The sequence below is a fragment of the Pandoraea anapnoica genome (assembly GCF_902459765.1).
Taxonomy (GTDB): domain Bacteria; phylum Pseudomonadota; class Gammaproteobacteria; order Burkholderiales; family Burkholderiaceae; genus Pandoraea; species Pandoraea anapnoica.
Genome location: NZ_CABPSP010000013.1, coordinates 1 through 55,853 on the forward strand (window position 1 = coordinate 1; position 55,853 = coordinate 55,853).

Consider the following 55,853-nt stretch of genomic DNA (forward strand, 5'->3'; position numbering starts at 1 on the left):
CGCCGGATAGATTTAGGCAAGCCAAACACTGCATCAAATCAGTCTTGCAAAAACGGGGGTGACCATAGATTTGTTTTCTGGCGTGCGCGATGTGGCAATGTCGGCAATTCGGGCGATGCGCACGCGTGATGCTCGGGATCCGTGCACCGCAACGTCGCGCAGGCCCTATACAATGCATCATCGCTGCCTGAACCCCGTTGCCTGCATGAAACCCTTCAAGATTCCCGAATCCGTGCTGGTCGTGATCTACACGCCGGCGCTCGACGTTCTGCTCATCGAGCGTGCCGATGCGGAGAATTTCTGGCAGTCCGTCACCGGCAGCAAGGATCAGCTCGACGAGCCGCTGGTCGAGACCGCAGCACGCGAAGTCTTCGAAGAAACGGGGATTCGCGTGGCAGACGGCACACCCGTGCCCTATGCGGCGCTGACCGACTGGCATCACGAGATTCAGTACAACATCTACCCGCGCTGGGCGCATCGCTACGCGCCGGGCATCACGCGCAACACGGAACACTGGTTCGGCCTGTGCGTCCCGGAAAACACGGTCGTGACGCTCTCGCCGCGCGAGCACGTCGACTATGTCTGGTTGCCGTGGGAAGCGGCCGCCGAGCGTTGCTTCTCCCCCTCGAACGGCGACGCCATCCGGCAGTTGCCGTTGCGCGTGCGCTGATCGTCCGCCCCATGCCCTGCGTGCCCATCGTCCGCCCGCCCAGCCGATGAGCAAATATCTGCCGTTCTCTCGCGACAACGAACTGGCACTGCTCTATCTCGGCGCGAACTACTTCACCGCCCTCATCGACGCCATCGACCGCGCCGAGCACGACGTGGCGCTCGAGACGTACATCTTCGAAGCCGACAACGCCGGGGAGAATGTCAGCGCCGCGCTACAGCGGGCGGCGCAACGGGGGGTCAAAGTGCGGGTGATCACGGATGGCATCGGCACCAGCCGACGCCTGCCGTTCTTCGACGCGTGGCGTGAGAACGGGGTGGCGCATCGCATTTACAACCCGCAACTCTTCGGCAAGTTTGGTTTCTCGCGCACGCATCGCAAGATCGCTATCGTTGACCACACGGTGGCGTTCGTAGGCGGCATCAACATCATCGACGACTACAACGGTGGTGGCGGAGGCGGCGGCACGCGCATGGACGACCCGCGCTGGGACTTCGCGGTGCAGTGCCGGGGACCCATCGTCGCCGAGATTGTCGCGGCGTTTCACCTTCAGTGGCAGCGTCTTGCTCCGGGGTATCTCGGTACGCCGTTTCGTCACCGTCGCCGGGGCTTGCGCGGGCGTTTGCACGCGCCCTATGCCGGTCAGGCCGCCTTCGTCGCGCGGGACAACCTCCACAATCGTCGCGCGGTCGAGAAGGCCTATCTGATGGCGCTGGGCCGGGCGCGTAACGAGGTCTGGCTCGCCAATCCGTACTTCGTCCCGGGACGCCGTCTGCGACGGGCCCTCACGCAGGCCGCCAGACGCGGCGTGTCCGTCCATCTGCTCATCGGTCGCAAGGAGTTTCGCCTGCTGGACACGGCGGTGCCGTGGCTGTACGCCAAGCTGCTCGACGCCGGGGTGCGCATCGGTGAGTACGACATGCGTCAGTTGCACGGCAAGGTGGCGGTGGTGGACGATGTCTGGGCGACGGTCGGTTCGTCGAATCTCGATGCGTTGTCCCTGTTTCTGAATCACGAAGCCAATGTCGTAGTGCTTGACGATCCCGTTGTCATCGAGCTGCGCGACCATATCCGCCGTGCGTTCGGGGAGGCGCGTCTGATCGACCCGGAGCGTTACGGCGAACGCTCGCGTTGGCGGCGCTTTCGTCAGTGGATGGCCTACCGGCTCTATCGCCTGGCGATGAAACTGCTCACGCGCGGCAAGTACGACTGAGCGGCGTCTGCCCCTCCCCAACCGCCTGCCCGCGCCCGCCGGGCCGGGGTCCAGGCCCAATGCCGATTAGGTATTCCGGTCTAATAAATTCCTTGTTACCCCATGGACGTTTCCCAATAATAGGACGGCCGTTCGATTTTTTGGTTAGCATCGAAGAACGGATAACCAAAGCGATGCAAAACATATGCGAAAGGGTGAACAGACACGTGCCGCGATCCTGAATGCCGCGCTTGAACTGGCGGGGCGCGACGGGCTTGAGGGGCTGACGATCGGCTTGCTGGCCGATCGTATGCAAATGAGCAAGAGCGGCGTCTTCGCGCACTTCGGGTCGCGTGAGGATTTGCAGATCGAAGTGCTGATGGAATACCACCGGCGCTTCGATGAGGAAGTGTTCGCTCCCAGCATGGACGCGCCGCGCGGCCTGCCGCGACTCAGAGCGCTGGTGGATCGCTGGATGGACAAGCGGATTCGCGAAGTGACGACGGGCTGCATCTATATCAGCGGCGCTGTCGAGTATGACGATCGCGCGGCCAGTCCGGTGCGCGAAGCCTTGGTGAAGAGCGTGCAGTTGTGGCGGTCCGCCCTGCTGCGCGCGATTACGCAAGCGAAGGAGGAGGGACATCTGCGCCCGGACACCGATCCGCGCCTGATGCTCTTTGAAATGTACAGCCTGACACTCGGCCTGCATCACGACGCGCGCTTCCTTCGGGACCCCGGCGCCGTCGACATGACCCGGGTGGCACTGGAAAAACTGATTTCGTCTTATCAGCGCGGGTGAGGCGCGAGCCGTCCGCGATTCGATTCGATTTGTTCGGAGGAGTAGGTCATGGGACAGTACAACGCGCCGCTGCGCGACATGCAATTCGTGATGCACGAACTGCTGGGCGTAGAAAACGAATTGAAGGCGATGCCGAAGCACGCGGACATCGATGCCGACACCATCAATCAGGTGCTCGAAGAAGCCGGCAAGTTCTGTAGCGAAGTCGTCTTCCCGCTGAATCAAGTGGGCGATCGCGAAGGCTGCAAATACGAAGGCGACGGCGTCGTCACCACTCCCACGGGCTTCAAGGCGGCCTATCAGCAATATGTCGAAGCCGGCTGGCCGTCACTGGCGTGCGATCCGGAGTTCGGCGGTCAGGGACTGCCGCAGGTCGTGAACAACGCCCTGTACGAAATGCTCAACTCGGCCAACCAGGCGTGGACGATGTATCCCGGCCTGTCGCACGGCGCTTACGAGTGTCTGCACGCCCATGGCACCCCCGAACAACAAGCCACCTATCTGCCGAAGATCGTGTCGGGCGAATGGACGGGCACGATGTGCCTGACCGAGCCGCACTGCGGCACCGACCTGGGCATGCTGCGCACGAAGGCCGAGCCGAACGGCGACGGTTCGTACGCCATCTCCGGCACCAAGATCTTCATCTCGGCGGGCGAGCATGACATGGCCGCCAACATCGTTCACCTCGTGCTGGCACGTTTGCCGGATGCGCCGCCGGGAACGAAGGGCATCTCGCTGTTCGTCGTGCCGAAGTTCATCCCCGATGCGAACGGCGCACCGGGCGAGCGCAACGGCATCAAGTGCGGCTCCATCGAACACAAGATGGGCATTCACGGCAACGCCACGTGCGTGATGAACCTCGACGGCGCGAAGGGCTGGCTCGTCGGCGAACCGAACAAGGGCCTGAACGCCATGTTCGTGATGATGAACGCGGCACGTCAGGGCGTTGGCATGCAGGGCATGGGCCTGACCGAAGTCGCTTATCAGAACTCGCTGGTGTACGCGAAGGAACGCATCCAGATGCGCTCGCTCACCGGTCCGAAGGCACCGGACAAGCCCGCTGATCCGATCATCGTGCACCCGGACGTGCGTCGCATGCTGCTCACGCAAAAGGCCTATGTGGAAGGCGGTCGCGCTTTCTCGTACTGGACCGCGCTGCACATCGACAAGGAACTGTCGCACGGCGACGAAGCCGAGCGTAAGGAAGCGGCCGACCTCGTCGCGCTGCTCACGCCGATCATCAAGGCATTCCTGACGGACAACGCTTTCGAGTGTACGAACCACGCCATGCAGATCTACGGCGGTCACGGGTTCATCTCCGAGTGGGGCATGGAGCAATACGTGCGCGATGCGCGTATCAACATGATCTACGAAGGTACCAACTCGATTCAGGCGCTCGACCTGCTCGGCCGCAAGGTGCTTGGCGACATGGGCGCGAAGCTCAAGAAGTTCGGCAAGCTCGTGTCGGACTTCGTGGAAGCCGAAGGCACGAAGGAAGAGATGCAGGAGTTCATCAATCCGCTCGCGGATATCGGTGACAAGGTCCAGAAGCTGACGATGGAAATCGGCATGAAGGCGATGGCCAATCCGGACGAAGTGGGTGCGGCGTCTGTGCCGTATCAGCGCGTGGTCGGCCATCTGGTCTTCGCGTATTTCTGGGCGCGCATGGCACGTATTGCACTGGACAAGCAAGGCAGCGGCGACAAGTTCTACGAATCGAAGCTCGCCACGGCGCGCTTCTACTTCGCCAAGTTGCTGCCGGAGACCGCGTCGCAAATTCGCATGGCCCGTGCCGGCGCGAAGACGCTGATGGAAGTCGACGTCGACCTGTTCTGAGAGCGGAGGAGATCACCGTGAGCCAAACCAACAAACCCCTGGTCGTACGCAAGGTCGCCGTGCTCGGCGCCGGCGTGATGGGTGCGCAGATTGCCGCGCACCTCGTCAACGCGAAAGTGCCCGTCGTACTGTTCGATCTGCCCGCCAAGGAAGGCCCGAAGAATGGCGTCGTCACGCGCGCCATCGAGAGCCTGAAGAAGCTGAGCCCTGCGCCGTTCGCCGACAAAGCCGACGCACAATACATCGAAGCCGCGAACTACGAGGACGACCTCGAAAAGCTCGCCGGTTGCGACGTGGTGATCGAAGCGATCGCCGAGCGCATGGACTGGAAACACGACCTGTACAAGAAGGTCTCGCCGCATCTGGCCAAGCACGCGATTTTCGCGTCGAACACGTCAGGCCTGTCGATCACCGAACTCTCGGAAGGTTTCGACGCCGATCTGAAGGCGCGCTTCTGCGGCGTGCACTTCTTCAACCCGCCGCGTTACATGCATCTGGTCGAATTGATCCCGACCGCAACGACCGCGCCGGAAATCCTCGATCAGCTCGAAACGTTCCTCACGTCCACGCTCGGCAAGGGTGTCGTGCGTGCGAAGGACACGCCGAACTTCATCGCGAACCGTGTCGGTGTCTTCTCGATTCTGGCGGTGTTCGCTGAGGCGCAGAAGTTCGGCATTCCGTTCGACGTCGTCGACGATCTGACGGGCAGCAAGCTCGGTCGCGCCAAGTCGGCCACGTTCCGTACCGCCGACGTGGTCGGGCTGGACACGATGGCGCACGTCATCAAGACGATGCAGGACGGCCTGAAGGACGATCCGTTTGCCCCGACGTACGCCACGCCGCCCGTGCTCAAAGCACTGGTGGAGAAGGGCGCACTGGGTCAGAAGACGGGTGCGGGCTTTTACAAGAAGGAAGGCAAGGTCATCAAGGTACTCGACCCGCAAACGGGTGAGTACGTCGAGTCGGGCAAGAAGGCCGACGAAATGGTAGCGCGCATTCTGAAGAAGGCGCCGGCGGAGCGTCTGCGCCTGCTGCGTGAATCGACCAACCCGCAGGCACAGTTCCTGTGGGCCGTGTTCCGCGACGTTTTCCATTACATCGGCGTGTATCTGGAGCAGATCGCCGACAACGCACGTGAAGTCGACTTCGCGATTCGCTGGGGCTTCGGCTGGACCACGGGTCCGTTCGAGGACTGGCAAGCGGCGGGCTGGAAGGACATCGCCCAGTGGGTGCAGGAAGATATCGACGCGGGCAAGGCCCTGTCGAACGCCCCGCTGCCCAAGTGGGTGACGGGCGGTAAGGTGGCCGAAGCCGGTGGCGTTCACACCGCGCAGGGCTCGTACAACCCGGCGAAGGACGCCTTCGTGCCGCGCAGCACGCTGCCGGTATATCAGCGTCAGGTGTTCCCTGCATCGCTTGTGGGTGAGGCCAGCGCCGATCCGCGCAAGTTCGGCAAGACCATCGAAGAGACCGACGCCGTGCGTCTGTGGGTCGACGAAACCCCGGGCCAGGACGACGTGCTGATCGTCTCGTTCAAGACGAAGATGAACACCATCGGGCCTGACGTCATCGACGGCCTGACCCGCGCTATCGATCTGGCCGAGCAGCAGTACCGCGGCGTGGTCGTGTGGCAGCCGACGTCGCTCAAGCTCGGCGCGCCGGGCGGTCCGTTCTCGGCAGGTGCCGATCTGGAAGCCGCCATGCCCGCCTTCATGATGGGTGGCGCCAAGGGTATCGAACCTTTCATCAAGAAGTTCCAGGACGGCATGATGCGTGTGAAGTACGCGCAGGTGCCGGTCGTCTCGGCCGTGTCCGGCATTGCGCTGGGCGGTGGCTGCGAACTGCTGCTGCATAGCGCCAAACGCGTGGCGGCGCTGGAGAGCTACATCGGTCTCGTGGAAGTCGGCGTCGGCCTCGTGCCGGGCGGCGGCGGCCTGAAGGAAGCGGCGATCCGCGCGGCCGAAGCGGCCACCGCCGCCGGTAGCGTCCAGTATCTGCAATTCGTGACGAAGTCGTTCACCAACGCCGCGATGGCGAAGGTCTCGGCCTCTGCGCTCGACGCTCGCGACATGGGCTATCTCAAGCCGTCGGACACCATTGTCTACAACGTGCACGAACTGCTGTCGGTCGCCCGCAACGAAGCGCGCGCGCTGTCGGTTGCCGGGTATCGTCCGCCGCTCAAACCGGCAGGTATTCCGGTGGCAGGCCGCTCGGGCGTGTCGACGATCAAGGCGTCGCTCGTGAACATGCGCGACGGCAACTTCATCTCGGCGCACGATTTCCTGATTGCCTCGCGCATTGCCGAAGCCGTGTGCGGTGGCGACGTCGAAGCGGGCAGCCTCGTGAACGAAGAATGGCTGCTGGCGCTTGAGCGTCGCGCCTTCATCGAACTGCTAGGCACGTCGAAGACCCAGGAACGCATCATGGGCATGCTGCAGACCGGCAAGCCGGTGCGCAACTAAGCCGACCGGAGACTGACATGAGCAAACAACTGCAAGACGCCTATATCGTTGCCGCCACGCGTGCGCCGATCGGCAAGGCACCCAAGGGCAGCTACAAGAACACGCGTCCGGACGATCTGCTCGCGACCATCCTCAAAAGCACGCTCGCTCAGGTGCCGGATCTCGATCCGAAGGTCATCGAGGACGCGATCATCGGCTGCGCCATCCCCGAAGCCCAGCAGGGCCTGAACGTGGCGCGTATCGGTGCGCTGCTCTCGGGACTGCCGAACACGGTCGGCGGCGTCACCGTCAACCGTTTCTGCGCCTCGGGCCTGACCGCACTGGCGATGGCGGCCGACCGCATTCGTGTGGGCGAAGCCGACGCCATGATCGCCGGCGGCATCGAAAGCATGAGCATGGTGCCGATGATGGGCAACACACCGTCGCTCTCGCCATCGATCTTTGAGCGCGATGAGAACGTGGGCATCGCCTACGGCATGGGGCTGACGGCGGAGAAGGTCGCGCAGCAGTGGGGCGTGACCCGCGAAGCGCAGGACGCCTTTGCGCTGGCGTCGCATCAGAAGGCCATCAAGGCACAGCAGGCCGGTGAGTTCACCAACGAGATCACGCCGATCGAGATCGTCGAGCGTTTCCCGAATCTGGCGACGGGCGAAGTGTCGGTCAAGACGCGTACGCTCTCGCTCGACGAAGGTCCGCGTCCCGATACGTCCATCGAAGGGCTGGGCAAGCTGCGTCCCGTGTTCGCGAACAAGGGGTCGGTGACGGCCGGTAACAGTTCGCAGACGTCGGACGGCGCCGGTGCGCTGCTCGTCGTGAGCGAAAAGATCCTCAAGCAATTCAACCTCACGCCGCTCGCGCGTTTCGTGTCGTTCGCCGTGCGCGGCGTGCCGCCCGAGATCATGGGCATCGGGCCGAAGGAAGCGATTCCGGCGGCGCTTCGTGCTGCAGGGCTGAGCCAGCAGGACATGGACTGGATCGAGCTGAACGAAGCGTTCGCTGCGCAGGCGCTCGCCGTCATCAAGGATCTGGACCTCGACACCAGCAAGGTCAACCCGATGGGTGGCGCGATTGCGCTGGGTCACCCGCTGGGCGCGACCGGCGCGATTCGTGCTGCAACCGTGGTGCACGCGCTGCGCCGTCACAACCTGAAGTACGGCATGGTGACGATGTGCGTGGGCACCGGTATGGGCGCGGCGGGCATCATCGAGCGCATGTAAGGCAGACGCCGCCCGTGCATGGGCGGCACGCCAGACACTACGATTGACGACGGCTCAGGACGCCGGGGTGCGGTTTCGCGAATGCGTGGCTGCCCCCGGCGTCGTCATCTGTCGCTATTGAGACACCGAGGAGACACACACGATGGAAGACGTATTGGTGCAGCGTCAGGGCGCGGTGCAGGTGCTCACGCTCAACCGCGTTCAGAAGAAAAACGCGATCACCGCCGACATGTATCAGGCGCTCGCGGACGGGATCAACGAAGCCGAAGACGACGCCTCGCTGCGCGTGATTCTGATTCAGGGCCAGCCCGAAGCCTTCTCGGCGGGCAACGACCTCGAAGATTTCCTGAAAAATCCGCCGAAGGACGAGAGCGCGCCCGTGTTCCAGTTCCTGCGTGCGATCAGTCAGGCGACCAAGCCGATCGTGGCGGCCGTGGCGGGCAATGCCGTCGGCGTGGGTACGACGATGCTGCTGCACTGTGACGTCGTCTACGCGGCCGATTCGGCCCGCTTCGCGCTGCCGTTCTCGCAACTGGCACTGTGCCCTGAAGCGGCGTCGAGCTGGCTGCTGCCACGTGTGTCGGGCTATCACCGCGCCGCCGAGAAGCTGCTTTTCGGTGAGCCGTTCGACGTGAACGAAGCGGTCGCCATGGGCTTCGTCAACCGGATCGTGCCTGCGGCCGAACTGGCAGAGTTCGCTGCAAAGCGTGCCGCGCAACTGGCCGCCATGCCTGCCGGGTCGCTGCGCGTGACCAAGCAACTGATGAAGGCTGACGGCGCAAGCGACGTACAGGCACGCATTGGCGAGGAAGGTGTTGAGTTCGCCAAGCGCTTGCTGTCGCCCGAGGCCCGTGAAGCGTTCACGGCCTTCTTCGAGAAGCGCAAACCGGATTTCACGAAGATTTCGTAAATTCAGCCGCTTTCGGACCGTCTGTCCGTCCGTTGAAAAGACAAACGCCGCAGGCCCCGATTCGCGAGGGGTGCGGCGTTTTTTTGCGTCTGACACCTGTCGGACGGCCGCGCAGGGCTACCGTCCCCCAGAGTCAATTACGTCAACTGACGGCTTCGAGCTTCGGCAGCGGGCGCGGGCGGCGGTCTTCGTCGGTCGCCACGTACGTCACCATGGCCTCGGTCACTTTGACGATCTCGTGCGACAGGCGCATGCGCTGGGCGTACGCCTCGACATAGACGGTAATCGACGTGTTGCCCGTTTTGACGATGGTGGCGTAGAAGCTGAGCAAGTCGCCGACGAAGACCGGCTCCTTGAACAGGAACGAATTGACGGCGATGGTTGCCACACGGCCGTTGGCGCGTTGTGCGGCGGGGATCGAGCCGGCGATGTCGACCTGAGACATGATCCAGCCGCCGAAGACGTCGCCATGGGCGTTGGCGTCGGCGGGCATCGGCATCACGCGCAACGCCAGTTCTTTTTCTTCGGGCAGGGCCGTGAGGGCAGGGGTCGGGGTACTCATGAGGTTCCTTGCTAGAGCGGGAAAGCCGGCCGGCGTCGATTTGGCGGGGTTCAGCGCACGTCGCCGGGTTCTGCGAAAATACGTCATCGACGATTCTAGCGGAAAGCCCTCTCCCGAGCCGGACGCCGCCCCACCCCACCATGAGACGTTTTACTCCGGCCGAGCCCGCGCCGGCGGCTTCCGGCAAGCCCAATGCCGCCAAACCGGCGCGCGGCGACTGGCAGGTCATCAAATCCCTGATTCCCTATCTGATGGAGTTTCGCGGCCGCGTCACGCTGGCGCTGTCGTGCCTGATCCTGGCGAAGGTCGCCAACCTCGGCGTGCCGGTCATCATGAAGCACATCGTCGACGCCCTCGGCCCGGTGGCGTCGCTCTCAGCCACGGCGCGCGCCACGAACGATCCGAGCCTGATCGTCGTGGGCGGCCTTGGCATTCTGGTGATCGCCTACGGTGTGGTGCGCCTGTCGACGTCGCTCTTCACCGAGCTGCGCGAAATTCTGTTCTCGAAGGTGACGGAAAGCGCCGTGCGTCAGATCGCGCTCAAGGTGTTCCGGCATCTGCACGCCCTGTCGCTGCGCTTCCATCTGGAGCGGCAGACGGGTGGCATGAGCCGCGACATCGAGCGGGGCACACGAGGCATCCAGTCGATGATCTCGTACTCGCTCTACAGCATTCTGCCCACGCTCATCGAAGTCGCGCTGGTACTCGGCTTCTTCGTCGTGCGCTACGAGGCGTTCTACGCCATCGTCACGCTCGTAGCGCTCGTGTTCTACATCGCCTTCACGGTGAAGGTCACGGAGTGGCGCACACACTTTCGCCGCACGATGAACGAACTCGATTCGAAGGCCAACGCCCGTGCCATCGATTCGCTCATCAACTACGAGACGGTGAAGTACTTCGGCAATGAAGCCTTCGAGACGCAGCGCTACGACGAGAACCTGAAGCGTTATCGCGCGGCCGCCATCCGTTCGCAGAACTCGCTGTCGGTGCTGAATTTCGGCCAGCAGGTGATCATCGCCAGCGGGTTGATTCTGATTCTGTGGCATGCCACGCAGGGCGTCATGAGCGGACGCATGACGCTCGGCGATCTCGTGCTCGTCAACACGTTCATGTTGCAGCTCTACATTCCGCTGAATTTCCTCGGCGTGATCTATCGTGAGCTCAAGCAGGCGATGACCGACATGGATCGCATGTTCACGCTGCTCGACGTGAATCGCGAAGTGGCCGATCCGCCGGGCGCGCAACCGCTGGTATGCAATGGCGGCACTGTGCGATTCGAACACGTGAACTTCGGCTACGAGCCGGCGCGCCAGATTCTGCACGACGTCGATTTCACCATTGCGGCGGGCACGACCACGGCCGTCGTCGGCCACAGTGGCTCGGGCAAATCGACGCTCTCGCGTCTGCTGTTCCGCTTCTACGACGTAGGCTTCCCGGGACTCGACGGCGGACGCATTTCCATCGACGGCCAGGACATTCGTAACGTCACTCAGGATTCGCTGCGCGCCGCCATCGGCATCGTGCCGCAGGATACGGTGCTGTTCAACGACACGATCTACTACAACATCGCGTACGGCAATCCGTCCGCATCGCGCGAGCAGGTGATTGCCGCGGCGCGCGCGGCGCATATTCACGACTTCATCGAAAGTCTGCCCGCCGGTTATGAGTCGATGGTCGGTGAGCGCGGACTCAAGCTCTCCGGCGGCGAAAAACAGCGCGTGGCGATTGCGCGGACCATCCTCAAGAATCCGCATATTCTGATTTTCGACGAGGCGACGTCGGCACTCGATTCGCGCTCGGAACAGGCGATTCAGACGGAGTTGCGCAACATCGCACGCGAGCGGACGACGCTCGTCATCGCGCACCGTCTCTCGACGGTGGTGCATGCGGCGCAAATCATCGTGCTCGACAAGGGACGCATCGTGGAGCGCGGTACGCACGATCAGTTGCTGCACGCCGAAGGCCTCTACGCACAAATGTGGGCGTTGCAGCAGCAGCGTCGCGGCGGGGAAGGGGATGCCGAGGCATCGCACTTCGCCACGGTGGTGTCCTGAGCGCGATTGTGCGCAATTCGGCGTGGGGATGACGGGCACGGGTCTGTCATCCCGGCAGCCGATTGAGTAGACTGGCGCACTGACATCGCCTGCGCGGGAGTACCGCATGGAAATCAAGTGGCTCGAGGACTTCGTGTCCCTCGCCAAGACGAACAGTTTCAGCCGCTCGGCGGAATTGCGTCACGTGACGCAGCCCGCGTTCTCGCGGCGTATCCAGTCGCTCGAAGCGTGGCTGGGCAGCGAACTCATCGACCGTTCCAGCTATCCGACGCGCCTCACGCCCGCCGGCGAGGTCTTCTACGAGCAGGCGCTAACGTTGCTTGCGCAGGCGCAGGAAGCCCGCGCGTTGCTGCGCGAACAACGCTCCGCCGACCATTCGGTGATCGACTTCGCCGTCCCCCACACGCTCTCCATGACGTTCTTCCCGCGCTGGCTCAAGCTGCTGGAGAAGCGTCAGGGCTTGCTGCGCAGCCGTCTGCGTGCGCTCAACGTGCACGATGCGGCCATGTCGCTCACCGATGGCGGCTGCGATCTTCTGATGTGCTACTACCACCCGAGCCAGCCACTGCAGCTCGACTCGGCGCGCTACGAGATGATCGTGCTCGGCAGTGAGCGCTTCAGTCCGTACAGCGCCCCGGCCGCGCAAAAGCGTGCCCGTTTCAAGTTGCCCGGAACCCCCGAAGCGCCGGTGCCGTATCTGGCTTATACGTCGAACGCCTACCTCGGCCGGATGGCCGATCTGCTCGTAGGGGACGTGTCTAGCCGTCCGCATCTGGACAAGGTCTACGAAACGGACATGGCGGAAGCGCTCAAAGCGATGGTGCTCGCCGGACACGGCGTGGCGTTCCTGCCCGAGAGCGCGGTGGTCGACTCGGTGGCGCGCGGCGAACTGATCGACCTCGCGCCGCCGGGCAAAACCACAACGCCCTGGCATCTGGACATGGAAATTCGTCTGTATCGCGATCGGCTCGCCCATACGGACGCGAGCAACCGCCGCGAGCGCGCCAAGCGCGACGTCGTCGAAGCCTTCTGGCAGGCCGTTCGGGATCAGGTCAAAGGCTAAGTCTCACGCCTCTCAAATGGCTGCGGAACCCCGTCGGATAGGCATCATCAATAGACCGGATATGGAGTAGGGCTACGCCGCGAGAAAGGCTATTCGCATCCGGTAAGGACGTCCCCGTTGACGTGCGATCACGGCGATTTGCCTGACGTACCGGCAAAATGAGGGGATGCTCACATCTATGCAGGAAATGCATAGATGCATGTTTATTCGGCATTGGATTGTTAATCGGGGTTCTTTGTAAAGTGCCAGCCATTCGTGTCGCTGGCGCGGTGTGTGCCGGCGGTGCAGATTGAAGCCGGAGAATCCAACGATGTCTCAAACGTCACATGCCTTGCCCTCTTACCTCGACGCCGAACACCTCGGTCCGTGGGGTAACTACCTCCAACAAGTCGACCGCGTTACCCCCTACCTCGGTTCGCTCTCGCGCTGGGTCGAAACCCTCAAGCGCCCGAAGCGTATTCTCGTGGTCGACTGCCCGATCGAACTCGACAACGGCACCATCGCCCACTTCGAGGGATATCGCGTTCAGCACAACACCTCGCGCGGCCCCGGTAAGGGCGGCGTGCGTTTCCACCAGGACGTGACGCTGTCCGAAGTCATGGCCCTGTCGGCCTGGATGTCGGTCAAGAATGCGGCGGTGAACGTGCCCTACGGCGGCGCCAAGGGCGGTATCCGCGTGGACCCGCGCAAGCTTTCGCGCGGCGAGCTGGAGCGTCTGACGCGTCGCTACACCAGCGAAATCAACATCATCATCGGGCCGACGAAGGACATTCCGGCACCGGACGTCAACACCAATGAGCAGATCATGGCGTGGATGATGGACACCTACTCGATGAACGAGGGTTCCACCGCCACCGGCGTCGTGACCGGCAAGCCGATTTCGCTGGGTGGCTCGCTGGGCCGCCGCGAAGCGACCGGCCGTGGCGTGTTTGTGGTGAGCTGCGAAGCAGCCCGCCGCCTGGGCATGGACGTGCGCGGTGCGCGTGTGATCGTGCAGGGCTTCGGCAACGTGGGCGGTATCGCCGCCCGTCTGTTCCATGAAGCCGGCGCGCATGTCATCGGCGTGCAAGATCACACCGGCACGATTTACAAGTCGGACGGCCTCGATGTGCCGAACCTGCTCAAGCACGTGGCCGAGACCGGCGGCGTGGGTGGCTTCCCGGCCGCGGAAACCATGAAGGACGAGGAATTCTGGTCGCTCGACTGCGAATTCCTGATCCCGGCCGCGCTGGAAAACCAGATCACAGAGAAGAACGCCGACCAGATCCGCGCCAAGGTCGTGGTGGAAGGCGCTAACGGCCCGACCACGACGGCTGCGGACGACATCCTGCGTAGCAAGAACATTCTTGTGGTGCCGGACGTGGTCGCCAACGCTGGCGGCGTGACTGTGTCGTACTTCGAATGGGTCCAGGACTTCTCGAGCTTCTTCTGGACGGAAGAAGAAATCAACCAGCGTCTGGAGCGCATCATGCGCGAGGCATTCGACGGCGTGTGGCACGTCGCGCAGGAGCACCAGGTTTCGCTGCGTACAGCCGCATTCATCGTCGCGTGTAGCCGTATTCTGCAAGCGCGTGAAATGCGCGGTCTGTACCCCTGATCGATAGGGTATAGTCCGGCTAAGTAGTAGTACGCATTCGTGCGTAAAAAGGAACGTTCGGGGCGAGTTACGTCAAAAAAGACGCTCGTTCCGAACAATCGAGAATAAAAAAATCGGTAATTGCAGTGCTAAAATGCACTGGTTTTTGCCAAGGAGACCAAGGAATGACCCTCTCGAAAATTGCGTTGGCGATGTGCTGTGTTGGCCTGATGGCAGGTGCTGCTCAGGCTCAGGAAGCCGGTACCCTCAAGAAGATCAAGGACACAGGCGTCATTTCGCTGGGAAACCGCGAATCGTCGATTCCGTTCTCGTTCTATGACAACAACCACAATGTTGTCGGTTATGCCAACGACGTCGCTCAGGCGATCGTTGCTGAAGTCAAGAAAGACCTGAAGCTGGCGAAGCTGGACGTCAAGCAGACGCCGATCACGTCGCAGAACCGCATTCCGCTGGTTCAGAACGGCACGATCGACATCGAGTGCGGTTCGACCACGAACAACGCCGACCGTCAAAAGCAGGCTGCCTTCTCGAACACGTTCTTCATCATCGGCACGCGTCTGCTGACGAAGAACACGTCGGGCGTGAAGGAATTCGCGGACCTGAAGGGCAAGAACGTTGTCACGACGGCTGGCACGACGTCTGAGCGTCTGCTGCGCGAGATGAACCAGAAAGACAACATGGGCATGAACATCATCAGCGCGAAGGACCACGGCGAAGCCGCCATCACGCTGCATCAGGGTCGTGCCGTGGCGTTCATGATGGATGACGCACTGCTCGCAGGTGAACGTGCCAAGTTCAAGGATGCCAAGGACTACAGCATCGTCGGCAAGGCTGCTTCGTACGAAGCGTATGGCTGCATGATGCGCAAGGACGATCCGGCGTTCAAGAAGGTGGTGGACAAGGCTGTCGCCGACTATCAAAAGTCGGGTCAGGCACAGAAGGACTACGCTAAGTGGTTCCAACAGCCGATTCCGGCACTGGGTGGTGTGAACATGGACTTCGCACCGTCGGCTGAAATGGCCGCCCTGTGGAAGAATCCGAACGACAAGGCCGATGTCGACGGCGCCAAGTAAGCCAGCAGGCTCACTGATTCGCCAGGCGTAAGCCGGTAATTCCGAAGCGGAAGGAGTCAATCCTTCCGCTTCTTTTTAAGCAAGACAAGTAGAAGAGGGGAGATCATGGCTTTCGGTCTCGATTTCAGTTTTTTCTTCCAGCCGGTCGCAACCGGTGAGGACAGCACTTACTTCGGTTGGGTGCTCTCGGGTCTCAAGCTCACGCTTGAGGTCGGCCTCGGCGGCTGGATCATCGCGCTCGTCATCGGCTCCGTGCTCGGGGTGATGCGCACCATTCCAAACAAATGGATTTCCGGATTTGCAGCGGCTTACGTCGAACTGTTCCGGAACATCCCGCTGCTCGTGCAGTTGTTCTTCTGGTATTACGTGGCCCCCGACTTCCTGCCGGAAGCCGTTCGCCAGTGGCTGTTCTCGCTCAATCCCGCTAACGTCTCGCTGCTCACCGGTGTGATCGGTCTGGGCCTCTTCACGGCGGCTCGGGTTTGCGAACAGGTGCGCTCCGGTATCAATTCGCTACCGAAGGGCCAGAAGAATGCCGGTCTCGCGATGGGGCTGACGCTCCCGCAGACCTACCGCTTCGTGTTGCTGCCGGTCGCGTTCCGTGTGGTGATTCCGCCGATTACGTCGGAGTTCGTCAACATCTTCAAGAACTCGGCTGTGATTTCGACGGTGAACCTGCTCGAACTGACGGGCCAGGGCAAGCAGCTTATCGACTACACGGCGCATAGCTACGAGTCGTTCATCGTTATCACGGTGGCTTACATGATCATCAACATCGCGGTGCTGGTGCTCATGCGCTTCATCGAAGCCAAGACCCGCCTGCCGGGCTACATCGGGGGCAAATAATGTTCGAGATCTTCGCATGGGGCGGTGTCGTCGACGCTTGGCCTCTGCTCGTCAAGGGCATGATCACCACGCTGCAGGTCACGGCGCTCGCCGTGGTCGTCGGCATCATCTGGGGCACGCTGCTCGCGATGATGCGTCTGTCGGGCGTGGCGCCACTCAAGTGGTTCGCGGATCTGTACGTGAACGTGTTCCGCTCGATTCCGCTGCTGATGGTGCTGCTGTGGTTCTTCCTGATCGTGCCGCAGGTGCTGCGTTCGTTGCTCGACGTGCCGCCGACGTGGGATATCCGGATGGTCTCGGCGCTCGTGGCCTTCTCGCTTTTTGAAGCGGCGTATTATTCGGAAATTATCCGCGCCGGTATTCAGAGCGTGTCGCGTGGTCAGATGTCCGCTGCTTTCGCGCTGGGCATGTCGTACTGGCAGGCGATGGGCCTCGTGGTGCTGCCGCAGGCGTTCCGCAACATGGTGCCGTTGCTGCTCACGCAGGGCATTATTCTGTTCCAGGATACCTCGCTCGTGTACGCGATCGCCCTGTCCGATTTCTTCGGCATGGCGTACTCGGTCGGTCAGCGTGACGGCACGCTGCCCGCCATGATTGTGTTTGCCGGGGCGGTCTACTTTGTGATCTGCTTCACGGTTTCGATGTTGGTTAAACGTCTTCAAAAGAGGTTGGCGAAATGATTACCCTTAAAAACGTCTCCAAGTGGTACGGCCAGTTCCAGGTGCTCACGGACTGCTCCACTGAAGTCAAGAAGGGTGAAGTCGTGGTGGTGTGCGGCCCGTCGGGTTCGGGCAAGTCCACGCTCATCAAGACCGTCAACGGTCTGGAGCCGATCCAGCAAGGCGAGATCATCGTCGATGGCACGTCGGTCGCGGATCCGAAGACGAATCTGGCCAAGCTGCGCTCGCGCGTCGGCATGGTGTTCCAGCACTTCGAACTGTTCCCGCACCTGTCGATCACCGAAAACCTGACGCTCGCACAGGTCAAGGTGTTGGGTCGCAGCAAGGAAGCGGCACGCGACAAGGGCCTCAAGCTGCTTGAGCGCGTGGGCCTGAAGGCGCACGCTCACAAGTTCCCGGGCCAGCTCTCGGGCGGTCAGCAGCAGCGTGTGGCCATCGCCCGTGCCCTGTGCATGGACCCGATCGCCATGTTGTTCGACGAGCCGACCTCGGCGCTCGACCCGGAAATGATTAACGAAGTGCTCGACGTGATGGTCGAACTGGCCCAGGAAGGCATGACCATGATGGTGGTCACGCACGAAATGGGCTTTGCCAAGAAGGTCGCCAACCGCGTGATCTTCATGGATCAGGGCATCATCGTGGAAGACGTCCAGAAGGACGAGTTCTTCGCGAATCCGAAGACGGACCGCGCCAAGGACTTCCTGGCCAAGATCCTTCACTGATCGCCGCCAGCGCAGGAATGAAAAAAGCGTGCCTTCGGGCACGCTTTTTTTATGGACGTCGACGCGAGAGACCCCCTTCGCTGCGGGGCCGCCCGCAGTTACTCGATCACTGGCAGGCCGTGTTTTGCGCGTTGCGCAGACGGACCGCTTCCGGAATCGGCACCACGGTGCGCAGCGTCGGCGCGCCTTTCTCGAACAGTATGAGTTCGCCTGGCTCGAACGTTGTCCAGACTTCGTTGTCGGTGAGTGGTGCCGTCGCGATCACCGCGACGCGATCGGCCGGGGTGGTGAACTTGGCGAAATCGATCTCCCAGTCGGCGTCGATCAGGTGCGCCTTCGTGAACGGCCACTGACGGGCGATGAAATGCAGCCGGGTCGAGCAGTGCGCGATCAGGGCCTGACCGTTCGAGAGCACGAAGTTGAACACGCCGTGGCGCGTGATCGTGCGCGTGATGTCTTCCACCGCGTGGAACAGTTCGTCGAGCGGCGGTTGCGAGCCGGGGAAGCGCTTGCGCAGGCCCTGCATGATGTCGCAGAAGGCGCGCTCGCTGTCCGTCGTCCCCACCGGTTGATAGACGCCCGAGAGAAACGGGTCGTAATCGTGCAGATCGCCGTTGTGGGCGAAGATCCAGTGGCGTCCCCAAAGCTCGCGCTGGAACGGATGGCAATTCTCCAGCTCGACGATGCCTTGCGTGGCCTTGCGGATGTGGGCGATGACGTTCTTGGACTTGATCGGGTACTTCTTGACCAATTCGGCGATGGGCGAGTTGGCCGCTGCCTGATGATCGATGAACAGGCGGCAGGCCTTGTCCTCGAAGAACGCAATACCCCAACCGTCGGCATGGTGATCCGTGCCGCCCCCACGCGCCGCGAAACCGGTAAATGAGAACGTGATGTCGGTCGGTTCCGCGCAATTCATTGCGAGCAGTTGGCACATGGGACGGGCAAATCGATGATTGGCTGCGCACGTCGTGTCTGAGCGCCGCAACCGTTACAATATGGGGTTACAGAAGCATAGCACCGGCCTCTGTGCACGTACATTCCCGCCCAGGCGGTCCGTCGCGTCGACGCGTCACTCGTTCGCACTTCGCAGCTACGGTCGCATTGGGCTAGACGTCCCTCCTGCCCCCGGAAAACGCCCATGAGCACCGAACTGACTATCACCCGTCCCGATGACTGGCACTTGCACGTACGCGATGGCGACGTGCTCAAGAGCGTGCTGCCCGACAGCGCCCGCCAGTTCGGCCGCGCGATCATCATGCCGAACCTGAAGCCGCCGGTTACCACGACCGAACACGCGGCCGCGTATCGCGAGCGCATTCTCGCCGCACGCCCGGCTGGCAACACGTTCGAGCCGCTCATGACGCTGTACCTCACCGATAACACCCCGGCCGAGGAGATCCGTCGCGCGAAGGCATCGGGCTTCGTCCACGGCGTGAAGCTTTATCCGGCCGGTGCAACGACGAATTCGGACGCCGGTGTGACCGATCTGGCCAAGTGCCGCGGCGCGCTCGAAGCCATGCAGGACGTCGGCATGCCGTTGCTCGTGCACGGTGAAGTGACGAGTTCGGACATCGACATCTTCGATCGTGAAAAGGTGTTCATCGATAAGGTGATGTCGCCGCTACGTCGCGATTTTCCGGGACTGAAAGTCGTTTTCGAGCACATCACGACGCAGGACGCCGCCGAATACGTTGCGTCTGCCGAGGGCCCGATTGCCGCCACGATCACGCCGCACCATCTGCTTTACAACCGCAACGCCATCTTCACCGGCGGTATTCGTCCGCACTATTACTGCCTGCCGGTACTCAAGCGCGAGACGCATCGCGAAGCCCTCGTGAAGGCCGCCACATCGGGCAGCCCGCGCTTTTTCCTCGGTACCGACAGCGCGCCGCACGCCCGTGGCGTGAAGGAAGCCGCATGTGGCTGCGCCGGTTGCTACACGGCGCTGCACGCCGTGGAGCTTTACGCCGAGGCGTTCGACAAGGCGGGCGCACTCGATAAGTTCGAGGCGTTCGCGAGCTTCTACGGCCCGGACTTCTACGAACTGCCGCGTAATGCAGACAAGGTCACGCTGGTGCGCGAAGACTGGACGCTTCCGGCGGAACTGCCGATGGGCGATCAGACCGTCGTGCCGCTGCGTGGTGGTGAAGTCATCGGCTGGAAGTTCAAGGGCTGAGGTCGGGCGGCGGTTGGCTGTCGTTTCGATGATGTTGATACATGAGCGCGTGTCGTCGAGTTTGCTAACGCCGGTGGGGCCGGTGGAGGCATCCGAACTGCCGGAAATCGACTGGCATGCGCCTTGGTTTAACGTCGTGGTGGTGCCAGGCCAGGTGGCGCTGGCTGACGACGACTGGCGCGATGCGCTGTCGTCGCTCGCCACGAACGCCGGTCTGGTCAGCGGGCAGGGACGGTCACTTCACTTCGTCGCGCAGGACGATCTGCCCGCCGGTGTCGCCTATGAGGCGTTCATTGCGTCTACCGGTGGCGTGCCAACCCGCCGGAATCTCCATGACTTCTTCAATGCGCTTATCTGGCTGACGTTTCCGCGCGGCAAGGCGGCGCTCAATGCGCGTCAGGCGTCGGCCATTGCGGTTGACGGTGTGCAATCCACCCGAGGTGCGACACGCGACGCCGCAACGCTGTTCGACGAGAACGCCGTCGTTTTCGCTTGCAGCGATGCCACGCTTGGTGCGGCGTTGCGGGCGTTCGACTGGCAGACGTTGTTCGTGGCGCGTCGTGCCGACTGGGGGCGAGCTTGCGAAGTGCAGCCGTTCGGTCATGCCCTGCTGGAAAAGCTGGTCACGCCCTACAAGTCGGTGACCGCGCACGCGTGGATCGTCGACGTTCCCCAGACTTACTTCGAATGGCCGGACGCGCAACGGCGCGACTGGCTCGACGCGCAGATCGCCCCGACGCTGGCATCTGCCTCCCTCACGACGCGTGATTTCTCGCCGCTGCCGGTGCTAGGTATCCCGGGCTGGTGGCCCGCGAACGATGATCCGGCGTTTTATCGGGACGTGTCCGTTTTCCGTCCCGGGCGCCGGGAGCGGGCGCAGCGTCGACATGGCACCCCGTGATACACTTCGGCCCGCAGAGTCGGCCAGACAATCGCCGCCTCCTTTCGGGGAGGGGGAGGAAAGTCCGGACTCCATAGGGCAGGGTGATGGCTAACGGCCATCCGTCGCGAGACGCGGAACAGGGCAACAGAGAACAGACCGCCGATGGCCTCTGGCGCAAGTCAGGGGATCAGGTAAGGGTGAAACGGTGCGGTAAGAGCGCACCGCGGCGTGCGGCAACGCACACGGCACGGTAACCTCCACCCGGAGCAATTCCAAATAGGCAGGTGAGCGGCATGCGCCTCGTGCGTGTGTCGGCAACGGGGCCCCCGGGAGCCTGCGGGTAGGAAGCTTGAGCGGCGCAGTGATGCGTCGCCTAGAGGAATGATTGTCAGGCGCGGCGCGAGTCGCGTTCACAGAATCCGGCTTACCGGCTGGCTCTGCATCCCAACAAAATGCGAAAGGCTCCCCTTGGGAGCCTTTTGTGTTTCAGCGCTTGCCGCCACCGCGTGTGCTGCGCCGTCGGCGAACGTTGCTGTCAGCCTTCCACGATCTCGACGCTGTGCGTGAGCTCCGCCGTCTTTGCGAGCATGATCGACGCCGAGCAGTACTTGTCGTGCGAGAGCGTCACCGCACGCTCCACGGCGCTCGGGTTCAGATTGCGGCCCGTCACGGTGAAGTGGAAGTGGATCTTCGTGAAGACCTTGGGGTCTTCGCTGGCACGCTCGGCCTTGAGCGTCACGCTGCAATCTTTGACGTCCGCGCGGCTCTTCTTGAGGATCATCACCACATCGTACGCCGTGCATCCGCCGGTGCCGACCAGCACCATCTCCATCGGACGCGGCGCGAGATTGTTGCCGCCGCCTTCCGGTGCGCCGTCCATCGCGACAATGTGTCCGCTACCCGTCTGTGCGACGAAGGACATGCCGCCCGGGCCCATCCAGCTAACCTTGCATTCCATATTTCGAAACCCCGATAACCCATTCAAGCGAAAATTGTAGCGGCTTCCGAGAACCTGCGTACGACGCCGCCTCAAACCTGTGTGACCGCGAATCGCGCCTCAGGTTGTTGCATCGCAATACTGGCGCTTTTTTGATCGGGTTTTGAGGGGGATAAACCCTAAATTTAGGTTTTGCCCTCTAGAGAGTGACGCTAGGGAAGATGCGAAAATGTTCTATCTAGCTGATTTTTAATGATTTTTAGTGATGCCGCCTGTTTCTCGTGCGTTTCGCATTGTGGTGTCGCATTTCGCACTATAAATTTTCTTGCATCGCACCATACCGTTTGCTACACTGCAGCCATTGGTTGTTGTGCTTCACAGCAACGCTGCAAGTGTCTCCTCCACCCTCCTCCTTTGGTGGATTTAACCCGGACCCATTGAGGTTCGGGTTTTTTTTTGTGCTGCCGGAAACGTCGTTTACCGGCGGGGTGATTTTTCTGTATAATCAACGGCTTTTCCGGAAATGCCCACGGAAAAAGCATCAGGGAGAGCCTGCAAGCACAGGACTGCGCCATGTGACCTCGAGTCGCCAGGACGCGGCCGGCAGACAAGCAGGAAGTTGATGTTAATGGGGCAAACGCATTTTATTTGGATCGATCATGAAGACGTTTTCCGCTAAGCCGGCAGAGGTGACGCGCGAATGGTTTGTGATTGACGCGACGGACAAAGTCCTCGGCCGTGTCGCCAGCGAAGTGGCACGCCGTCTGCGCGGCAAGCACAAACCTGAATTCACGCCGCACGTTGATACTGGTGACTACATCATCATCGTCAATGCTGCCAAGCTGAAAGTTACGGGCGCAAAGCAAACTGACAAGAAGTACTACCGTCACACCGGTTACCCGGGCGGTATCTACGAAACCACGTTCGGCAAGATGCAAGAGCGCTTCCCGGGCCGTGCGCTCGAGAAGGCCGTGAAGGGCATGCTGCCGAAGGGTCCGCTGGGCTACGCGATGATCAAGAAGCTGAAGGTGTACGCCGACGGCAACCATCCGCACGAAGCGCAGCAACCGAAGTCGCTCGAGATCTAAGGGCCAGCCATGTTCAAAAACGATTGGAATTACGGCACCGGCCGTCGCAAGAGCGCAGTGGCTCGTGTGTTCATCAAGGCTGGCAAGGGCGATATCATCGTCAATGGCAAGCCGATCAAAGAGTACTTTGCTCGTGAAACGTCGCTGATGATCGTTCGTCAGCCGCTCGAGCTGACCAACCACGGCGAAACGTTCGACATCAAAGTCAACGTGTCGGGCGGCGGTGAAACGGGTCAGGCTGGTGCGGTTCGTCACGGTATCACCCGCGCACTGATCGACTACGACGCGACGCTCAAGCCGACGCTGTCGACCGCAGGCTTCGTTACGCGCGATGCCCGTGAAGTCGAACGTAAGAAGGTTGGCTTCCACAAAGCCCGCCGTCGCAAGCAATTCTCGAAGCGTTAATCGCCACGAGTGCTTGTGGGCATCCGCTTCGGTGGATGCAAGGAAAGGCCGCCTCGCGCGGCCTTTTTTCTTTTGGCGATGCGCGAGATGCCGGGGACGTTACCGTCCCACAAGTGTCGTCGAAGCTTGATAGAATCGCGGTTCCGATTGAAAGGGGTAGGACATGGTCAAGGTAGGTATCGTAGGCGGCACCGGCTATACCGGTGTGGAGCTGCTCCGTTTGCTGGCGCAGCACCCGGAAGTGAAGTTGACGGCGATTACCTCGCGCAAGGAAGCGGGCACGCCGGTCGCCGATATGTATCCGAACCTGCGAGGCCGTGTCGACCTGGCGTTTTGCACGCCTGACGACGCACGTCTGACGGATTGCGATGTGGTGTTCTTTGCGACGCCGCACGGCGTGGCGATGGCGCAGGCGCGCGAGTTGCTGGCCGCCGGGGTGCGCGTGATCGATCTGGCGGCGGATTTTCGTCTGAAGGACACCGCCACGTTCGAAAAGTGGTACGGCATGCCGCATTCGTGCCCGGACATCCTCGAAGAAGCCGTCTACGGCCTGCCCGAGATCAACCGCGACAAGATCAAGAGCGCGCGCGTGATCGGCCTGCCGGGCTGCTATCCGACGTCCGTGCAGCTGGGCTATGCGCCGCTGTTCGCCGGTGGCCGCAAGCTGGTCGACCCGAAGCATCTGATCGCCGACGCCAAGTCCGGCGCGAGCGGCGCGGGTCGTAAGGGTGAAACGTCGCTCATCCTCGCGGAAACGGCTGACAACTTCAAAGCTTATGGCGTGAAAGGTCACCGCCACCACCCGGAAATCAAGCAGGGTCTCGAGGCGATTGCCGGTTACGACGTGGGTCTGACGTTCGTGCCGCATCTGTTGCCGACGATTCGCGGCATCCATTCGACGCTGTACGCGACGATCCTGCCCGAAGCGCGCGACACCGACTTCCAGGCGCTGTTCGAAACGTATTACGCCGGTGAGCCGTTCGTGGACGTGCTGCCGGCCGGCTCGATGCCGGAAACGCGTTGGGTGCGCGCGTCGAACTACGTGCGCATGGCCGTGCACCGTCCGAACGATGGAGATACGCTGGTGATCCTCGTCGTCGAAGACAATCTGGTCAAGGGCGCGTCCGGTCAGGGCGTGCAGTGTATGAACCTGATGTTCGGCCTGCCGGAGAACATGGGCCTGACCCATATTCCCGTACTGCCGTAACGGTATTTATCGTCACTAAGCGCTTGATTTTCCGGCGTTCGGCACGATTTGGGGAATAGGGCTAGAATGACATCAAACCGATTTATGGAGATTTGCGATGAGCGCACTGCTTGAGGACGCCGTCACGGAAATGCCCGCATTCCTGGTCTTTACCGACAGTGCTGCGGACAAGGTCAAGCAACTGATCGACGAAGAAGGCAACCCGGACCTGAAACTGCGCGTTTTCGTGCAAGGTGGCGGTTGCTCGGGCTTCCAGTATGGTTTCACCTTCGACGAAGATGTTAACGAAGACGATACCGTGCTCGACAAGAACGGCGTATCGTTGCTGATCGACTCGATGAGCTATCAATACCTCGTCGGCGCCGAGATTGACTACAAGGAAGACATCAACGGCGCACAGTTCGTGATCAAGAACCCGAACGCATCCACGACGTGTGGCTGCGGTTCCTCGTTCTCGGTCTGAGCGACGCGACGGCTGCGAATCGATGAGACGACCGAAGGCCGTAGCATCGACCGTAGTGAGCGAGAAAGCCCCCTGAAAAGGGGGCTTTTTTTATGCGCTGTGCTGGTGTTCTTAACCCGCTGGGGCGCTATCCAGAGCTATCCAGCGCGTGGAATACGTCCTCTGTCAGATCGTCGATGTGTTCGATGCCGATGGCGTAGCGGACCAGGTCGTCCGGGATGTCATCACCGTCGGCACCCCGTATGCGCGTTCCGCCCCACATGGTGGCGACGTGGATCGCCAGAGAATTCACGCCCCCCAGACTCCCGGCCATTTGGGCGATCCGCAGGTTGGCGACGACGCGCCTGGCCGCATCGGCACCAGCCTTGACGCGAAATGTCAGCACGCCCCCGAATCCCTGCATTTGTCGACAGGCCAGCGCGAATTGCGGATGACTATCCAGCCCCGGGTATCTGACGCCGCCAACGCGCGGATGCTCGATGAGGCTGCGCGCCAGTGAAAGTGCGTTCTGATTGACACGCGCCATTCGCAGCGCAAATGTGCGAATACCGCGCAGCAGCAGCCACGCATCCATTGGGGAGAGCACCGATCCGACCGTGACATGCGTGTGCCAAATGCGCTCCGCCAGCGCGTGACTCGTGCAGATGACGCCGCCAGTCAGGTCGTGATGTCCACCCAGATACTTGGTCGCGCTATGTACGACGATATCGATGCCCAGCGCGTGCGGCCGCTGATTCGCGGGCGACGCGAAGGTGTTGTCCGCGACGGTGAGAATGCCGTGCATTTTCGCCACTTGAGCGACGTGCGCGATATCCGTCAATTCGAGCAATGGATTCGCGGGGGATTCGAGCACGATGACTTTCGTATTCTTTCGAATCGCTTTCTCGAAGGCCCGTGTATCCGTCTGGTCGACGAGCGAGAGTTCGACGCCAAATCGCTTCAATATGCTGTCCAGCAGGTTGGCGGTGCTCATGTAGTGTCGCCGCTGCGCGATCACGTGTTCGCCGGTGCTGAGCAGCGCGAGCAGCGTCGTAGTCAACGCCCCCATGCCGGAGCCGGTCACTAGCGCCGTTTCCGTGCCTTCAAGGGCGGCCATCACCGCTTTGACCCGCTCGTGTACCGGATTGCCGTAGCGCGTGTAATTCGCGGCGTGCTGCGGCATCGTCGACATTTCGATGAAGTCCTGTTCGTCCGACGCAGCGAAAACGGCGCTGTAATGGATCGCCGGTGCGACGCCCTTTTCGCGCGTGTTGTCCGAGATGCCGCGGTCGCCAACGATAGACGCTGTCTCGATGTGACGCATATAGGCCACCCTATGACTTGGCGGAAAGCGTCTTCCTGTTAGCGGTGACCTTGGCCAGGTACATCATTCCTTCGCGATTGGGAAGTTCTCTGAACCCGGTAATCCACTTGCGGCAACCGTCCGCACCGCATTCGCACTTGAACTGCCGTGCCAGCACGTCCTCGGTGGACGCATAGTCCATCGTGAGGAACTCCCCGGCCTCGATGTCGCGCAAAGCGAAAATCTCGAGACGCTTCATGTCCACCATCAGCGAGGGAGAGCAGGAATGCAGCAGCATGCCGGAGAAGTGCGGATCGTAAAGATGTGTCGTCTCGTTCACCTGCAACGTGTGCAACTTTCGCTGGCTACTGAGCAGCCCCGTGATGCGGCTGACCAACTGACCCCGAATGAACGGAACCAGCGTTCGCACGCCCTGACCCTCGCCGTCGCTATGTTGGCAGACTTCGAACTTCTTGGGAGACGGATAACTGTCCTCCAGTGTTTCGAATAGATAAGAAAAATGCATTTTTCCCATGATGAATGCCCCACTGAGATACGTCTGAAGAAGCGCGCCGAGGCGCGAAGTTGACGTCGTAACAGTGACACACGCTTAGGCAGATGAAGGTCGAATTGGGTGACTTTTGGGGGGCTGTCCCGTAGATCGCTGAGTCGTTGCAGGTGAGTGCGGACGTAATGCAGCGTCGCAGCGACGTCGGGGTGTCGCTGCGGAGTGAGGGGCTGGCAAGGCGGGTATTGCCGACATTGCGTCGGCGCGGGGCGAGCCGCTCAGCGCGGGTAGACCGCCCCCAGAATGCGCAGGCCCTGCGCGCCCGTGACGGACGGGAGATTGCCCGGCTGACGCGTCACGCAACGCTCGGCAAGCCACGCGAACGCGCGGGCTTCGACCTGATGCGGCGGAACGCCAAGTGCGTCAGTCGTCGCAACGGTCACACCCGGCAGACGATCCGCAATGGCCTGCATGAGCGCACGGTTGCGAGTGCCGCCGCCGCATGCGTAGAACCCCCGGCAGTCCGGTGCGAAGCGCAGCACGTCGTCTGCAACGCATTGCGCCGTCAGTGCGACGAGCGTCGCCTGAACATCGACCGGCGACACATTCGGGAGCGCGGCAAGGTGAGCGTCGAGCCATGCCGCGTGGAACAGGTCGCGTCCGGTGCTCTTCGGCGGCGTCTGGTGGAAGTAAGGCTCGCTGAGCAGTGCGGCGAGAAGGGCAAGGTCGACGCGTCCCGTAGCACCCCACGCTCCACCATCGTCGTAGGACTTGCCGAGGTGACGTGCCGCCCAGCAATCGAGCAGCGCATTGCCCGGACCGCAATCGAAACCGGACACCTGTTGGCCCAGCGAGGTGGCGGTCAGAATCGTCACATTGCTGATACCGCCGAGATTGCATACGACGCGCGTCTCGCCAGCGTCCGAAAACATCGCCTGATGGTAGGCGGGCACGAGCGGTGCGCCCTGACCGCCCGCTGCAACGTCGCGGCTGCGAATGTCGGCCACCACGTCGATATTCGTCAGTTCGGCGAGCAACGCGGGGGCGTTGAGCTGGCGCGTGTAGCCGATGCCGTCGAATTCGCCGGGCCGATGACGGATCGTCTGCCCGTGCGCGCCGATGGCCGCGATCGCAGACGCAGGCAAGCCCGCCGCAGCGAGTAACTGCGTCACGCACGCGGCATACACGCGCGCCAGCGCATTCGCCGCAAGCGCTTCGCGATGCAGTTCGTTGTCCGAGGGGGCTTGCAGCACCATCAGCGTCTCACGCAGGTCGTTCGGGAACGGCAGATAGGCTTCCGCGAGCACTTGTCCGTCGGCAGACGAGACGAGCACACCGTCGACACCATCCAGACTGGTGCCGGACATCAGGCCGATGTAGTAAGCGGACTTGGCGGAGGCGGCGAGGGAGGCGGTGGCCGGGTCGGCCAGGTGACGAGCGATGTCGTTCATGTGCGGGCGCGCGCGTGCGATGAGCTTGAGAAGGAAGTCCCGCACTGCGCGCGGCGCGTCGATGGATCAGACGTCACCCCGCACAGTGCGGACTCCAGCATACCTCAATCGCGCTCAGCGACTTGCACGGTGCGCATCAGATCGATGCGCTTGAGCAGGTTCTCTGCGTACATGTCGAACAGCTTCAGGCGATTGCCCGAGAGCGGGGCGACGGCAGCCACATCCGTCGAGAACGGATTGCGCGGCACGCCCTTGAAGCGCAGTTCGTAATGCAGGTGTGGGCCGGTTGCCCAGCCCGTCTGACCGACGAAGCCGATGACCTGACCTTGCGTCACGCGCGTCCCCGCCTTCATACCCTGACCGAAGCCGGAGAGATGGGCGTAACGCGTCTCATAGTTGCCTGCGTGTTCGATTTCAACCAGATTGCCGTAGCCATTCTGCGTGCCGACGAACTTCACGACGCCGTCACCCGCAGCGAACACACGTGTGCCGACCGGAGCGGCCAGATCCACGCCTTCGTGCTTCTTCCACTTGTGCTGGAACGGATGCTCGCGACCGCCGAAGGCCGATGAAATCCGCGAGAACTCGACCGGTGTGCGCAGGAAGGCTTGCTTCAGGTTGCGACCGTCAAAGCCGTAGTACGCGCCGTCGGGCGAGTTGCCCTGCGGATCGGCGTACCAGATGGCCTGGTGCGTCTTGCCCTGGTTGATGAACTCGATGGCGAGCACGCGCCCGGTGCGAACGGTGCGGTCCTGCTGCTTGATCACTTCGTACACGAGGCGGAAACGGTCGCCACGGCGCACGTCGCGCTGGAAGTTGATCACGCCGGAGAAGATGTTCACCATCTGCGCGACGACGGCGTCGGGCACGCCCGCGTCGTCCATTGCGGTGAAGAAGTTGCCCGCTATCGCACCGGAGCGCATGGCCCATTCGGTGTCGTTCGCCAACTGCTCCATGCGCGCGCGCAACCGGCCCGTGTCGTTACGCTCGATCACCAGTTGCTGTGCGGCGGTGCTGCCGGTCGACAGGACGGTGGAGAGCGTGACGAGCTTGCCGTCGTCATCGGTTTCGGCCTGAACGACTTGCCCGGCGGGCACGCCGATCAGGCGACGGGCGACGGCATTCTCGCGAATGAACTTCTCGGCGGCGGGATCCTGAATCGACAGCCGGGAGAGCATGTCGCCGAGGGTTTCGCCGCGCCGCAGCGCCACTTGATGGATAAAGGTCTGGGATTGCGCGTCGAGCTGCTGGATTTGTTTGGCCAGATCGGGGAAGGTGAGCGGCAACGTCACGCTCGCACCGTTGCGTGCCGAATCCGGCACCATCGGCGCCACGCCGAAAGCGGTCACCATTCCCAACGTCAGGGCCGAACCGACCGTCGCCACGATTTGCACCTTTCTGCGACGGTGCTTCGGCTGCGTGGGATCGATCAGGGTCAGCAGTTCACGCGCAAAAAAATCACGGAGTTTTGGCCACATCACGTAAAATTCTGCGCAACTTACGAAAAAAGCCCGGGCGGAGCGACACGCTTCGAGATTGCCTGCCGGAATTTCCGGGGCAACCCGGCGTCGCTTCGGCCCGAGCCGAGAATTGAGCGGCAATTATAGCAGACCCGCCGCTGCCTCCGCCTTTACTGACTGGATAAGGGGAACTCCCCCGACGCAGTCTGGACAATGATGTTATGACAAGTGAACACGCACTCACCTCGGAAAAGAAGTACCCCGTGACCGATGCCGCGCGCGCTGCGCTGGCCGTCGCCAAGCGCGGCTGCGACGAACTCCTCGTGGAAGAGGAGTTCCTGCAGAAGCTCGCGCGCAGCGAAGCCACCGGTAAGCCGTTGCGCATCAAGCTGGGTCTCGATCCGACCGCGCCCGACATTCACATCGGTCACACGGTGGTGCTCAACAAGATGCGTCAGTTGCAGGATCTGGGGCATACCGTCATCTTCCTGATCGGCGATTTCACCTCGCTGATCGGCGATCCGTCGGGCCGCAACAGCACGCGTCCGCCGCTCACGCGCGAGCAGATCGAAGCGAACGCCAAGACCTATTTCGAGCAGGCCGCACTCGTGCTCGACCGCGAAAAGACCGAAATCCGCTACAACAGCGAATGGTCGATGAAGCTGGGCGCCGACGGCATGATCAAGCTCGCGTCGCGCTACACGATGGCGCGCATGCTGGAGCGCGAAGACTTCACTAAGCGCTTCCAGGGCGGCGTGCCGATCGCCATTCATGAGTTCCTCTACCCGCTGATGCAGGGCTACGATTCGGTGGCGCTGGAGTCCGATCTGGAACTCGGCGGCACGGACCAGAAGTTCAACCTGCTCGTGGGCCGCGAATTGCAGAAGCAATACGGTCAGGAGCCGCAGTGCATTCTCACGATGCCGTTGCTCGAAGGGCTGGACGGCGTCGAGAAGATGTCGAAGTCCAAGAACAACTACATTGGCATCAGCGAGAAGCCGAGCGACATGTTCGGCAAGCTGATGAGCATCTCCGACACGCTCATGTGGCGCTACTACGAGCTGCTGTCGTTCCGCACGCTCGAAGAGATTGCGCAACTGCGCCGCGAAGTCGAGGAAGGCCGTAACCCGCGCGATATCAAGGTACTGCTCGCCCAGGAGATCGTGGCGCGCTTCCATTCGCAGGCCGACGCCGATCGCGCGCTCGAAGAGTTCAACGCACGCGCCAAGGGCGCCGTGCCGGACGATATTCCGGAAGTTTCCCTCGATGGTGCCCCGCTGGGTATCGCGCAACTGCTCAAGCAGGCAGCGCTCGTGCCGTCGACGTCGGAAGCCAACCGCAACATCGAGCAGGGCGGCGTGCGCATCGATGGCGAAGTGGTGTCCGACAAGGGTGCGAAGATCGAGGCCGGGACTTACGTCGTGCAGGTCGGCAAGCGCCGGTTTGCGCGCGTGACGCTCGCCTGAGCGTCGGCGTCACATTGCGGGGCAAGCAACGATGATCGCGCTCATTCAGCGTGTGCTCGAAGCGGCGGTGACGGTCGATGGCCGCACCGTCGGCGCGATCGGTCCGGGGCTGCTCGCATTGGTATGCGCCGAACGCGGCGACACCGAGGCGAGCGCCGACAAGCTGTTGGCGAAGTTGCTCGGCTACCGCGTATTTTCGGACGAGGCGGGCAAGATGAACCGCAGTGTCTCGAATCTCGATGGCAATTCTGACGGCTACGGTGCCGCTGCTCGTATCGGCGGCTTGCTACTCGTCTCGCAGTTCACGCTCGCGGCCGATACGAACAGCGGCACGCGTCCGAGCTTCACGCCGGCCGCCAGCCCGGCGGACGGCAAGCGTCTGTTCGACTACTTCGTGACGCAGGCGCGTGCACGCCATCCCATCGTGGAAACCGGCGAGTTCGGGGCCCACATGCGCGTCTCGCTTGTGAACGACGGTCCCGTCACGTTCTGGTTGCAGACGCGGCCGGAAGCGGCCTGACGCGGTCTGGCGCTGCTCCTCCTGTTATCCCGAAAATCGCTCGGAATTGTCTGGAATCGTCCGGAAGTGCGGGGGCAAGTGCACGCGATTCGCATCGGTGTGATACCGTCCTTGGGTTCCGAATTCGCGAATTCAAGAATTCACAGCTTGGGAGAATCTGATGAAAGTCTGGAGTGACTCGTTTGCCGATAATGCGGCGATGGATGCACAGTTCGCCTTTGGCAAACCGGACGCGGCGTCGCACGTTGCGCTGTCGCAGAACAAGAACCCGCATCTCGCCTGGTCCGATGTCCCCGCCGGTACGCGTTCGTTTGTCGTGATCTGCACCGACAGCGATGTGCCGAGCCAGGGCGACGACGTCAACAAGGAAGGTCGTGAAGTGCCGGCGGATCTGCCGCGCGTCGACTTCTTCCACTGGGTGCTCGTGGACGTGCCCGCGTCGACCAGCGAAATCCCGGCGGCCAGCCACAGCAATCACGTCACGCCGCGCGGCAAGTTCGGCCCCGATGCGCTCGACGGCATGCGTCATGGCGTGAACGACTACACCGCGTGGTTCGCCGGTGACGACACCATGAAGGGCGACTACTACGGCTACGACGGCCCGTGCCCGCCGTGGAACGACACAATCGTCCACCACTATCACTTCACCGTGTATGCGCTTGACGTCGCCCGTGTGCCGCTCGACGGCCGCTTTGACGGCAACGATGTACTCGCCGCGATCAAGCCGCATGTACTGGGCAGCGCCCGCGTGACCGGCACTTACACGCTCAATTCGAAGGCGAAGTAAGCACGCATTACGCTTGCCTCGTCACCTGCTTCACGGCTCGCTCAGCACGCTGCTTAACCTGAACACGCAATTGCATCGATGAACGGCACGACCACGACCCTGACTCTGATCCGCCACGGCGAGACCGACTGGAACCGCGTCAAACGGATTCAGGGGCACACGGACATTCCGCTGTCGGCGGAAGGCGAGCGTCAGGCCGTGCTGCTGGGCGCGCGTATTGCACGTGAAATGGCTGCGAGCGGCAGTGTGTTCGATCAGGTGCTGACGAGCGATTTGCAGCGCGCGGTGCAGACGGCAGAGCCTGTTGCGAAGGCGTGCGGATTGCCGCTGGAGCGCACGGCGAGTCTTCGGGAGCGCCACTATGGCGCTTTCGAGACACGTGTACCCGATGAAATTCAGGCGGATTTTCCGCAGGACTACGTGCGGTGGCAGAGCCGCGATCCCGACTTCGTGATCCCTGGTGGCGAGTCGACGCGTGGTTTCTATACGCGTATCACCGGTTTCATCGCACAGGTGCTGCGTGATTACGCGGGCCAGCGCGTGGCGCTCGTGGCGCATGGTGGCGTGCTCGATTGCTGCTACCGGCTCGCGACGGGCCTGGCGCTGACCGAACCCCGTTCGTATCCGTTGCTCAATGCCAGCGTGAACCGTCTGTCGTTTGACGGGGCGCATTGGAAAGTGTTGAGCTGGGGCGATGTCACGCATCTGGATGATGCCGTGCGCGACGAGAGCAACGACAAGCCTGCCGATGCCGCAGGCGACCGCGTTGATCCGCGTGTGGTGTAACAGAGCGCGCGCCTAGCGCTCCAGCGATGGCGCCGTCACCTCCACCGCAGGTGTCGCCAGTGCCCGGCGACGTGCCCGATGGGCCACGCTGTTTCGCATCGACCAGCGCGCGAGCTGTGCCATGTGGCGCACGGCAGGTCGCACGGTGAGGCGGCGAATCGTCGCCTTTTCGTCGAAGCCGAGCATCGTTTGCGACCAGTCCGGCAGCAGATCGACACCGGCCCGGAACAACAGGCCGCTGAACACGCGCGCGCCAGCAAACGGCGCAGGCAGGTTGCGCAACACGCGCATGACTTCTTCCGTGCGGTCGCTTGCGCTGAGTGTGGGACGCATCGCCGCGAGATAGTCGTCAATCTGCGCGACACTCGTCGGCACATCGCGCGCACCCAAGGCAATGGCAATGCGTGCGACTTCAGCGTAATAGCGATCCTGATCGTCAAGCGAGAACGCGGGGTTCTTGTAGACGAGATAGCTGCGCAGAAAGCTCGACGTCTCGGCCACGTGCACCCACGTCAAAAGATCGGGATTGTAAGCGGCGTACGGCCGACCGTCGGGGGCCGTGCCTTTGACCTGGAGATGAATGCGTCGCACGCGTTCGAGCAGCGCCTCGGCGTCGGCCGTGTTGCCGAAGGTCGTGCCGCCGATGAACGTCGCGGTGCGGCGCAGACGGCCCATCACGTCCTGCCGGAACGTCGAGTGGTCCCAAACACCGGCCATCGCCAGCGGATGCAGCGATTGCAGCAGCAACGCGCTCACGCCGCCAATCATCATCGAAGTGAAATCGCCGTGGACGTGCCAGCAGGCAGCGTCCGGACCGAACAGGCCCGGATCGCCGTCAGGCGTGTCGTAATTCAGACGCGGGGCACCGGGGCCGGACGTCAGGCTCACGAGCCGCATCGCGATGGCGTGCCGCAAACGCCCGGATACACCCACGACCGGTCCGGCGGGACGCAAGGGCGTTGCCGGGGGCGGGGTGGGCAGATCGTCGTGGGAGGCCATGTTGTGCCTTGGGCGGAGCGTGAACGTCGATTGTCCGACAGAGGGATTCGCCGGACCTGCGACGTATCGTCGCTATAAGGTCGCTACCGTCGCTACTTGCCTGTCGCGTCCGGCGACCAGAGCGCACCGCTTTCCGGCGCGCTGCCGGGCGCTGCCAGCCCGAAGTGGCGATAGGCGGCGAGCGTGGCGACGCGGCCGCGCGGCGTGCGTTGCAGGAAGCCCTGCTGGATCAGGAACGGCTCGATCACGTCTTCGATGGTGTCGCGCTCTTCGCCGATTGCGGCGGCAAGGTTGTCGACACCGACCGGGCCGCCATCGAACTTGTGGAGCACCGCTTCGAGCAGCTTGCGGTCCATCACGTCGAAGCCGACCGCGTCGACGTCGAGCATCGACAGCGCGGCGTCGGCCACGGCGGCGGTGATGCGACCGTCGGCCTTCACTTCGGCGTAGTCGCGTACGCGGCGCAGCAACCGGTTGGCGATACGGGGGGTGCCGCGTGCGCGGCGTGCGATCTCAAAGGCACCGTCGTCGGCGATGACTGCGCCGAGCAGGCTCGCCGAGCGGCGCACGATGCCCGCCAGTTCGTCTGCCGTATAGAACTCCAGACGCGCCACGATCCCGAAGCGATCTCGAAGCGGGTTCGTCAGCATGCCGGCGCGGGTCGTCGCACCCACGAGCGTGAACGGCTGAAGATCGAGCTTGACGCTGCGCGCCGCCGGACCTTCGCCGATCATGATGTCGATCTGGTAGTCCTCCAGCGCCGGATACAGAATTTCCTCGACGACCGGCGAGAGCCGGTGAATTTCGTCGATGAACAGCACGTCGTTGGCTTCGAGATTGGTCAGTAGCGCGGCGAGATCGCCCGGACGCTCCAGCACCGGTCCCGACGTCTGGCGCAGATGCACGCCCATTTCACGGGCGATGATGTGGGCGAGCGTGGTCTTGCCCAGACCCGGTGGGCCGAAGAGCAGCACGTGGTCGAGCGGTTCCGAGCGCTTGCGGGCCGCCTCGATGAAGATTTCGAGCTGTTCGCGCACCTTGCGCTGACCGACGTATTCGTCGAGCAGCTTGGGGCGCAGCGCGCGCTCGAAGGCTTCTTCGTTGGGCGAGGCCGGTGTGGGCGCAATGATGCGCTCGGCGGCGAGTTTGTCGGTTTCGATCATGGATGCATTGTAGCGCTTCGGACGTCCGCCCTTAGCCCACCATTTGGGCCACCCTTTAGCCCACCAATCGACCGCGTTTCACACGCAGGCCCTTGGCAGCCAGCGCGGGCGCGACTTCGGTGAGCGCCGCGTAGGTTTCGCCGCTGTGCGCGTGGCAGATGGCGACGCCCAGTGCGTCGGAGGCGTCCTTGCCCGGCGTGCCCGTGAGGGTCAGCAGACGGGTGACCATCTCCTGCACCTGCTCCTTGCGCGCGCGTCCGTAGCCGACGACCGCCTGCTTGAGCTGCATCGGCGTGTATTCGAAGACTTCGAGCCCGCCGACCGACAGTGCAGTGATGGCCGCGCCACGCGCCTGACCGAGCAGCAGTGTGGATTGCGGGTTGACGTTGACGAACACCTTTTCGATGGCGGCCTGATCGGGCCGGTAGGTGTCGACCAGTTCGGCCACGCTCTCGAAGATGATGCGCAGCCGGGCGGGCAGGGTGCCTTCGCCGGTACGGATGACGCCGCTCGTCACATATTGCAGACGGTTGCCGTGCTTTTCGAGCACGCCGAAGCCGGTGACGCGCAGGCCGGGGTCGATACCAAGAATTCTCATGCGGGGGCCGATGACCGGCGTGCTGCGCCGATGTGGGGCAAAAAAGCCAATATGGTCCGTATTCTGGCACAGCCGGGCTTCATCGCGTTGAATGCTTCGCGTCGATTTGCCGCAGGCCCGGCGGCCGTTGGCGGGCGGCGCTGCGCGTCGCGAGACGGCGGATTGTTGTACATTGCTTGCTGTTCAAAATATTCGACGGCCTGCTGGCGGGCCGCTTGTCCCCGATGCTCTGGATCAAAGCGCTTCACATCGTTTTCGTCGCCTCGTGGTTTGCCGGTCTGTTTTATCTGCCGCGCATTTTCGTCAACCTCGCGATGGAGAGCGATCCGGCCGCCACGCAACGTCTGCTGCTCATGGCGCGCAAGCTCTACCGCTTCATGACGATTCTCGCCATCCCGGCGCTCGCTTTCGGAATGATCCTCTGGTTGTACTACGGCATCGGCCGCTACGGCGGCTGGTTGCACGCCAAGCTGCTGATCGTGGTGCTGCTGCTCGGCTACCACCATGCGTGCGGCCGTCTGCTGCGCAAGTTCGAAACTGGCCGCAACACGCGCTCGCATCGCTGGTACCGCTACTTCAACGAGATTCCGGTGCTGGGACTGCTCGGCGCGGTGATTCTCGCGGTCGTCAAACCCTTCTGAGATCGCTTGCGAGCGTCGCCTGATCAACGCACATCGAACACGTCATGCATCAACAGCGCCAGTCATAGGCGCCCCTTACCGATAGCAAGAGGAGTTTTGCCGTGAGTCTGACTTGTGAATATTTTCTGGCGACGCAATCGCCCTATGTCTACATGGGGCATGCCCGTTTTGTCGAGCTGACGCGCCGCTACGGCGTACAGATCCAGCTCAAGCCGATGGATCTCGGGCGCGTCTTCAGCGGTTCGGGCGGTCTGCCGCTCGCCAAGCGCGCGCCGCAGCGTCAGGCGTATCGTCTGGTGGAACTGGCGCGCTGGTCGAAGTATCTCGGCCTGCCACTGAACCTCGAACCGAAGTTCTTCCCCGTCTCGGGCGATCCGGCGGCAAAGCTCGTGATCGCAACGCAGCTCGCGCACGGCACCGACAAGGCGCTGGAACTCGTCGGCGCGGTGTCGAATGCGCTGTGGGTCGAAGAGCGCAACATTGCCGACGATGCCACGCTGCAGGCGCTCGCCGACAGCGTGTCGCTTGACGGCAAGTCGCTGCTCGCCGCATCGCATGGCGCGAGCGTGCAGGCAGCCTACGACGCCAACACGGACGATGCAGCGGCCGCAGGGGTGTACGGAGCGCCGTGGTTCGTCTTCGAAGGCCAGCCGTATTGGGGACAGGACCGTCTGGACTTCCTCGAACGCGCCTTCGCCGAGGCCAGCGCAAAGCGCTGAGTCTGCCGCAGAATCTCTCGCTCGCTGCCGGGGATGCCGGTGGCGGCAACCCCCAGGAGTGAATCGCATGAGTCGTCCGGAAGTTGTGTTGTACAAGAGCGTGCCGCCTGACGTGCGTGCACGATTGGCCGAGCATTTCTCGCTCACTGAATTCGACGGCGTGAACGACGGCAACCGCGCCGAGTTCGCGGCGGCGCTCAGCCGTGCGGACGGTGCCATCGGCGTCGGCGTGAACGCGACGCCCGCGCTGCTCGACGGGGCATCGAAGCTCAAGGCGTGGGCCACGATCTCCGTGGGCTACGACCAGTTCGATGTGCCCGACCTCACGCGTCGCGGCATCAAGCTGATGAACACCCCCGACGTGCTGACGGAAACCACCGCCGATACCGTCTTTGCGCTGGTGTTGTCGAGTGCGCGTCGCGTGGTCGAACTGGCCGAGCTGGTGAAGGCTGGCGGCTGGAAGGCGAGCCTCGGCGAGGAGCACTTCGGCACCGATGTGCAGGGCAAGACGCTCGGCATCGTCGGCATGGGACGCATCGGTGGCGCAGTAGCGCGTCGTGCCGCCCTCGGTTTCGGCATGAAGGTGTTGTACAGCAACCGCTCGCGCAACGAAGCGGCAGAAAAGGCCTATGGTGCGGAGCATCGCACGTTACCCGAACTGCTCGCGCAGTCCGATTTCGTCGTGACGCTGGTGCCGCTGTCGCCCGCCACCGAGCGCCTGATCGGTGCCAAAGAGTTCGCACAGATGAAGCGCGGCGCGATCTTCATCAACGCCGCGCGCGGCAAGGTGATCGACGAAGCCGCACTGGTCGATGCGCTGGCCTCCGGGCATCTGCGTGCTGCCGGTCTCGATGTCTTCGAGCGTGAGCCGGTATCGGTCGATTCGCCGCTGCTGAAGATGAAGAACGTGGTGGCGCTGCCGCATATCGGCTCGGCCACGCACGAGACGCGTCACGCGATGGCGTCGTGCGCCGCCGACAATCTGATCGCCGCGCTGACGGGCAAGCCGCTGCAAAACGTGGTGAATCCGTAAGCAGGCCCTTCACACGCGGAACATTGCGTCGGGAAACGAGAAGGGGCGAAGCGCTGTCATGGCGCTTCGCCCCTTTTTCGTTGCCGGTGCACTCGCTGCGCACCGCATCCGGTCACTTGCCGTCGTTCGCCGTGCGCCGCCGGTTGATGACTTCCTTCGCCCGCGCGAGCTGCGATGGCAGCCGATCGCCGAGACGCAACGCCATGCCGACCGCGAGCACGTCGCCGATGGCGAGATGGGCGATGCGTGAGGTCAGCGGCGAATACACGTCGGTGTCTTCGTCGACATCGGCGAACAGCGCCACGCTGGCCTGCCGCGCCAATGGCGAATTGCTGTGCGTGATGGCGATTACACTCGCGCCTGCCGTGCGGGCCAGTTGTGCGGCTTCGAGCAGATCCTGCGTGCGTCCCGTATTCGAGATCGCGACGACAACGTCTCCTTCCTTGAGGAGTGCCGCCGACATGCCGTACACGTGCGGATCGCTGTAAGCGACTGCGGGCACACCAAGGCGGAAGAACTTGTGCTGCATGTCCTGCGCGGCGATGCCAGAGGCCCCTGCGCCGTAGAACTCGATGCGTCGTGCCGACGCGAGCAGTTCGATCGCCTCGCCGATGCTGTCGGGCGAGAGATTATTGCGCACCTGCATGAGGCTGCCGATGGTGCGGTCGAGCACCTTGCTGGCGATGCCCGGCACAGGCTCGTCCGGACGCACGTCGCGGTGTACGAACGGCACGCCCTGCGCGATGCCCTGCGCCAGACGGATCTTGAATTCGCGATACCCGCTACATCCCACTGCCTGACAGAAGCGGGCGATCGTCGGCTGGCTGACGTTGGCGCGCTCGGCGAGCTCGTTCATCGACAGGTCGACGACTTCGCGCGGCGCGTCCAGCACATAGGTCGCAAGCTTGCGCTCGGACGGGCGCAATTGGGTCAGCGTGGCTTCGATTCGGTTAAGCATGGCAGGCAGCAACAAAAGCAGACGCGCGGCAGGGGACGGCGCTCACTATAGCACCCGCACACCGCGTGGCACCGCGCCGGGCTTGGGGCGAAGATGCCGGAATCATGAATGAAATGTACAAAAACTACAAAAATACGACATTTCACATTATGGGGTGAGGTTTCTCAATCCGGCAAAACCTAACGTAAGTGTTGGATATGACTGGGTAAAACCCTGACTGTCGATGGCTTTGGATTGATGGGATGTAGAATTTCTACTAAACTCCGCTCCCAATCGCACCTGCCCCGGGTGCATCGCAAGTCCAGTCCTACGACATGATGTCCGAGCAAAAGAAATCCCTGCACCCGACCGTAATGGCCGTCACTGCGCGCATTGCAGCGCGCAGCCGCGACACGCGCGCAGCGTATCTGGCCCGCATCGATGCGAGCGCCGGCCGCTTTCCGCAGCGTGGCGCGCTGTCCTGCGCGAACCTGGCGCACGGTTTCGCGGCCATGCCAGCCAACGACAAGCTGATCCTGCGCGAGCAGCGTCGCCCGAACGTGGGCATCGTCACCGCCTACAACGATATGCTCTCGGCGCATCAGCCGTACGAGCAATACCCGGCGCGTCTGCGTGAGGCGGCCCGCAAGCTGGGCGCGACGGCGCAGGTCGCAGGCGGTGTGCCCGCCATGTGTGACGGCGTCACGCAGGGCAATGCGGGCATGGAGCTGTCGCTGTTTTCGCGCGAAATCATCGCGATGAGCACGGCCATTGCCTTGTCGCACAACATGTTCGACGCCGCGCTGATGCTTGGCGTGTGCGACAAGATCGTGCCGGGCCTCGTGATCGGGGCCTTGCAGTTCGGGCACCTGCCGACGATCTTCGTGCCCGCTGGCCCGATGGCGAGCGGTCTGTCGAACGACGAGAAGGCGAAGATCCGCCAGTTGTACGCCACCGGCAAAGTGGGCCGCGACGCGCTGCTCGAAGCCGAATCGCAGGCGTACCACGGTGCGGGCACGTGCACGTTCTACGGCACCGCCAACAGCAATCAGTTGTTAATGGAAATCATGGGCCTGCATCTGCCGGGCGCGGCCTTCGTGCACCCGCACACGCCCTTGCGCGATGCGCTCACCGACGCGGCGCTCGCGCGCGTGCTGGCCATCGGCGCGCACACCCCCGAGTACACCCCCGTCGGCCATGTGGTTGACGAGCGTGCCGTCGTCAACGGCATCGTCGGCCTGCTGGCCACGGGCGGCTCGACCAATCACACGCTGCACCTCGTGGCGATGGCCCGCGCGGCGGGCGTCGTCATCGACTGGGACGATTTCGACGCGCTGTCGGCCATCGTGCCGCTCATGGCGCGCGTCTATCCGAACGGCAAAGCCGACGTGAACCATTTCCACGCCGCAGGCGGTATGGGCTTTCTGATCGGCGAACTGCTCGACGCGGGCCTGTTGCACGACGACGTGAAGACCGTCGCCGGTCCCGGCCTCTCGCGCTACCGCGCCGAGCCGTGGTTGTCGCCCGAAGGGGTGGCGTGGCGCGCAGGGAGCGCCTACAGTGGTGATCGTGACGTCTTGCGCGGCCATGCCGAGCCGTTCGCCCTCGATGGCGGATTGCGGCTCATGCACGGCAATCTGGGGCGCGGCGTCATCAAGGTCTCGGCGGTCAAGCCGGAACATCGGCGCGTGGCCGCAACGGCACGCGTATTTACTTCGCAGGAAGCGGTCCAGGCCGCGTTCGACGCAGGCGAGCTGCGTCGCGACGTGGTCGTGGTGTTGCGTGGCCAGGGGCCGCGCGCCAATGGCATGCCCGAGCTGCATCGCCTCACGCCGCTGCTCGGTGTTTTGCAGGACGAGGGATTTGCCGTGGCGCTGGTGACGGACGGCCGGATGTCCGGCGCGTCGGGCAAGGTGCCTGCGGTGATTCACGTGTCGCCTGAGGCGGCTGGCGGTGGTCCGCTGGCACGGGTGTGCGACGGCGATCTGATCGTGCTCGACGCCAACACCGGCATGTTGCACGCCGAAGTGTCGCCGCAAGTCTGGGCCGGGCGTGAGAACGCGCCGGTCGACGTGTCCGGTGACGACACCGGGCGCCTGCTCTTCGGGCACATGCGTGCTTCCGTAGGCGCGGCGGAAACCGGCGCTTCCGTGTTCTTCGGTACCGAGTGACGAGCACTACGTCACTGCATTCAAGGAAAACGTAATGAACATCAATGACATCGTTCGTGCCGGCCCCGTGGTTCCGGTGCTCCAGTTCGATAACGTCGAGCAGGGCGAGCAGGTCTCGCGTGCATTGCTCGCGGGCGGCGTGCGCGTGCTCGAAATCACGCTGCGCACCCCGGCGGCGATGGACGTCATCCGTCATGTGGCCGGACTGTCGGACGAACTGATCGTTGGCGTGGGCACGCTCACGCGTCCCGAGCAGATGGCGCAAGCCGTGGCTGCCGGTGCGCGCTTCGGCGTGTCGCCGGGTTACACGCCGGCGCTGGGTGCGGCCGCCAAGGCGGCCGGTCTGCCGCTGCTGCCGGGCGTGGTGACGCCCTCGGACATTCTGGCGGCGCTCGCCGACGGTTACGAGACGGTGAAGTTCTTCCCGGCCGAACCTTCGGGCGGTGTGCCGATGCTCAAGGCACTCTACGGCCCGTTCCGCGACGTGCGCTTCTGCCCGACGGGCGGCATCAGCGCGGAGTCGGCACCGTCGTATCTGGCGCAGCCGAACGTGGTGTGTGTGGGTGGCTCGTGGCTCACGCCCAAGGCGCTGGTCGACGCGAAAGACTGGGCCGGCATCACGCGTCTGGCCCGCGCGGCGAGCGCGCTGCCGCGCGCCTGAAGCGGTGCCAATGCCGCAAAGCGCAACGTCGAATCTCGCAACTGTAGCAACTCGCATTGACGGCGGAACATCGCCGGTTTTACCGAATAACAGGATTTCAATAAACGGGCGCGAGCCCAACGGGCATCCGCCCATCTAGCCAAACGAGGAGACCCCCCATGGTCGCGGTGCAAGGCAACTTGCTGCTGGTATACGCGCTTATCGCGGTAATCGCGCTGATTCTGCTGATCGCGCGCTTCAAACTGAATCCGTTCATCACGCTGATCGTCGTGTCGCTCGTGCTCGGGCTGGCGGTGGGCATGCCGATGGGCGGCATCGTCAAGGCATTCGAGACGGGCGTGGGCAACACGCTGGGGCACATTGCGCTCGTGGTGGGGCTTGGTACGATGCTCGGCAAGATGATGGCCGAGTCGGGCGGTGCGGAGCGCATTGCGCGCACGCTCATCGGCTTCTTCGGTGAGAAGAACGTGCATTGGGCGATGGTCGTGATCGCGTTCATCGTTGGTCTGCCGGTGTTCTTCGAAGTCGGTTTCGTGCTGCTGATCCCGATTGCGTTCAACGTCGCCAAGCGCACCGGCACGTCGATGGTGCTTGTGGGCATTCCGATGGTCGCCGGTCTGTCGGTCGTGCACGGCCTGATCCCGCCGCACCCGGCGGCGCTGCTGGCCGTGACCGCCTACAACGCGGACATCGGTCACACGATCATGTACGCGCTGATCGTCGGTATTCCGACGGCTGCGATTGCCGGTCCGCTTTTCGCCAAGCTGATGGCGCGTCACGTGGTGCCCAATCCGGATAACCCGCTGCTCGCCCAGTTCGTCGAAGCCGACCGTCCGATGGACAAGCTGCCGGGCTTCGGCATCACGCTGTTCACGATTCTGCTGCCGGTCATTCTGATGCTCATCGGTAGCTGGGCCGACCTGTTCTTCGCACCGAAGACGTTCGCGAACGACTTCCTGCGCCTGATCGGCAACTCGGTGATGGCGCTGCTCATCGCCACGCTCGTGAGCTTCTTCACGTTCGGCAAGCAACGCGGCTTCAATCGCGATCAGATTCTGAAGTTCACCAACGAGTGTCTGGCCCCGATTGCCACGATCACGCTGGTGGTGGGTGCCGGTGGCGGTTTCGGGCGTATCCTGATGGACAGCGGCGTGTCGAAGGCGATTGTCGACGTCGCGAACAACGCCCATCTCTCGCCGCTGCTGCTCGGCTGGCTGGTGGCGGTGCTGATCCGTATTGCGACGGGCTCGGCCACGGTGGCCATGACGACCGCCTGCGGTATCGTCGCCCCGATTGCGATGGCTGCCGGCTCGACGGTCAAACCGGAGCTGATGGTGCTGGCCACGGGCGCAGGGTCGCTGATCCTGTCGCACGTGAACGACGGCGGCTTCTGGCTGGTCAAGGAATACTTCAATATGACCGTGCCGCAGACCTTCAAGACGTGGACGGTGTGTGAGACGATCATTTCGGTCGTCGCGCTGCTGCTCACGCTGGGTCTGGCCGCGGTGGTGTAATCGGCCATATCGTTGTATCGGGTAAGCGCGCCGCTCAGGCAGTGAACATGCGCAGAGCGGCGCGAGCAATACGGGTAACACGCTGGCACAGGTCGGCACGGAACAAGGAGACGAGCCATGATCGTCGTGGTAATGGGCGTATCGGGCAGCGGCAAGAGCACGGTCGGGCAGATGCTTGCCGACCGGCTGGGCTGCGGGTTTTCCGACGCAGATTCGTTTCACAGCCCCGCGAACATCGAGAAGATGCGTCGCGGCGAAGCGCTTAACGACGCCGACCGTGCACCGTGGCTGGCGGCGATTCGGGAAGCCATCGTCGCGCGCAGGGTGGCGGGGCGTCATCACGTGTTCGCGTGTTCGGCGCTGCGCGCACGGTATCGCGACGTGCTCGGCGAGCACGACGGCGACGTCGTGTTCGTCTACTTGAAGGGTGCGCCCGAGGTGATCGGGGAGCGTCTGGCCTCGCGCTCAGGCCATTTCTTCGATCCGGCGTTGCTGCAAAGCCAGTTCAATACGCTGGAAGAACCGCGCGATGCGCTGATCGTCGACATCTGCGATTCCCCCGACGCCATCGTCGAAACCTTGCTTCACAAGCTTGCCGCCTGCCCCGGCGGCGTGCCGCTGACGTCCGCCGGTTCGGCGCGCGTACAATAGCGGTTTATTCCCTCCGCCGGCGCTTTGCGCGCCGGTCGCACGCACCAACATGGCTTCCTTCGAATTCTTCGCGCCCTGTCCCCGTGGACTGGAAGAGGCGCTTGCCGCCGAACTGGCAGAACTGGGGCGTCTCGCCCCGATTTCGGTGGGCAAACAGGTGCCCGGTGGTGTGCACTTCGCCGGTCCGTGGGCCGCAGGTATGGCAGCCAACCTGCATTCGCGCATCGCGAGTCGTGTGCTGCTGCGCGTCGCGCAACAGGGCTACCGCACCGAACAGGACATCTACGAATTCGCCCTGCGGCAGCGCTGGGAAGACTGGTTTGGCTATCAGCAGACGCTGCGGGTGGACGTCACCGGTATCAAGGCGCCGGTGCGCAGCCTCGAATTCGTTACGTTGCGTGTGAAGGACGCCGTGTGCGACCGTCTGCGCGAGAAGTCCGGTGCGCGTCCGAACATCGACACCATGCAGCCCGACGTGCGCGTGTTCGCCTTCCTGACCGCGACCGACGCCACGCTCTATCTCGATACCTCCGGCGAGCCTCTGTTCAAGCGCGGCTGGCGTCTGGACAAGGGCGCAGCCCCGCTGCGCGAAAACCTCGCGGCGGGCATTCTGCGACTGGCGGGCTGGCGTACCGATACGGCCGCCGACATGGTGCTGTACGACCCGATGTGCGGCAGCGGCACGTTCCTCGCGGAAGCCGCGCAGATCGCGCTCGGCGTCCCGGCGGGCGCGGGCCGCCGCTTCGGCTTCGAGAGGCTGAAGGGCTACGACATCACCGCCTGGCAGGCGCTCAAGGTGCAGGCGGACGAAGCGCAGCGCGACGCCCGTGTGCGCGGCGTGCCCGACAGCATCTTCGGCAGCGACATTTCCGGCGACATGCTGGTCAAGTCGCGTGCCAATCTGGAGCGCGCGGGTGTGGGCGACATCGGTCTCAAGCAGGTGGATGCGCGCGATATGTCGCCGCCGACGGATCGTCCGGGGATCATCGTCGCCAATCCGCCGTACGGCGAACGTATCGAAGTGCGTGGCCGCCGTGCCCCGCGCGACGACGACGACGGTTATTCGCCGGACGTGCAAGGCAATCGCGGTGGCTTCCAGCGCAACCAGCCGGACGGCGTCGACGCCGCGTTCTTCCGTGCCTTCGGCGACGTGCTCAAGCAACGCTTCACCGGCTGGAGCGCGTTTCTGCTCACGGCGGACATGAGCCTGCCGGGACAGATGCGCCTGCGCGAATCGCGTCGTACGCCGCTGTACAACGGTGCGCTGGAATGTCGTCTGTTCCGCTTTGACATGATTGCAGGCTCGGTGCGCAAGCGCGGTGAAAGCGACGGCGATGGCAAGAGCGAGGGCGGAGACGTCCTGGCGTGATCGGGCGGCAACCCGTCATTGTTCGACGCAATGAGAAAGACCGGCCATTGGCCGGTCTTTTGCATTCTACGACGGGGCTTATCGATCCGTACCGGGGGAGGCCATGCTGGCGTCCGAGTGGGGCGGCTGTGGTGGCAATGCAGCTTCTAGCGCAGCACGGCGTGCGTTGCGTCGATTCGCCGCCATGAGCTCGAAGCGCTCGTGCAAATCTCTCGGCGCGATGCGTGCCCGCTGCGGATCGCACTCGACGTTTTCCGGGTCGGACAGGTCGCTATCGAAGTAGGGGGCTGTGCGAGGGTGGTATCCCGGCGCGTTCAATCCCCCGAGCAGGGTGACGTTACGGAGCCATCGCTCCGTGTCGCAGGTAATACCGTTGGACGACACTACGTCGTCGTCGACGTACCCTTCCCGGGGATCCGGACGTATCTCCCAGGCCTCTCGCCGTATCTCCCAATGTGGCCAGATCTGACCGTCCGCACCGTGGTGACAGTAGGCCAGCGCCTGATAAGCCTTGCGGCAGACCTCGCGCGTCTCGAGGCACACGGGGCGATCGTGAGTTGCTATGTCGAGCAGTTGTCCGATGCCTTCTGGGTCCTGACTCGCCGCGCTGTAAAAGTACACCCACCTGTTGGTTGTATCGAGCGACCAGGGTACCGCGACGTCATGCCCGAACGTCTGCAGGATGCGTAGCGTCAGAATGTCGTCGGCGACATGAACTGGGGCGTCTCGCGTCAGGACGGCGCGCGCCCAGGCGTTGAGATTGGGCGTCGCCGCCATCCGTTCAAAGAGGGTGCAGCCGATAGGGCGCGGGAGCAGCCGCTTCACGAGATCGACGGCGAGCGCTTCCGGCAGGCCGGTGTCCCTGAGCGCATCGATGGTCACCTCATGGTCTTCCAGCACGGCCAGCCGCCGCAACGCGATGGCTTGCTCCGCGTTACGCGCGGGCGTTCCGATGGTTGTTTTGCCGATATAGGTTTCCACCTCCCTCCCGAATACGCTATCCGGATGCGCGGCAGCGAGTGCCAGCGCTTCTTTGGCGGAATTGCATTTCGGATTGAGCGTTCTGATGTTCACGATCTCGAGCCAGCTCAGCGCCCGGTAGGTCTGTTCGAGTACCGGCGAGCTCAGGTGGCCCGCCATACTCAGTTCTGCGCGGTGATTGCCCACGTTCATGGAATGTGTCCTTTGGACAGTGTCAAAGGCGTCATTCTCTGCAAGGATGGCGATGCGCGATGTCGAGATCTGTCGTCGGAATGTCCAAACGGGGATGGGCAGCGACGGTTCGGTGCGCTTAGGTGGACGGTGCCGAACGCACGCTCAGGAAGCGACGAAGGATGCCGTGAGAGTAGTGGCTCGCGACCTCGCGCAGAAAGCGCGGGAAGTCGACGTGTGCGGTGTCGTCGGCCACGTCGGACAGCGTGCGCATGACGGCGAACGGAATGCCGTACTCATGGCAGACCTGCGCGACCGCCGCTCCCTCCATCTCGACGGCAAGCGCTTGCGGCAGCGTGCCGCGCAACAGTGTGACTTCGTTGGCGCTGGAAACGAAGCGATCGCCGCTGGCGATTTGCCCGACGTGCACGCGCGGCGCGGACATCCGTAGCTCAGTGCGCAATGCGGCGCTCACCTGCGTGGCCATCTCGTCGGCAAGCCAGTCGCGTGCGGCCTGAGCGAGGGCATCGCGCAGTGAAGTTTCGGCGTCGAACTCAGCGCGCCCGAGCAGCGGGATTTCGAAGCGGGGGAAGAGGGGGCTTGCGTCCATGTCGTGCTGCGTGAGCGTGTCGGCGATGACAACGTCGCCCACCGACAACCCGTGCGCGAGTCCGCCGGCCACGCCGGTGAAGACGATTTCCCGCACGTCGAAGCGATGGATCAGCGCAGCCGTCGTGGCGGCCGCCGCCACTTTACCGATCCGGGCGAGCACGATGACACAGTCGTGGCCGTGCAGCTTGCCCACGTGATAGTCGCGCATGCCGATATGTTCGACGTGTGCCCCGGGGGCCATCTCCGCGAGCAGATCGGCGATTTCTTCGTGAAGGGCGGCGACGATGCCTAGCGTCATGATGCGGGACTCTTTTGCGCGCGGTGGCGCGCTATTGCATGGATCGAGCGCGCATTGTAGCGCGGGGCTGCACCCGATGTTGGCGTGCAGCCCCGCGCAAGGATCCAGCGAAAGGGTCCGGCTTACTCGACCGCTTTCACCATCTCCTCGATGACCTTCTTCGCGTCGCCGAAGACCATCATCGTCTTGTCGAGATAGAAGAGTTCGTTATCGAGCCCGGCATAACCGGCGGCCATCGAACGCTTGTTGACGATGATCGTCTTGGCTTTGTACGCCTCGATGATCGGCATCCCCGCAATCGGCGAGCCCGGGTCGTTCTTCGCGGCGGGGTTCACCACGTCGTTCGCGCCGAGTACGAGCACCACGTCCGTCTGACCGAATTCGCCGTTGATCTCGTCCATTTCCAGCACTTGATCGTACGGCACCTCGGCTTCGGCCAGCAACACGTTCATGTGACCCGGCATACGGCCCGCGACCGGGTGAATCGCGTAGCGCACGTTTACGCCCTTCTCCGAGAGCTTGTCGGTCAGTTCCTTGAGCGCGTGCTGCGCGCGGGCGACCGCCAGACCGTAGCCCGGCACGATCACCAGCGATTCGGCGTTGCTCATGAGGAACGCTGCGTCGTCGGGCGACCCCGATTTCACCGGACGCTGCTGCTGTTCGCCACCCGCCGCGCTCGTGCCCGGCGTTGCACCGAAGCCACCGAGAATCACGTTGAAGAACGAGCGGTTCATGGCTTTACACATGATGTACGACAGAATCGCGCCGGACGAGCCGACCAGCGAACCGGCGATGATCAGCATCGGGTTATTCAGCGAGAAGCCGATGCCCGCTGCCGCCCAGCCCGAGTACGAGTTCAGCATCGAGACCACGACCGGCATGTCCGCACCACCGATCGGGATGATGATGAGCACGCCGAGCACGAACGCGATGGCCGTCATCAGAATGAACGGCAGCCAGCTTTGCGACAGGAAGAAAATGACGCCGAAGCCGAGCATCGCGATGGCGAGCAGCAGGTTGATCGTGTGCTGTCCGGTGAACTGCACCGGCGCGCCCTGGAACAGGCGGAACTTGTACTTACCGGAGAGCTTGCCGAAGGCGATGACCGAACCTGAGAATGTGATCGCGCCGACGAACGTGCCGATGAACAGTTCGATACGGTTGCCCGGCGGCAGGAAGGTTTCACCCGCGGGCACGATACCGAATGCCGCAGGCTCTGCCACGGCCGCGACGGCGATACACACTGCCGCCAGACCGATCAGCGAGTGCATGGCGGCCACGAGTTCCGGCATCTTCGTCATCTCGACCTTGCGGGCGACGAAGGCACCGATGCCGCCGCCGACCACAAGACCTGCGAGGATCAGCGCGAGCCCCGAGTAGTTGCCGCCCATCAGACGACGCAACTCGTAAATCAGCGCAATCGTGGTGACGGCGGCAATCGCCATGCCGATCATGCCGAACGCGTTGCCGCGTCGCGCCATCTTCGGATTCGACAGGCCCTTGAGTGCCTGAATGAAACAGATCGACGCGACCAGATACAGCAGCGTGACGAGATTCATGCTCATTGCTTGTCCCCCTCGATGGCCCCAGCGGTCTTAACCGGCTTGTCTTTTTTCTTGAACATCTCAAGCATTCGCTGGGTGACGAGGAAGCCGCCGAACACGTTGACGGCCGCGAGTGCCACGGCGATCACGCCCATCGTCTTGCCGAGGTTGCCTTCGGTGAGACCGGCGGCGAGCATCGCGCCCACGATCACGATGGCCGAGATCGCGTTCGTCACGGCCATGAGCGGCGTGTGCAGCGCAGGCGTGACGTTCCATACCACGTGATAGCCGACGTACACCGCCAGCACGAAGATGATCAGATTGATCACCGTGTGATTGATCATTTCCATAACATTCCCCTTGTTTTTCTCAGGCGGCGCGCAGCACCTGACCGTCGCGGCACATTAGACAAGCGGCGACGATGTCGTCGTTCGTGTCGATCACGAGCTTGCCTTCCTTGTCGATGACCAGCTTCAGGAAGTCGAGCACATTGCGTGCGTAGAGTGCGGAGGCGTCGGCAGCGACCATGCCGGCGAGGTTGGTGTAGCCCGCGATGGTGACGCCGTGGACTTTGACGACTTCGTCGGCCACCGACAGCGGGCAGTTGCCGCCGCCGTTGGCACCGCGCCCAGCCGCCAGATCGATGATCACCGAGCCAGGCTTCATGGCCTTGACGGTGTCTTCGCTGATGAGCGTCGGCGCAGCGCGGCCCGGGATCAGGGCGGTGGAGATCACGATGTCCGCCTGCGTCAGGCGCGTGTGCACCAACTGTGCCTGACGCGCGAGCCATGCAGCGGGCATCGGACGCGCGTAGCCGCCTACGCCCTTGGCGATCTCGCGTTCTTCGTCGGTCTCGAACGGCACGTCGATGAACTTTGCGCCGAGCGATTCGATCTGCTCACGCACGGCCGGACGCACGTCCGACGCTTCGATCACCGCGCCCAGACGCTTGGCCGTCGCAATGGCTTGAAGGCCAGCGACACCGGCACCGAGCACGACCAGACGTGCAGCCTTCACCGTCCCGGCGGCCGTCATCAGCATCGGCATGAAGCGTTGATAGAGGTTCGCGGCGAGCATCACGGCCTTGTAGCCAGCGATGTTGGCCTGCGAAGACAGTACGTCCATGCTTTGCGCACGCGTGGTGCGCGGCGCGGCTTCGAGCGCGAAGGCAGTGACGCCGGCGGCGGCCATGCGGGCATTGTTCTCGGCGTCGAACGGATTGAGCATGCCGACGACCACGCTGCCGCGCGACATCTGGGCAAGTTCTTCGGGGGAGGGGGCGCGTACCTTGAGAACGAGTTCTGCGCCGAGCGCGTCGGCGGCGCTGCCGAGGGTGGCCCCGGCCGCTTCGAAGGCGGCGTCGGGCACGCTGGCAGCGTCTCCTGCGCCGCGGCCGATCACGATCTGGTGTCCTGACGCGACCAACTTCTTCACCGTCTCGGGCGTGGCCGCGACACGGGATTCGCCGGAAAGCGTTTCGGCGGGAATGCCGATTTTCATTGCGTATCTCCTTGGGTTTGTGAACTGATCTCATCAGCGGCCAAAAACCAAGGAGCCGCAGCGCGTACGCTGCCGAGGCAGGCGCGTTACCTGTTTCGCCGCTGATGACATTAGTCCTGCACAAACCACTGCGTTCGAACTACTGCAAAAACCGGTGATGCGGTACTGCAACTGCACATTGCACTTTGCTGGTGCTGGAAGCTTACATGAACATTACAAATGCGCCTATTGCATGGAATGGCATATCAATACTAACTATCGGTAATGAATGTGACGGGATCTGCATGGGACTCGCCGACCGGACGGTCGGTCGTGAAACTGCCTCGTCTTCAGCGCCAAACCCCGTCAGACGGTAAAATGTTGCTTTTATCGGGGTCTCTTGTCCCCGCGTCCCGTAAGGATGTGCCATGAATGCACGCTGGAAGCCCAACGTGACGGTTGCAGCGGTCGTCGAACGTGACGGCCGTTTTCTGTTTGTCGAAGAGCAAAAGCGTGCCGGCCTGCTGATTAACCAACCGGCCGGTCATCTGGAGCCGGGCGAGTCGATTCTCGACGCCGTGCGCCGTGAGGTGCTGGAAGAGACCGCGCATACGTTCGAGCCGCAGCATCTGCTGGGTATCTATCTCGCGCCAGGCCCCGACGATATCGCCTATCTGCGCTTCACCTTCAGCGGCACGCTGGGTGAGTTCGACGCGACGCGCACGCTCGACGAGGGCATCGTCGGCACGCTCTGGCTAACGCCGGACGAGGTGCGCGCGCAGCGGGCACGGCACCGCTCGCCCATTCTCGAGCAGTGCATGGACGATTACCTGCGGGGCGTTCGGTACAACCTCGACATACTTCAGACCCATCCGGCACTGACCGGCGGGCAAGGCAACACATGAGTCAAAAACGCGTAGTAGTGGGCATGTCGGGCGGCGTCGATTCGTCGGTCACGGCATGGCTGCTCAAACAACAAGGCTACGACGTCGTCGGTCTCTTCATGAAGAACTGGGAAGACGATGACGACAGCGAATACTGTTCGACCCGGCAGGACTGGATCGACGTGGTGTCGGTCGCCGATCTGATCGGCATCGACGTCGAAGCGGTGAACTTCGCCGCCGAGTACAAGGACCGCGTCTTTGCGGAATTCCTGCGCGAATACTCCGCCGGGCGCACGCCGAACCCTGACGTGCTGTGCAACGCCGAGATCAAGTTCAAGGCGTTCCTCGATCACGCCGTGGCGCTGGGCGGCGAGACCATCGCGACCGGCCATTACGCCCGCGTGCGCGAGCGCGATGGGCGCTTCGAACTGCTCAAGGCGTTCGATCACACCAAGGATCAGAGCTACTTCCTGCACCGTCTGAACCAGCGGCAGCTCTCGCGCACTATGTTCCCGCTGGGCGAAATGCCGAAGACGAAGGTGCGCGAGATCGCCGCGCAGATCGGCCTGCCGAACGCGAAGAAGAAGGATTCGACAGGGATCTGCTTCATCGGGGAACGTCCGTTCCGCGACTTCCTCAATCGCTATCTGCCGACCAAGCCGGGGCCGATGAAGACGCCGGACGGCACCGTCGTCGGCGAGCACGTGGGGCTGGCGTTCTATACGCTGGGGCAGCGCAAGGGGATCGGTCTGGGCGGCAGCCGCGACGGCTCGGGCGAGCCGTGGTTCGTCGCGCGCAAAGACATGGCCAGCAACACGCTGTATGTCGTGCAGGGCCATGATCACCCGTGGCTGCTCTCGGACACGCTCGATGCCGAAGACCTTTCGTGGGTCGCAGGCGTTGCACCGGCCGAAGGCACGCGCTGCGGTGCGAAGACCCGATACCGTCAGGCAGACGCGGCCTGCGAAGTCGTGCGTGCCGACGCCGGTGGCCTCACGCTGTCGTTCTCGGACGCGCAATGGGCCGTGACGCCCGGTCAGTCCGCCGTGCTGTACGACGGCGAGGTGTGTCTGGGCGGCGGCATCATCGCGTCCACGACGCCTGCCGTCGCTGCAACGGACGCGGCGACTGACGCAGGCGCCAAGTCCGCAACGTCGAAACACATCATCCTCAATACGCATTGAAGCCGCCGGCGCTCGCCGGGGGGACACCCGGCAGCGTGCCGGTGACTGTCTTGCTGCTCCCCCCGCAAAAGCCTAGGAGGTTTCATGTTTTCGCGCCGATTTCTGGCTCTCTGGATCGCCGTGGCGTTGCTCGTTGCAACGCTCGTGCTGGTGCTCGTCGACGGATGGAATCCGCTCTGGCCAATACCGTTTGCTGCGTTGGTCGTCCTCGGAGTCTGGGACGTCGTTCAGCAGCGTCACGCCGTACTGCGCAACTACCCGCTGTGGGGACACTTCCGGTTTCTGTTCGAGTTCATCCGGCCGGAAATCCGTCAGTACTTCGTGGAAGACGACACCTCCGAGACACCGTTCTCCCGCGCTCAGCGCAGCATCGTCTATCAGCGCGCCAAGGGTGACGTCGACAGCCGACCGTTCGGCACGGAGCTGGACGTCAAGGCGACCGGCTACGAGTGGATTGCTCACTCGCTCGCGCCGACAGTCCTGAAGGATCACGACTTCCGTATCACCATCGGCGCGGATCGCGCTCAGCCGTATTCGGCGTCGATCTTCAACGTCTCGGCGATGAGCTTCGGCGCGTTGTCCGCCAACGCTATCCGCGCGCTCAATCGTGGGGCGAAACTGGGCAACTTCATCCATGACACCGGCGAAGGTTCGATCTCGCCGCATCACCGCGAACAGGGCGGGGATCTGATTTGGGAGGTGGCGTCCGGGTACTTCGGGTGCCGCAACGACGACGGCACGTTCAGCGCCGAGAAGTTCACCGTGCAGGCCACCACGCCGCAGGTGAAGATGATCGAAGTCAAGCTCTCGCAAGGTGCGAAGCCGGGCCACGGCGGTGTGTTGCCGGCCGCGAAGATCACGCCGGAGATCTCCGCAACGCGCGGCGTGCCGATGGGGCAGGACTGCATCTCGCCGTCGCGCCACAGCGAGTTTTCGACGCCGCTGGGTCTACTGCAATTCGTCGACCGGCTGCGCACTCTCTCGGGCGGTAAACCAACGGGTTTCAAGCTCTGCATCGGTCATCCGTGGGAATTCTTCGGCATCGTGAAGGCGATGCTCGAGAGCGGCATCCTCCCCGACTTCATCGTGGTGGACGGCTCCGAAGGCGGCACCGGCGCTGCACCTCTGGAGTTCACCGATCACGTGGGCGCACCGCTGCAGGAAGGGTTGCTGCTTGTACACAACACGCTCGTGGGCGCTGGGTTGCGCGACAAGATTCGCATTGGCGCGTCGGGCAAGATCGTGACGGCGTTCGACATTGCGCGCACGCTCGCCATTGGCGCCGACTGGTGCAATTCGGCGCGCGGCTTCATGTTCGCCATCGGCTGCATTCAGTCGCAGAAGTGCCACACGGACCGTTGTCCTACCGGTGTGGCCACGCAGGATACGTTGCGTCAACGAGCACTCGTGGTGCCGGACAAGGCGCAGCGTGTGCATCAATTCCACGCGCAGACGCTGCACGCATTGCAGGAACTGATTCAGGCTGCGGGGTTGGCGCATCCGTCGGATCTGCGCGCGCATCACATCGTCAAGCGTGTGTCGTCCAATGAGATTCGTCTCATGTCCGAATCGCTGAAGTACCTTGAGCCGGGCGATTTGCTGCGCGGTCAGTTCCGCTATCAGCTCTACGAGAAGTACTGGCCGATGGCGCGCGCCGACAGTTTCTCACCGGCGGCCGTCGCCTGACGATATCGCGATAAAACGATCCGAAGCGGTCGCTGAAAAAAAACCCGACGCGTGGTGGCGTCGGGTTTTTTTATGCTTCTCGATAGTTTTCTTCCCAAAAGCCAAAAGTGCCGGGTATGGCGACTCACATTAAGGTCTCCACCGGATGATGCTCGCGCGCGTACTCGCCTATCGTATGGCCTTCGACTTTGTCATCCCGCCGACGGATTGTCGTCAGAGGAGGAGCCTATGAGTACGGTGCGATTTCTGATCAGCCGCCACGACGTCAAACTCATTGTGAACGGTCTAGTGCACACGTTGCCTGCGGGCAGCATGACCGCGACCAGTTCGGATGCGACGATCGACGCCCCAGGGCCAGTGGTGTCTCACGATTTTCATGCGTGCGATTTACAGGCGCTGTATCCGGACGTCGTCGATTTGCTCGACCGCCGCCCGCTCGGTGTGTTCCACCGGCAGGCGGCGCGCACGCTGATCCTCGAACCGAGCATGGTCGATGTGGCGATGACGTTGCAGAACGTCGACCGCATGGCGATGCTGCGCTTCTTCTACGTCTACTGTTTGTGCCGCGATCAGCGCTACTTTTCCGCGATGTTGCGCCAGACGATTGCAGGCAGTCACTCGCTGTTCGACTTCGTCGAAGCGAATTTCCATCGGCCCTGGCCGGTGGGGCGTCTGGCCGAAGAATTCGGCATGCCGCTGAGGAAATTCCGGTATCTGTTTCAGCAGACGTACGGCATGCCAGCCAAGCAGTGGTTGCTCGAACGCCGACTGCGACTCGCGCGCGACCTGCTGCTCTCGACGCGTCACAAGGTGCTCGACATTGCGCTGGAATGCGGCTTCACCAATCACGCGCACTTTACCGATACGTTCCGCAAGCGATTCGATTGCGCGCCGACGGAGATTCGTCTGGGCACGCCGCCTCAGCGCGGTGGCCGTCGTGTCGCGATGCCGCGCGCGGACGCCTACGCTGCCATGCGCGCCGATCTCGTTGCGGGGCACGGCGCAGTGACCGATGCAGGCGTGCTATGAACGTCGAGGAAATCCACCGCAGCATGTCGGAGAGCGTACGGCAGATGTCGGACAAGGCGACTCAGTCGGTGCGGACTCCGGACGTCAACGATCCTCGTAAGATGCTCGACGCGCAGTTCAATTTGCAGCAGTTTTCGACTGCGATCGGCTTGCACAGTGCGGCCATCAAGCTCATCAAGGACACGTTGATGGGCATCATCGCCAAGATCGCATGATGACGACGTCGTCCGTATCCCATGATGGCGCGGCGGCGTGGCTAGACGCTTCGGTCCGGCAGCAAATCGTCGAACTGGCACTGGTCGGGGCGCAACACGGTCTGGAGACGGAAGCGCGAACGATTCTGTGTGCGTTGCCGTTGCTCGTGCCTCAGGTTGAGGCGCGTCAGTGTCTGCAGGCCGCGTTGCTCATCGCGCTGGGCGACACG

The 55,853-nt window shown here is 62.9% G+C and carries 54 protein-coding genes and 1 other RNA gene (1 of these 55 running past the window's edge); 39 read left to right on the forward strand and 16 right to left on the reverse strand.

Going from position 1 to position 55,853, the window contains the following annotated elements:
* Window positions 1-205: 205 nt before the first annotated feature.
* The 7 genes from nudB to PAN31117_RS19720 all read left to right on the forward strand — a co-directional run bounded on the left by nudB (window position 206) and on the right by PAN31117_RS19720 (window position 9,086).
* Window positions 206-670: a dihydroneopterin triphosphate diphosphatase gene (gene nudB, locus PAN31117_RS19690; RefSeq protein WP_150739696.1), complete on the forward strand. Its 465-nt coding sequence runs from the start codon at window positions 206-208 to the stop codon at window positions 668-670.
* A 46-nt stretch (window positions 671-716) separates the two neighbouring features.
* Window positions 717-1,883 carry a cardiolipin synthase ClsB gene (gene clsB / locus PAN31117_RS19695; protein ID WP_150739697.1) on the forward strand — a complete coding sequence of 389 codons (1,167 nt, stop codon included), beginning with the start codon at window positions 717-719 and terminating at the stop codon, window positions 1,881-1,883.
* A 184-nt stretch (window positions 1,884-2,067) separates the two neighbouring features.
* Window positions 2,068-2,661: a TetR/AcrR family transcriptional regulator gene (locus PAN31117_RS19700; RefSeq protein ID WP_150739698.1), complete on the forward strand. Its 594-nt coding sequence runs from the start codon at window positions 2,068-2,070 to the stop codon at window positions 2,659-2,661.
* A 48-nt stretch (window positions 2,662-2,709) separates the two neighbouring features.
* Complete coding sequence (locus PAN31117_RS19705; protein WP_150739699.1) at window positions 2,710-4,497, forward strand: acyl-CoA dehydrogenase C-terminal domain-containing protein; 1,788 nt, start codon at window positions 2,710-2,712, stop codon at window positions 4,495-4,497.
* 17 nt (window positions 4,498-4,514) lie between these two features.
* Window positions 4,515-6,959 carry a 3-hydroxyacyl-CoA dehydrogenase/enoyl-CoA hydratase family protein gene (locus PAN31117_RS19710; protein ID WP_150665575.1) on the forward strand — a complete coding sequence of 815 codons (2,445 nt, stop codon included), beginning with the start codon at window positions 4,515-4,517 and terminating at the stop codon, window positions 6,957-6,959.
* Between the two features lie 17 nt (window positions 6,960-6,976).
* A complete protein-coding gene (locus PAN31117_RS19715; RefSeq protein WP_046290873.1) occupies window positions 6,977-8,176 on the forward strand; it encodes an acetyl-CoA C-acyltransferase in 1,200 nt (399 codons plus the stop codon).
* A gap of 142 nt (window positions 8,177-8,318) precedes the next feature.
* Window positions 8,319-9,086 carry an enoyl-CoA hydratase gene (locus tag PAN31117_RS19720; protein WP_039396125.1) on the forward strand — a complete coding sequence of 256 codons (768 nt, stop codon included), beginning with the start codon at window positions 8,319-8,321 and terminating at the stop codon, window positions 9,084-9,086.
* Between the two features lie 142 nt (window positions 9,087-9,228).
* Here PAN31117_RS19720 and PAN31117_RS19725 read toward each other — a convergent pair whose 3' ends face one another.
* Entirely contained in the window at window positions 9,229-9,648 is a 420-nt protein-coding gene (locus tag PAN31117_RS19725; RefSeq protein ID WP_039396128.1) for an acyl-CoA thioesterase, read from the reverse strand.
* A 140-nt stretch (window positions 9,649-9,788) separates the two neighbouring features.
* Here PAN31117_RS19725 and PAN31117_RS19730 point away from each other — a divergent pair, with 140 nt between their 5' ends.
* The 7 genes from PAN31117_RS19730 to PAN31117_RS19760 all read left to right on the forward strand — a co-directional run bounded on the left by PAN31117_RS19730 (window position 9,789) and on the right by PAN31117_RS19760 (window position 17,683).
* Window positions 9,789-11,702 (forward strand): ABCB family ABC transporter ATP-binding protein/permease, encoded by a 1,914-nt coding sequence (locus PAN31117_RS19730; protein ID WP_150739700.1) that lies wholly within the window; start codon window positions 9,789-9,791, stop codon window positions 11,700-11,702.
* A gap of 106 nt (window positions 11,703-11,808) precedes the next feature.
* The gene (locus PAN31117_RS19735; protein ID WP_150739701.1) at window positions 11,809-12,765 is read left to right on the forward strand and encodes a LysR family transcriptional regulator; all 957 of its coding nucleotides are present in this window, start codon (window positions 11,809-11,811) and stop codon (window positions 12,763-12,765) included.
* A 310-nt stretch (window positions 12,766-13,075) separates the two neighbouring features.
* On the forward strand, window positions 13,076-14,362 hold the full coding sequence (locus PAN31117_RS19740; protein WP_039396137.1) for a Glu/Leu/Phe/Val family dehydrogenase: 1,287 nt from the start codon (window positions 13,076-13,078) through the stop codon (window positions 14,360-14,362).
* Between the two features lie 164 nt (window positions 14,363-14,526).
* Window positions 14,527-15,435, forward strand: a complete 909-nt coding sequence (locus PAN31117_RS19745) for a glutamate/aspartate ABC transporter substrate-binding protein (protein ID WP_150739702.1) — start codon at window positions 14,527-14,529, stop codon at window positions 15,433-15,435.
* A 105-nt stretch (window positions 15,436-15,540) separates the two neighbouring features.
* A complete protein-coding gene (locus PAN31117_RS19750; RefSeq protein WP_039396143.1) occupies window positions 15,541-16,281 on the forward strand; it encodes an amino acid ABC transporter permease in 741 nt (246 codons plus the stop codon).
* Window positions 16,281-16,961, forward strand: coding sequence for a glutamate/aspartate ABC transporter permease GltK (gene gltK / locus PAN31117_RS19755; protein ID WP_039396146.1), 681 nt, complete (start codon window positions 16,281-16,283; stop codon window positions 16,959-16,961). The genes PAN31117_RS19750 and gltK overlap by 1 nt, the downstream gene beginning before the upstream one ends.
* On the forward strand, window positions 16,958-17,683 hold the full coding sequence (locus PAN31117_RS19760) for an amino acid ABC transporter ATP-binding protein (protein WP_150739703.1): 726 nt from the start codon (window positions 16,958-16,960) through the stop codon (window positions 17,681-17,683). The genes gltK and PAN31117_RS19760 overlap by 4 nt, the downstream gene beginning before the upstream one ends.
* Window positions 17,684-17,789: 106 nt before the next feature.
* On the opposite strand, the gene PAN31117_RS19765 is transcribed toward PAN31117_RS19760, so the two are convergent.
* On the reverse strand, window positions 17,790-18,620 hold the full coding sequence (locus tag PAN31117_RS19765) for a class II glutamine amidotransferase (protein ID WP_039396153.1): 831 nt from the start codon (window positions 18,618-18,620) through the stop codon (window positions 17,790-17,792).
* A gap of 204 nt (window positions 18,621-18,824) precedes the next feature.
* On the opposite strand from PAN31117_RS19765, the gene pyrC reads away from it, so the two are divergent.
* The 3 genes from pyrC (at window position 18,825) to rnpB (ending at window position 21,188) form a co-directional block, all read left to right on the forward strand.
* Window positions 18,825-19,862: a dihydroorotase gene (pyrC, locus tag PAN31117_RS19770; RefSeq protein ID WP_046290882.1), complete on the forward strand. Its 1,038-nt coding sequence runs from the start codon at window positions 18,825-18,827 to the stop codon at window positions 19,860-19,862.
* Window positions 19,863-19,890: 28 nt separating this feature from the next.
* Window positions 19,891-20,763, forward strand: a complete 873-nt coding sequence (locus PAN31117_RS19775) for a DUF3025 domain-containing protein (RefSeq protein ID WP_150739704.1) — start codon at window positions 19,891-19,893, stop codon at window positions 20,761-20,763.
* Between the two features lie 15 nt (window positions 20,764-20,778).
* An RNA gene (rnpB, locus tag PAN31117_RS19780) (RNase P RNA component class A) lies at window positions 20,779-21,188 on the forward strand.
* 92 nt (window positions 21,189-21,280) lie between these two features.
* Here the strand turns inward: rnpB and PAN31117_RS19785 are convergent.
* Window positions 21,281-21,703, reverse strand: coding sequence for an OsmC family protein (locus PAN31117_RS19785; protein WP_039396159.1), 423 nt, complete (start codon window positions 21,701-21,703; stop codon window positions 21,281-21,283).
* 638 nt (window positions 21,704-22,341) lie between these two features.
* Here PAN31117_RS19785 and rplM point away from each other — a divergent pair.
* The 4 genes from rplM (at window position 22,342) to erpA (ending at window position 24,845) form a co-directional block, all read left to right on the forward strand.
* Window positions 22,342-22,770, forward strand: a complete 429-nt coding sequence (gene rplM, locus PAN31117_RS19790; protein ID WP_010805091.1) for a 50S ribosomal protein L13 — start codon at window positions 22,342-22,344, stop codon at window positions 22,768-22,770.
* Between the two features lie 9 nt (window positions 22,771-22,779).
* Window positions 22,780-23,175 carry a 30S ribosomal protein S9 gene (gene rpsI, locus PAN31117_RS19795; RefSeq protein ID WP_039396162.1) on the forward strand — a complete coding sequence of 132 codons (396 nt, stop codon included), beginning with the start codon at window positions 22,780-22,782 and terminating at the stop codon, window positions 23,173-23,175.
* A gap of 163 nt (window positions 23,176-23,338) precedes the next feature.
* Window positions 23,339-24,382 carry an N-acetyl-gamma-glutamyl-phosphate reductase gene (gene argC / locus PAN31117_RS19800; RefSeq protein ID WP_039396165.1) on the forward strand — a complete coding sequence of 348 codons (1,044 nt, stop codon included), beginning with the start codon at window positions 23,339-23,341 and terminating at the stop codon, window positions 24,380-24,382.
* Window positions 24,383-24,479: 97 nt separating this feature from the next.
* Entirely contained in the window at window positions 24,480-24,845 is a 366-nt protein-coding gene (gene erpA / locus PAN31117_RS19805) for an iron-sulfur cluster insertion protein ErpA (protein WP_039396169.1), read from the forward strand.
* A 127-nt stretch (window positions 24,846-24,972) separates the two neighbouring features.
* Here the strand turns inward: erpA and PAN31117_RS19810 are convergent, their stop codons facing one another.
* From PAN31117_RS19810 to PAN31117_RS19825, 4 genes are all read right to left on the reverse strand, one after another.
* Window positions 24,973-26,148: a trans-sulfuration enzyme family protein gene (locus tag PAN31117_RS19810; RefSeq protein WP_150739705.1), complete on the reverse strand. Its 1,176-nt coding sequence runs from the start codon at window positions 26,146-26,148 to the stop codon at window positions 24,973-24,975.
* Between the two features lie 10 nt (window positions 26,149-26,158).
* Complete coding sequence (locus PAN31117_RS19815; protein WP_150739706.1) at window positions 26,159-26,662, reverse strand: SET domain-containing protein-lysine N-methyltransferase; 504 nt, start codon at window positions 26,660-26,662, stop codon at window positions 26,159-26,161.
* 251 nt (window positions 26,663-26,913) lie between these two features.
* A complete protein-coding gene (locus tag PAN31117_RS19820; RefSeq protein WP_150739707.1) occupies window positions 26,914-28,086 on the reverse strand; it encodes an anhydro-N-acetylmuramic acid kinase in 1,173 nt (390 codons plus the stop codon).
* 104 nt (window positions 28,087-28,190) lie between these two features.
* Window positions 28,191-29,564 (reverse strand): M23 family metallopeptidase, encoded by a 1,374-nt coding sequence (locus PAN31117_RS19825; RefSeq protein ID WP_150739708.1) that lies wholly within the window; start codon window positions 29,562-29,564, stop codon window positions 28,191-28,193.
* Window positions 29,565-29,767: 203 nt separating this feature from the next.
* Here PAN31117_RS19825 and tyrS point away from each other — a divergent pair, with 203 nt between their 5' ends.
* The 4 genes from tyrS (at window position 29,768) to PAN31117_RS19845 (ending at window position 33,105) form a co-directional block, all read left to right on the forward strand.
* Window positions 29,768-31,012 carry a tyrosine--tRNA ligase gene (gene tyrS, locus PAN31117_RS19830; RefSeq protein ID WP_150739709.1) on the forward strand — a complete coding sequence of 415 codons (1,245 nt, stop codon included), beginning with the start codon at window positions 29,768-29,770 and terminating at the stop codon, window positions 31,010-31,012.
* Window positions 31,013-31,043: 31 nt separating this feature from the next.
* Entirely contained in the window at window positions 31,044-31,532 is a 489-nt protein-coding gene (dtd, locus tag PAN31117_RS19835) for a D-aminoacyl-tRNA deacylase (protein ID WP_150739710.1), read from the forward strand.
* A 160-nt stretch (window positions 31,533-31,692) separates the two neighbouring features.
* On the forward strand, window positions 31,693-32,319 hold the full coding sequence (locus tag PAN31117_RS19840) for a YbhB/YbcL family Raf kinase inhibitor-like protein (RefSeq protein ID WP_150739711.1): 627 nt from the start codon (window positions 31,693-31,695) through the stop codon (window positions 32,317-32,319).
* Window positions 32,320-32,397: 78 nt separating this feature from the next.
* Complete coding sequence (locus PAN31117_RS19845; protein WP_150739712.1) at window positions 32,398-33,105, forward strand: histidine phosphatase family protein; 708 nt, start codon at window positions 32,398-32,400, stop codon at window positions 33,103-33,105.
* A 12-nt stretch (window positions 33,106-33,117) separates the two neighbouring features.
* On the opposite strand, the gene PAN31117_RS19850 is transcribed toward PAN31117_RS19845, so the two are convergent.
* The 3 genes from PAN31117_RS19850 to ruvC all read right to left on the reverse strand — a co-directional run bounded on the left by PAN31117_RS19850 (window position 33,118) and on the right by ruvC (window position 35,865).
* Window positions 33,118-34,104, reverse strand: a complete 987-nt coding sequence (locus PAN31117_RS19850; RefSeq protein WP_150739713.1) for an oxygenase MpaB family protein — start codon at window positions 34,102-34,104, stop codon at window positions 33,118-33,120.
* A gap of 92 nt (window positions 34,105-34,196) precedes the next feature.
* Window positions 34,197-35,267 (reverse strand): Holliday junction branch migration DNA helicase RuvB, encoded by a 1,071-nt coding sequence (gene ruvB / locus PAN31117_RS19855; RefSeq protein WP_150739714.1) that lies wholly within the window; start codon window positions 35,265-35,267, stop codon window positions 34,197-34,199.
* A gap of 55 nt (window positions 35,268-35,322) precedes the next feature.
* The gene (ruvC, locus tag PAN31117_RS19860; protein WP_150575668.1) at window positions 35,323-35,865 is read right to left on the reverse strand and encodes a crossover junction endodeoxyribonuclease RuvC; all 543 of its coding nucleotides are present in this window, start codon (window positions 35,863-35,865) and stop codon (window positions 35,323-35,325) included.
* Window positions 35,866-36,089: 224 nt separating this feature from the next.
* On the opposite strand from ruvC, the gene PAN31117_RS19865 reads away from it, so the two are divergent.
* From PAN31117_RS19865 to PAN31117_RS19875, 3 genes are all read left to right on the forward strand, one after another.
* Window positions 36,090-36,506, forward strand: coding sequence for a CopD family protein (locus tag PAN31117_RS19865; protein ID WP_150739852.1), 417 nt, complete (start codon window positions 36,090-36,092; stop codon window positions 36,504-36,506).
* A gap of 101 nt (window positions 36,507-36,607) precedes the next feature.
* Window positions 36,608-37,225 carry a 2-hydroxychromene-2-carboxylate isomerase gene (locus PAN31117_RS19870; RefSeq protein WP_150739715.1) on the forward strand — a complete coding sequence of 206 codons (618 nt, stop codon included), beginning with the start codon at window positions 36,608-36,610 and terminating at the stop codon, window positions 37,223-37,225.
* A gap of 67 nt (window positions 37,226-37,292) precedes the next feature.
* Window positions 37,293-38,258 (forward strand): 2-hydroxyacid dehydrogenase, encoded by a 966-nt coding sequence (locus PAN31117_RS19875; RefSeq protein ID WP_150739716.1) that lies wholly within the window; start codon window positions 37,293-37,295, stop codon window positions 38,256-38,258.
* Between the two features lie 112 nt (window positions 38,259-38,370).
* On the opposite strand, the gene PAN31117_RS19880 is transcribed toward PAN31117_RS19875, so the two are convergent.
* Window positions 38,371-39,216 (reverse strand): MurR/RpiR family transcriptional regulator, encoded by an 846-nt coding sequence (locus tag PAN31117_RS19880; protein WP_150739717.1) that lies wholly within the window; start codon window positions 39,214-39,216, stop codon window positions 38,371-38,373.
* A 317-nt stretch (window positions 39,217-39,533) separates the two neighbouring features.
* On the opposite strand from PAN31117_RS19880, the gene edd reads away from it, so the two are divergent.
* The 5 genes from edd (at window position 39,534) to PAN31117_RS19905 (ending at window position 45,561) form a co-directional block, all read left to right on the forward strand.
* Window positions 39,534-41,366 carry a phosphogluconate dehydratase gene (gene edd / locus PAN31117_RS19885; protein WP_150739853.1) on the forward strand — a complete coding sequence of 611 codons (1,833 nt, stop codon included), beginning with the start codon at window positions 39,534-39,536 and terminating at the stop codon, window positions 41,364-41,366.
* 34 nt (window positions 41,367-41,400) lie between these two features.
* Window positions 41,401-42,027: a bifunctional 4-hydroxy-2-oxoglutarate aldolase/2-dehydro-3-deoxy-phosphogluconate aldolase gene (gene eda, locus PAN31117_RS19890; protein ID WP_150739718.1), complete on the forward strand. Its 627-nt coding sequence runs from the start codon at window positions 41,401-41,403 to the stop codon at window positions 42,025-42,027.
* Between the two features lie 158 nt (window positions 42,028-42,185).
* A complete protein-coding gene (locus tag PAN31117_RS19895; protein WP_150575673.1) occupies window positions 42,186-43,541 on the forward strand; it encodes a GntP family permease in 1,356 nt (451 codons plus the stop codon).
* A gap of 117 nt (window positions 43,542-43,658) precedes the next feature.
* Window positions 43,659-44,192: a gluconokinase gene (locus tag PAN31117_RS19900; RefSeq protein WP_150739719.1), complete on the forward strand. Its 534-nt coding sequence runs from the start codon at window positions 43,659-43,661 to the stop codon at window positions 44,190-44,192.
* A gap of 49 nt (window positions 44,193-44,241) precedes the next feature.
* The gene (locus PAN31117_RS19905) at window positions 44,242-45,561 is read left to right on the forward strand and encodes a THUMP domain-containing class I SAM-dependent RNA methyltransferase (protein WP_150739720.1); all 1,320 of its coding nucleotides are present in this window, start codon (window positions 44,242-44,244) and stop codon (window positions 45,559-45,561) included.
* Between the two features lie 78 nt (window positions 45,562-45,639).
* On the opposite strand, the gene PAN31117_RS19910 is transcribed toward PAN31117_RS19905, so the two are convergent.
* From PAN31117_RS19910 to PAN31117_RS19930, 5 genes are all read right to left on the reverse strand, one after another.
* Window positions 45,640-46,734: a hypothetical protein gene (locus PAN31117_RS19910; RefSeq protein WP_150739721.1), complete on the reverse strand. Its 1,095-nt coding sequence runs from the start codon at window positions 46,732-46,734 to the stop codon at window positions 45,640-45,642.
* A gap of 118 nt (window positions 46,735-46,852) precedes the next feature.
* A complete protein-coding gene (locus PAN31117_RS19915) occupies window positions 46,853-47,623 on the reverse strand; it encodes a 5'-methylthioadenosine/adenosylhomocysteine nucleosidase (protein ID WP_150739722.1) in 771 nt (256 codons plus the stop codon).
* Window positions 47,624-47,745: 122 nt separating this feature from the next.
* Entirely contained in the window at window positions 47,746-49,188 is a 1,443-nt protein-coding gene (locus PAN31117_RS19920; protein ID WP_150739723.1) for an NAD(P)(+) transhydrogenase (Re/Si-specific) subunit beta, read from the reverse strand.
* Entirely contained in the window at window positions 49,185-49,517 is a 333-nt protein-coding gene (locus PAN31117_RS19925; protein WP_150739724.1) for an NAD(P) transhydrogenase subunit alpha part 2, read from the reverse strand. The genes PAN31117_RS19920 and PAN31117_RS19925 overlap by 4 nt, the downstream gene beginning before the upstream one ends.
* A gap of 19 nt (window positions 49,518-49,536) precedes the next feature.
* Entirely contained in the window at window positions 49,537-50,667 is a 1,131-nt protein-coding gene (locus PAN31117_RS19930; RefSeq protein ID WP_150739725.1) for a Re/Si-specific NAD(P)(+) transhydrogenase subunit alpha, read from the reverse strand.
* 407 nt (window positions 50,668-51,074) lie between these two features.
* On the opposite strand from PAN31117_RS19930, the gene PAN31117_RS19935 reads away from it, so the two are divergent.
* The 6 genes from PAN31117_RS19935 to PAN31117_RS19960 all read left to right on the forward strand — a co-directional run.
* Window positions 51,075-51,551: an NUDIX hydrolase gene (locus tag PAN31117_RS19935; protein ID WP_150739726.1), complete on the forward strand. Its 477-nt coding sequence runs from the start codon at window positions 51,075-51,077 to the stop codon at window positions 51,549-51,551.
* Complete coding sequence (gene mnmA, locus PAN31117_RS19940; protein WP_246189179.1) at window positions 51,548-52,714, forward strand: tRNA 2-thiouridine(34) synthase MnmA; 1,167 nt, start codon at window positions 51,548-51,550, stop codon at window positions 52,712-52,714. Before PAN31117_RS19935 ends, mnmA begins: the two co-directional genes overlap by 4 nt.
* An 84-nt stretch (window positions 52,715-52,798) precedes the next feature.
* Window positions 52,799-54,400 carry an FMN-binding glutamate synthase family protein gene (locus PAN31117_RS19945; RefSeq protein WP_150739727.1) on the forward strand — a complete coding sequence of 534 codons (1,602 nt, stop codon included), beginning with the start codon at window positions 52,799-52,801 and terminating at the stop codon, window positions 54,398-54,400.
* Window positions 54,401-54,628: 228 nt separating this feature from the next.
* On the forward strand, window positions 54,629-55,429 hold the full coding sequence (locus tag PAN31117_RS19950) for a helix-turn-helix transcriptional regulator (protein WP_246179464.1): 801 nt from the start codon (window positions 54,629-54,631) through the stop codon (window positions 55,427-55,429).
* Window positions 55,426-55,644, forward strand: a complete 219-nt coding sequence (sctF, locus tag PAN31117_RS27200; RefSeq protein ID WP_174991039.1) for a type III secretion system needle filament subunit SctF — start codon at window positions 55,426-55,428, stop codon at window positions 55,642-55,644. The genes PAN31117_RS19950 and sctF overlap by 4 nt, the downstream gene beginning before the upstream one ends.
* Window positions 55,641-55,853, forward strand: the 5' portion of a protein-coding gene (locus PAN31117_RS19960) for a DUF1039 domain-containing protein (protein WP_150739729.1). Its footprint extends 177 nt past the window's final position; the window shows 213 of its 390 coding nt (coding positions 1-213); its start codon is at window positions 55,641-55,643; the stop codon falls past the right edge of the window. Before sctF ends, PAN31117_RS19960 begins: the two co-directional genes overlap by 4 nt.

Bases quoted from the DNA above. Each gene is read 5' to 3' on its own strand.
- tyrS (WP_150739709.1), top strand. From the start codon at position 29,768: ATGACAAGTGAACACGCACTCACCTCGGAAAAGAAGTACCCCGTGACC.
- PAN31117_RS19925 (WP_150739724.1), bottom strand. From the start codon at position 49,517: ATGGAAATGATCAATCACACGGTGATCAATCTGATCATCTTCGTGCTG.
- ruvC (WP_150575668.1), bottom strand. From the start codon at position 35,865: ATGAGAATTCTTGGTATCGACCCCGGCCTGCGCGTCACCGGCTTCGGC.
- PAN31117_RS19880 (WP_150739717.1), bottom strand. From the start codon at position 39,216: ATGCTTAACCGAATCGAAGCCACGCTGACCCAATTGCGCCCGTCCGAG.
- dtd (WP_150739710.1), top strand. From the start codon at position 31,044: ATGATCGCGCTCATTCAGCGTGTGCTCGAAGCGGCGGTGACGGTCGAT.
- clsB (WP_150739697.1), top strand. From the start codon at position 717: ATGAGCAAATATCTGCCGTTCTCTCGCGACAACGAACTGGCACTGCTC.
- PAN31117_RS19930 (WP_150739725.1), bottom strand. From the start codon at position 50,667: ATGAAAATCGGCATTCCCGCCGAAACGCTTTCCGGCGAATCCCGTGTC.
- PAN31117_RS19705 (WP_150739699.1), top strand. From the start codon at position 2,710: ATGGGACAGTACAACGCGCCGCTGCGCGACATGCAATTCGTGATGCAC.
- PAN31117_RS19840 (WP_150739711.1), top strand. From the start codon at position 31,693: ATGAAAGTCTGGAGTGACTCGTTTGCCGATAATGCGGCGATGGATGCA.
- PAN31117_RS19850 (WP_150739713.1), bottom strand. From the start codon at position 34,104: ATGGCCTCCCACGACGATCTGCCCACCCCGCCCCCGGCAACGCCCTTG.
- nudB (WP_150739696.1), top strand. From the start codon at position 206: ATGAAACCCTTCAAGATTCCCGAATCCGTGCTGGTCGTGATCTACACG.
- PAN31117_RS19945 (WP_150739727.1), top strand. From the start codon at position 52,799: ATGTTTTCGCGCCGATTTCTGGCTCTCTGGATCGCCGTGGCGTTGCTC.
- PAN31117_RS19715 (WP_046290873.1), top strand. From the start codon at position 6,977: ATGAGCAAACAACTGCAAGACGCCTATATCGTTGCCGCCACGCGTGCG.
- PAN31117_RS19915 (WP_150739722.1), bottom strand. From the start codon at position 47,623: ATGACGCTAGGCATCGTCGCCGCCCTTCACGAAGAAATCGCCGATCTG.
- PAN31117_RS19730 (WP_150739700.1), top strand. From the start codon at position 9,789: ATGAGACGTTTTACTCCGGCCGAGCCCGCGCCGGCGGCTTCCGGCAAG.
- gltK (WP_039396146.1), top strand. From the start codon at position 16,281: ATGTTCGAGATCTTCGCATGGGGCGGTGTCGTCGACGCTTGGCCTCTG.
- PAN31117_RS19760 (WP_150739703.1), top strand. From the start codon at position 16,958: ATGATTACCCTTAAAAACGTCTCCAAGTGGTACGGCCAGTTCCAGGTG.
- sctF (WP_174991039.1), top strand. From the start codon at position 55,426: ATGAACGTCGAGGAAATCCACCGCAGCATGTCGGAGAGCGTACGGCAG.
- PAN31117_RS19720 (WP_039396125.1), top strand. From the start codon at position 8,319: ATGGAAGACGTATTGGTGCAGCGTCAGGGCGCGGTGCAGGTGCTCACG.
- PAN31117_RS19875 (WP_150739716.1), top strand. From the start codon at position 37,293: ATGAGTCGTCCGGAAGTTGTGTTGTACAAGAGCGTGCCGCCTGACGTG.
- mnmA (WP_246189179.1), top strand. From the start codon at position 51,548: ATGAGTCAAAAACGCGTAGTAGTGGGCATGTCGGGCGGCGTCGATTCG.
- PAN31117_RS19775 (WP_150739704.1), top strand. From the start codon at position 19,891: ATGATGTTGATACATGAGCGCGTGTCGTCGAGTTTGCTAACGCCGGTG.
- PAN31117_RS19785 (WP_039396159.1), bottom strand. From the start codon at position 21,703: ATGGAATGCAAGGTTAGCTGGATGGGCCCGGGCGGCATGTCCTTCGTC.
- PAN31117_RS19735 (WP_150739701.1), top strand. From the start codon at position 11,809: ATGGAAATCAAGTGGCTCGAGGACTTCGTGTCCCTCGCCAAGACGAAC.
- PAN31117_RS19950 (WP_246179464.1), top strand. From the start codon at position 54,629: ATGAGTACGGTGCGATTTCTGATCAGCCGCCACGACGTCAAACTCATT.
- PAN31117_RS19825 (WP_150739708.1), bottom strand. From the start codon at position 29,564: ATGTGGCCAAAACTCCGTGATTTTTTTGCGCGTGAACTGCTGACCCTG.
- PAN31117_RS19765 (WP_039396153.1), bottom strand. From the start codon at position 18,620: ATGTGCCAACTGCTCGCAATGAATTGCGCGGAACCGACCGACATCACG.
- PAN31117_RS19740 (WP_039396137.1), top strand. From the start codon at position 13,076: ATGTCTCAAACGTCACATGCCTTGCCCTCTTACCTCGACGCCGAACAC.
- pyrC (WP_046290882.1), top strand. From the start codon at position 18,825: ATGAGCACCGAACTGACTATCACCCGTCCCGATGACTGGCACTTGCAC.
- erpA (WP_039396169.1), top strand. From the start codon at position 24,480: ATGAGCGCACTGCTTGAGGACGCCGTCACGGAAATGCCCGCATTCCTG.
- rplM (WP_010805091.1), top strand. From the start codon at position 22,342: ATGAAGACGTTTTCCGCTAAGCCGGCAGAGGTGACGCGCGAATGGTTT.
- PAN31117_RS19700 (WP_150739698.1), top strand. From the start codon at position 2,068: ATGCGAAAGGGTGAACAGACACGTGCCGCGATCCTGAATGCCGCGCTT.
- PAN31117_RS19865 (WP_150739852.1), top strand. From the start codon at position 36,090: ATGCTCTGGATCAAAGCGCTTCACATCGTTTTCGTCGCCTCGTGGTTT.
- edd (WP_150739853.1), top strand. From the start codon at position 39,534: ATGTCCGAGCAAAAGAAATCCCTGCACCCGACCGTAATGGCCGTCACT.
- PAN31117_RS19845 (WP_150739712.1), top strand. From the start codon at position 32,398: ATGAACGGCACGACCACGACCCTGACTCTGATCCGCCACGGCGAGACC.
- rpsI (WP_039396162.1), top strand. From the start codon at position 22,780: ATGTTCAAAAACGATTGGAATTACGGCACCGGCCGTCGCAAGAGCGCA.
- eda (WP_150739718.1), top strand. From the start codon at position 41,401: ATGAACATCAATGACATCGTTCGTGCCGGCCCCGTGGTTCCGGTGCTC.
- PAN31117_RS19900 (WP_150739719.1), top strand. From the start codon at position 43,659: ATGATCGTCGTGGTAATGGGCGTATCGGGCAGCGGCAAGAGCACGGTC.
- PAN31117_RS19905 (WP_150739720.1), top strand. From the start codon at position 44,242: ATGGCTTCCTTCGAATTCTTCGCGCCCTGTCCCCGTGGACTGGAAGAG.
- PAN31117_RS19725 (WP_039396128.1), bottom strand. From the start codon at position 9,648: ATGAGTACCCCGACCCCTGCCCTCACGGCCCTGCCCGAAGAAAAAGAA.
- PAN31117_RS19750 (WP_039396143.1), top strand. From the start codon at position 15,541: ATGGCTTTCGGTCTCGATTTCAGTTTTTTCTTCCAGCCGGTCGCAACC.
- PAN31117_RS19815 (WP_150739706.1), bottom strand. From the start codon at position 26,662: ATGGGAAAAATGCATTTTTCTTATCTATTCGAAACACTGGAGGACAGT.
- PAN31117_RS19895 (WP_150575673.1), top strand. From the start codon at position 42,186: ATGGTCGCGGTGCAAGGCAACTTGCTGCTGGTATACGCGCTTATCGCG.
- PAN31117_RS19935 (WP_150739726.1), top strand. From the start codon at position 51,075: ATGAATGCACGCTGGAAGCCCAACGTGACGGTTGCAGCGGTCGTCGAA.
- argC (WP_039396165.1), top strand. From the start codon at position 23,339: ATGGTCAAGGTAGGTATCGTAGGCGGCACCGGCTATACCGGTGTGGAG.
- PAN31117_RS19810 (WP_150739705.1), bottom strand. From the start codon at position 26,148: ATGCGTCACATCGAGACAGCGTCTATCGTTGGCGACCGCGGCATCTCG.
- PAN31117_RS19745 (WP_150739702.1), top strand. From the start codon at position 14,527: ATGACCCTCTCGAAAATTGCGTTGGCGATGTGCTGTGTTGGCCTGATG.
- PAN31117_RS19910 (WP_150739721.1), bottom strand. From the start codon at position 46,734: ATGAACGTGGGCAATCACCGCGCAGAACTGAGTATGGCGGGCCACCTG.
- PAN31117_RS19820 (WP_150739707.1), bottom strand. From the start codon at position 28,086: ATGAACGACATCGCTCGTCACCTGGCCGACCCGGCCACCGCCTCCCTC.
- ruvB (WP_150739714.1), bottom strand. From the start codon at position 35,267: ATGATCGAAACCGACAAACTCGCCGCCGAGCGCATCATTGCGCCCACA.
- PAN31117_RS19920 (WP_150739723.1), bottom strand. From the start codon at position 49,188: ATGAGCATGAATCTCGTCACGCTGCTGTATCTGGTCGCGTCGATCTGT.